General features: G+C 54.5%; 50 protein-coding genes and 2 tRNA genes (1 of these 52 running past the window's edge). 25 read left to right on the forward strand and 27 right to left on the reverse strand.

The genetic code is table 11. The annotated features are described in order from the left end of the window. Nucleotides 1-232: 232 nt before the first annotated feature. Together JK231_RS19880 and JK231_RS19885 are read right to left on the reverse strand one after the other, a co-directional pair. Complete coding sequence (locus JK231_RS19880) at nucleotides 233-1987, reverse strand: sulfite reductase subunit alpha (RefSeq protein WP_160834441.1); 1755 nt, start codon at nucleotides 1985-1987, stop codon at nucleotides 233-235. Between the two features lie 66 nt (nucleotides 1988-2053). Next, complete coding sequence (locus JK231_RS19885; protein WP_211729313.1) at nucleotides 2054-7585, reverse strand: glutamate synthase-related protein; 5532 nt, start codon at nucleotides 7583-7585, stop codon at nucleotides 2054-2056. A gap of 885 nt (nucleotides 7586-8470) precedes the next feature. Between JK231_RS19885 and arcB the strand changes: the two genes are divergently transcribed. Both arcB and mtgA read left to right on the forward strand, forming a co-directional pair. Next, on the forward strand, nucleotides 8471-10825 hold the full coding sequence (gene arcB / locus JK231_RS19890; protein WP_211729314.1) for an aerobic respiration two-component sensor histidine kinase ArcB: 2355 nt from the start codon (nucleotides 8471-8473) through the stop codon (nucleotides 10823-10825). Nucleotides 10826-11703: 878 nt separating this feature from the next. Then, nucleotides 11704-12426 carry a monofunctional biosynthetic peptidoglycan transglycosylase gene (gene mtgA / locus JK231_RS19895; RefSeq protein ID WP_211729315.1) on the forward strand — a complete coding sequence of 241 codons (723 nt, stop codon included), beginning with the start codon at nucleotides 11704-11706 and terminating at the stop codon, nucleotides 12424-12426. 6 nt (nucleotides 12427-12432) lie between these two features. Here mtgA and npr read toward each other — a convergent pair whose 3' ends face one another. From npr to JK231_RS19950, 11 genes are all read right to left on the reverse strand, one after another. Further along, nucleotides 12433-12705: a PTS phosphocarrier protein NPr gene (npr, locus tag JK231_RS19900; RefSeq protein ID WP_034826632.1), complete on the reverse strand. Its 273-nt coding sequence runs from the start codon at nucleotides 12703-12705 to the stop codon at nucleotides 12433-12435. Further along, complete coding sequence (gene rapZ / locus JK231_RS19905) at nucleotides 12702-13556, reverse strand: RNase adapter RapZ (protein ID WP_038649498.1); 855 nt, start codon at nucleotides 13554-13556, stop codon at nucleotides 12702-12704. The genes npr and rapZ overlap by 4 nt, the downstream gene beginning before the upstream one ends. A gap of 52 nt (nucleotides 13557-13608) precedes the next feature. After that, entirely contained in the window at nucleotides 13609-14091 is a 483-nt protein-coding gene (ptsN, locus tag JK231_RS19910) for a PTS IIA-like nitrogen regulatory protein PtsN (RefSeq protein WP_176505766.1), read from the reverse strand. A gap of 162 nt (nucleotides 14092-14253) precedes the next feature. Further along, nucleotides 14254-14541 (reverse strand): ribosome hibernation promoting factor, encoded by a 288-nt coding sequence (hpf, locus tag JK231_RS19915; protein WP_034826627.1) that lies wholly within the window; start codon nucleotides 14539-14541, stop codon nucleotides 14254-14256. Nucleotides 14542-14562: 21 nt separating this feature from the next. Further along, a complete protein-coding gene (rpoN, locus tag JK231_RS19920; protein ID WP_034826625.1) occupies nucleotides 14563-15996 on the reverse strand; it encodes an RNA polymerase factor sigma-54 in 1434 nt (477 codons plus the stop codon). Between the two features lie 48 nt (nucleotides 15997-16044). Beyond that, on the reverse strand, nucleotides 16045-16770 hold the full coding sequence (lptB, locus tag JK231_RS19925; RefSeq protein ID WP_034826621.1) for an LPS export ABC transporter ATP-binding protein: 726 nt from the start codon (nucleotides 16768-16770) through the stop codon (nucleotides 16045-16047). A gap of 5 nt (nucleotides 16771-16775) precedes the next feature. After that, the gene (gene lptA / locus JK231_RS19930; RefSeq protein WP_034826619.1) at nucleotides 16776-17330 is read right to left on the reverse strand and encodes a lipopolysaccharide ABC transporter substrate-binding protein LptA; all 555 of its coding nucleotides are present in this window, start codon (nucleotides 17328-17330) and stop codon (nucleotides 16776-16778) included. Next, the gene (gene lptC, locus JK231_RS19935) at nucleotides 17299-17877 is read right to left on the reverse strand and encodes an LPS export ABC transporter periplasmic protein LptC (protein ID WP_034826617.1); all 579 of its coding nucleotides are present in this window, start codon (nucleotides 17875-17877) and stop codon (nucleotides 17299-17301) included. The genes lptA and lptC overlap by 32 nt, the downstream gene beginning before the upstream one ends. Beyond that, nucleotides 17874-18440 (reverse strand): 3-deoxy-manno-octulosonate-8-phosphatase KdsC, encoded by a 567-nt coding sequence (kdsC, locus tag JK231_RS19940; protein ID WP_211729316.1) that lies wholly within the window; start codon nucleotides 18438-18440, stop codon nucleotides 17874-17876. The genes lptC and kdsC overlap by 4 nt, the downstream gene beginning before the upstream one ends. Nucleotides 18441-18453: 13 nt before the next feature. After that, nucleotides 18454-19434, reverse strand: a complete 981-nt coding sequence (gene kdsD / locus JK231_RS19945; protein ID WP_034826612.1) for an arabinose-5-phosphate isomerase KdsD — start codon at nucleotides 19432-19434, stop codon at nucleotides 18454-18456. 13 nt (nucleotides 19435-19447) lie between these two features. Next, entirely contained in the window at nucleotides 19448-20431 is a 984-nt protein-coding gene (locus JK231_RS19950; RefSeq protein WP_034826610.1) for a calcium/sodium antiporter, read from the reverse strand. A 227-nt stretch (nucleotides 20432-20658) separates the two neighbouring features. Here JK231_RS19950 and mlaF point away from each other — a divergent pair, with 227 nt between their 5' ends. The 7 genes from mlaF (at nucleotide 20659) to murA (ending at nucleotide 25436) form a co-directional block, all read left to right on the forward strand. Then, nucleotides 20659-21474: a phospholipid ABC transporter ATP-binding protein MlaF gene (gene mlaF / locus JK231_RS19955; RefSeq protein ID WP_034826608.1), complete on the forward strand. Its 816-nt coding sequence runs from the start codon at nucleotides 20659-20661 to the stop codon at nucleotides 21472-21474. A 4-nt stretch (nucleotides 21475-21478) separates the two neighbouring features. Further along, on the forward strand, nucleotides 21479-22261 hold the full coding sequence (gene mlaE / locus JK231_RS19960; RefSeq protein WP_034826606.1) for a lipid asymmetry maintenance ABC transporter permease subunit MlaE: 783 nt from the start codon (nucleotides 21479-21481) through the stop codon (nucleotides 22259-22261). A 4-nt stretch (nucleotides 22262-22265) separates the two neighbouring features. Then, the gene (gene mlaD / locus JK231_RS19965; RefSeq protein WP_034826604.1) at nucleotides 22266-22808 is read left to right on the forward strand and encodes an outer membrane lipid asymmetry maintenance protein MlaD; all 543 of its coding nucleotides are present in this window, start codon (nucleotides 22266-22268) and stop codon (nucleotides 22806-22808) included. Between the two features lie 14 nt (nucleotides 22809-22822). Then, complete coding sequence (mlaC, locus tag JK231_RS19970) at nucleotides 22823-23452, forward strand: phospholipid-binding protein MlaC (protein ID WP_097118192.1); 630 nt, start codon at nucleotides 22823-22825, stop codon at nucleotides 23450-23452. 2 nt (nucleotides 23453-23454) lie between these two features. Further along, nucleotides 23455-23760, forward strand: a complete 306-nt coding sequence (mlaB, locus tag JK231_RS19975; RefSeq protein ID WP_034826600.1) for a lipid asymmetry maintenance protein MlaB — start codon at nucleotides 23455-23457, stop codon at nucleotides 23758-23760. A 114-nt stretch (nucleotides 23761-23874) separates the two neighbouring features. Then, nucleotides 23875-24132 carry a BolA family iron metabolism protein IbaG gene (gene ibaG, locus JK231_RS19980; RefSeq protein WP_034826599.1) on the forward strand — a complete coding sequence of 86 codons (258 nt, stop codon included), beginning with the start codon at nucleotides 23875-23877 and terminating at the stop codon, nucleotides 24130-24132. Nucleotides 24133-24176: 44 nt separating this feature from the next. Next, on the forward strand, nucleotides 24177-25436 hold the full coding sequence (gene murA / locus JK231_RS19985; protein WP_058962128.1) for a UDP-N-acetylglucosamine 1-carboxyvinyltransferase: 1260 nt from the start codon (nucleotides 24177-24179) through the stop codon (nucleotides 25434-25436). A 65-nt stretch (nucleotides 25437-25501) separates the two neighbouring features. Here the strand turns inward: murA and JK231_RS19990 are convergent, their stop codons facing one another. After that, complete coding sequence (locus tag JK231_RS19990) at nucleotides 25502-25783, reverse strand: helix-turn-helix transcriptional regulator (RefSeq protein ID WP_097118193.1); 282 nt, start codon at nucleotides 25781-25783, stop codon at nucleotides 25502-25504. A 272-nt stretch (nucleotides 25784-26055) separates the two neighbouring features. Beyond that, a complete protein-coding gene (gene ispB, locus JK231_RS19995; protein WP_038649473.1) occupies nucleotides 26056-27027 on the reverse strand; it encodes an octaprenyl diphosphate synthase in 972 nt (323 codons plus the stop codon). 254 nt (nucleotides 27028-27281) lie between these two features. Here ispB and rplU point away from each other — a divergent pair, with 254 nt between their 5' ends. From rplU to cgtA, 3 genes are all read left to right on the forward strand, one after another. Next, nucleotides 27282-27593, forward strand: coding sequence for a 50S ribosomal protein L21 (gene rplU / locus JK231_RS20000; RefSeq protein WP_034826596.1), 312 nt, complete (start codon nucleotides 27282-27284; stop codon nucleotides 27591-27593). A 15-nt stretch (nucleotides 27594-27608) separates the two neighbouring features. After that, a complete protein-coding gene (rpmA, locus tag JK231_RS20005) occupies nucleotides 27609-27866 on the forward strand; it encodes a 50S ribosomal protein L27 (RefSeq protein WP_003851093.1) in 258 nt (85 codons plus the stop codon). Nucleotides 27867-28115: 249 nt separating this feature from the next. Continuing rightward, nucleotides 28116-29291, forward strand: coding sequence for an Obg family GTPase CgtA (gene cgtA, locus JK231_RS20010; protein ID WP_034826592.1), 1176 nt, complete (start codon nucleotides 28116-28118; stop codon nucleotides 29289-29291). Nucleotides 29292-29437: 146 nt separating this feature from the next. Here cgtA and JK231_RS20015 read toward each other — a convergent pair whose 3' ends face one another. Genes JK231_RS20015 through JK231_RS20035 form a run of 5 tightly spaced genes read right to left on the reverse strand, consistent with a single transcriptional unit; the run spans nucleotide 29438 to nucleotide 34293 of the window. Further along, nucleotides 29438-29854, reverse strand: a complete 417-nt coding sequence (locus JK231_RS20015) for a hotdog fold thioesterase (RefSeq protein WP_058962126.1) — start codon at nucleotides 29852-29854, stop codon at nucleotides 29438-29440. Between the two features lies 1 nt (nucleotide 29855). Further along, a complete protein-coding gene (dhbA, locus tag JK231_RS20020) occupies nucleotides 29856-30614 on the reverse strand; it encodes a 2,3-dihydro-2,3-dihydroxybenzoate dehydrogenase (RefSeq protein ID WP_182057551.1) in 759 nt (252 codons plus the stop codon). Next, nucleotides 30611-31465 carry an isochorismatase gene (locus JK231_RS20025; RefSeq protein WP_034826585.1) on the reverse strand — a complete coding sequence of 285 codons (855 nt, stop codon included), beginning with the start codon at nucleotides 31463-31465 and terminating at the stop codon, nucleotides 30611-30613. Before JK231_RS20025 ends, dhbA begins: the two co-directional genes overlap by 4 nt. Before the next feature lie 19 nt (nucleotides 31466-31484). Continuing rightward, nucleotides 31485-33101 carry a (2,3-dihydroxybenzoyl)adenylate synthase gene (locus JK231_RS20030; RefSeq protein WP_211729317.1) on the reverse strand — a complete coding sequence of 539 codons (1617 nt, stop codon included), beginning with the start codon at nucleotides 33099-33101 and terminating at the stop codon, nucleotides 31485-31487. Nucleotides 33102-33111: 10 nt separating this feature from the next. Then, nucleotides 33112-34293, reverse strand: a complete 1182-nt coding sequence (locus JK231_RS20035) for an isochorismate synthase (protein WP_211729318.1) — start codon at nucleotides 34291-34293, stop codon at nucleotides 33112-33114. Between the two features lie 176 nt (nucleotides 34294-34469). Between JK231_RS20035 and fepB the strand changes: the two genes are divergently transcribed. Continuing rightward, a complete protein-coding gene (fepB, locus tag JK231_RS20040; protein WP_097118198.1) occupies nucleotides 34470-35435 on the forward strand; it encodes a Fe2+-enterobactin ABC transporter substrate-binding protein in 966 nt (321 codons plus the stop codon). Here the strand turns inward: fepB and entS are convergent. Continuing rightward, nucleotides 35430-36680: an enterobactin transporter EntS gene (gene entS / locus JK231_RS20045; protein WP_211729319.1), complete on the reverse strand. Its 1251-nt coding sequence runs from the start codon at nucleotides 36678-36680 to the stop codon at nucleotides 35430-35432. The genes fepB and entS overlap by 6 nt on opposite strands. A gap of 139 nt (nucleotides 36681-36819) precedes the next feature. On the opposite strand from entS, the gene fepD reads away from it, so the two are divergent. From fepD to JK231_RS20060, 3 genes are read left to right on the forward strand one after another with little or no spacing between them, the layout of a single operon-like run. After that, complete coding sequence (gene fepD / locus JK231_RS20050; RefSeq protein ID WP_211729320.1) at nucleotides 36820-37809, forward strand: Fe(3+)-siderophore ABC transporter permease; 990 nt, start codon at nucleotides 36820-36822, stop codon at nucleotides 37807-37809. Beyond that, nucleotides 37806-38789, forward strand: coding sequence for an iron-enterobactin ABC transporter permease (fepG, locus tag JK231_RS20055; protein WP_211729321.1), 984 nt, complete (start codon nucleotides 37806-37808; stop codon nucleotides 38787-38789). The genes fepD and fepG overlap by 4 nt, the downstream gene beginning before the upstream one ends. Then, nucleotides 38786-39583 (forward strand): ATP-binding cassette domain-containing protein, encoded by a 798-nt coding sequence (locus JK231_RS20060; protein WP_058959455.1) that lies wholly within the window; start codon nucleotides 38786-38788, stop codon nucleotides 39581-39583. The genes fepG and JK231_RS20060 overlap by 4 nt, the downstream gene beginning before the upstream one ends. Before the next feature lie 206 nt (nucleotides 39584-39789). Here JK231_RS20060 and JK231_RS20065 read toward each other — a convergent pair whose 3' ends face one another. Together JK231_RS20065 and fes are read right to left on the reverse strand one after the other, a co-directional pair. Further along, the gene (locus JK231_RS20065; RefSeq protein ID WP_211729322.1) at nucleotides 39790-43704 is read right to left on the reverse strand and encodes an enterobactin synthase subunit F; all 3915 of its coding nucleotides are present in this window, start codon (nucleotides 43702-43704) and stop codon (nucleotides 39790-39792) included. A 32-nt stretch (nucleotides 43705-43736) separates the two neighbouring features. After that, nucleotides 43737-44948 (reverse strand): enterochelin esterase, encoded by a 1212-nt coding sequence (fes, locus tag JK231_RS20070; RefSeq protein ID WP_211729323.1) that lies wholly within the window; start codon nucleotides 44946-44948, stop codon nucleotides 43737-43739. A 260-nt stretch (nucleotides 44949-45208) separates the two neighbouring features. Between fes and JK231_RS20075 the strand changes: the two genes are divergently transcribed. Continuing rightward, entirely contained in the window at nucleotides 45209-47482 is a 2274-nt protein-coding gene (locus JK231_RS20075; protein WP_211729324.1) for a TonB-dependent siderophore receptor, read from the forward strand. Here the strand turns inward: JK231_RS20075 and pmrB are convergent. From pmrB to dacB, 3 genes are read right to left on the reverse strand one after another with little or no spacing between them, the layout of a single operon-like run. Then, a complete protein-coding gene (pmrB, locus tag JK231_RS20080) occupies nucleotides 47479-48537 on the reverse strand; it encodes a two-component system sensor histidine kinase PmrB (protein WP_211729325.1) in 1059 nt (352 codons plus the stop codon). The two genes, JK231_RS20075 and pmrB, sit on opposite strands and share 4 nt — an antisense overlap. After that, nucleotides 48534-49196 carry a two-component system response regulator PmrA gene (gene pmrA, locus JK231_RS20085; protein ID WP_034826547.1) on the reverse strand — a complete coding sequence of 221 codons (663 nt, stop codon included), beginning with the start codon at nucleotides 49194-49196 and terminating at the stop codon, nucleotides 48534-48536. Before pmrA ends, pmrB begins: the two co-directional genes overlap by 4 nt. Beyond that, nucleotides 49196-50629, reverse strand: coding sequence for a serine-type D-Ala-D-Ala carboxypeptidase (gene dacB, locus JK231_RS20090; RefSeq protein WP_058959462.1), 1434 nt, complete (start codon nucleotides 50627-50629; stop codon nucleotides 49196-49198). Before dacB ends, pmrA begins: the two co-directional genes overlap by 1 nt. A 246-nt stretch (nucleotides 50630-50875) precedes the next feature. Here dacB and greA point away from each other — a divergent pair, with 246 nt between their 5' ends. Then, on the forward strand, nucleotides 50876-51352 hold the full coding sequence (gene greA / locus JK231_RS20095) for a transcription elongation factor GreA (protein WP_034826545.1): 477 nt from the start codon (nucleotides 50876-50878) through the stop codon (nucleotides 51350-51352). 128 nt (nucleotides 51353-51480) lie between these two features. On the opposite strand, the gene yhbY is transcribed toward greA, so the two are convergent. Continuing rightward, nucleotides 51481-51774 carry a ribosome assembly RNA-binding protein YhbY gene (gene yhbY, locus JK231_RS20100; RefSeq protein WP_034826542.1) on the reverse strand — a complete coding sequence of 98 codons (294 nt, stop codon included), beginning with the start codon at nucleotides 51772-51774 and terminating at the stop codon, nucleotides 51481-51483. A gap of 126 nt (nucleotides 51775-51900) precedes the next feature. On the opposite strand from yhbY, the gene rlmE reads away from it, so the two are divergent. The 7 genes from rlmE to JK231_RS20135 all read left to right on the forward strand — a co-directional run. After that, complete coding sequence (rlmE, locus tag JK231_RS20105) at nucleotides 51901-52530, forward strand: 23S rRNA (uridine(2552)-2'-O)-methyltransferase RlmE (protein ID WP_034826540.1); 630 nt, start codon at nucleotides 51901-51903, stop codon at nucleotides 52528-52530. Between the two features lie 173 nt (nucleotides 52531-52703). Beyond that, the gene (ftsH, locus tag JK231_RS20110) at nucleotides 52704-54635 is read left to right on the forward strand and encodes an ATP-dependent zinc metalloprotease FtsH (protein ID WP_034826538.1); all 1932 of its coding nucleotides are present in this window, start codon (nucleotides 52704-52706) and stop codon (nucleotides 54633-54635) included. A gap of 85 nt (nucleotides 54636-54720) precedes the next feature. Continuing rightward, entirely contained in the window at nucleotides 54721-55554 is an 834-nt protein-coding gene (gene folP, locus JK231_RS20115) for a dihydropteroate synthase (protein WP_097118206.1), read from the forward strand. A gap of 3 nt (nucleotides 55555-55557) precedes the next feature. Next, nucleotides 55558-56892, forward strand: a complete 1335-nt coding sequence (gene glmM / locus JK231_RS20120; protein WP_200576368.1) for a phosphoglucosamine mutase — start codon at nucleotides 55558-55560, stop codon at nucleotides 56890-56892. 217 nt (nucleotides 56893-57109) lie between these two features. Further along, nucleotides 57110-57445, forward strand: coding sequence for a preprotein translocase subunit SecG (secG, locus tag JK231_RS20125; RefSeq protein ID WP_034826531.1), 336 nt, complete (start codon nucleotides 57110-57112; stop codon nucleotides 57443-57445). A gap of 46 nt (nucleotides 57446-57491) precedes the next feature. Further along, nucleotides 57492-57578: transfer RNA gene (locus tag JK231_RS20130), tRNA-Leu, on the forward strand. Between the two features lie 59 nt (nucleotides 57579-57637). Further along, nucleotides 57638-57671, forward strand: a tRNA-Met gene (locus JK231_RS20135); it runs 43 nt beyond the window's last position.

Genomic DNA, 57671 nt, shown 5'->3' on the forward strand with positions numbered 1-57671 from the left:
GTTCCCAAGGGTGGTGAAAGAGAGACCCTATAAATATCCGACAGCCAGAAGAAAAAATGCCAGTCAGGCTTAACTGATCGGCATTAGGCCAATTGGCCCGTTTTTTTATGGAAGCATTTCTCAATAACGGCGCGATTGATCGCGCATCTGAACCGCGTTTACATGGTGCGATTCATCGTGCCGCGACAGCAGATGTAAAAAAGGAAGCTCATTAGCTTCCTTTTTTTGGGCCTTAGTAGACGTCACGCAGATAGCGCTTATCTTTCTTCAACTGGTCAATGTAAGCCGCTGCACGTTCGCTAGAGAGTCCACCAAACTGGCGCACCACTTCATACAGCGCTGCATCCACATCTTTCGCCATGCGCGAAGCATCGCCACAAACATAGAAGTACGCGCCATCCTGCAGCCAGGCATACAGCTCAGCGCCTTTTTCCAGCATACGATTCTGCACGTAGATCTTCTCTTCCTGATCGCGTGAGAATGCCAGGTCGAGATGTGTTAACAGACCGCTTTGCTGCCAGCCATTAAGCTCATCTTCATAAATGTAGTCGTGTTCCTGATGCTGATCGCCGAAAAACAGCCAGTTCTTACCTTCAGCGCCGGTTGACTGGCGTTCCTGCAGGAAGGCACGGAACGGGGCAATACCGGTGCCAGGGCCAACCATAATCAGCGGAGCATTGCCGTTAGCCGGCACGCGGAACGCTTTGTTTGGCGAAATAAAGATCGCTGGCTTCTCGCCACGGCGCACGCGCTCAGCCAGGTAGGTTGAACATACGCCTTTACGCTCACGGCCACCGCTGTGATAGCGCACGGAAGCAATCGTCAGGTGCACCTGATTCGGATGCGTTTTGGAGCTGGAAGAGATGGAGTACGCACGGTGCTGCAACGGACGCAGCATCGCCACGAACTCTGGTACAGACAGAGTGCGCTTCAGCTCAAGCTGCAGCAGATCCAGTGTGTCTTTGCCCCACAGCCAGTTAGCCAGAGTGTCTTTATCGTCGTGCTGCAATACGTGCAGCAGTTCCTGGTTGGCAGTGTGCTGGCCTACCCACTCAATCAGCTTGCGCGATGGCTCGGAGATCTCAAACTGATAGGTCAGCAGATCGCCGAGGTTACGATCAAAGCTTGGCACCGGAGTTTCATAGTCCGCTTTCAGTTCGCTCAACAGCAGGCTAACCAACTCAGCATCGTTCACTGGGATAACACCCAGCGCATCACCGGCTTCATACTTCAGACCGCTGTCGGTCAAATCGAATTCGAAGTGACGAATATCTTTCGCCGAAGATTCACCTGACAGACGTTTATTGGTTGCCAACGCCGCTGCGTAAGGGTTTTGCTTGTTGCTGCCAGGGATGACAGGGGCTTCTGGCGCGCTCTCTAATACCGTGCCACTGCTGCCCGCACTGGCGGCAAATTGTGGCATTGCATCGCCAATCCATGCACTCGACGGCTCTTCGAAGTCGATATCGCAGTCGATGCGGTCAAAGACGCGTTTTGCACCCAGCTGTTCCAGACGCATATCGAAGAATTTACCTGCTTGGCAGAAGCCATCGTAACCGGTATCACCAATCGCCAGGATGGCAAAGTGCATCTGCTCCAGGCGTGGCGCGGTGCTGGCAGAGAGTGCCTGCCAGAACAGCTGTGCGTTGTCCGGCATTTCGCCTTCACCGTAGGTGGAGGTGACAATCAGCACATGGCGCATGGTGGCGAACACATCCAGGTCCACTTCGCCCAATGCCTGCACCACCGGCACCAGACCTTTGGCACGCGCGGCTTTTGCGGCAGTTTGCGCCAGCGCTTCAGCATTGCCGGTCTGTGAACCGAACAGAATGTGCAGCTGAGTATTGGTGGCGCCACCGGCCGCAGGTGCCGTCTGCTTATCTTCTAATACCAACAGACGCGAGTGGAGACCGGCGAGAAAACCCGCCAGCCAGTATTTCTGTTCGCCGTTAAACGGCGCATCTTCAGGAATGTAAGGAATCTTCATGGATATCTGTACTCAAACCCGTTTCGTGATGTTCAGTCAATATACACACATTCATTGGTGCTGCTATCAGGAAAGTTTCCCGACAGCAGCGGCGATTTCTGGCAGTGCAGCACGCGCAAACAGCTCTTCGAAATCAGGCAGATGGCCGAGCACCTCGCGGTTACGGGCATCCTGATAAATGATCCAGCCATAAGTTGCCAGGCTGTCCATCGAGCGAATGTTGCGTTGCGTCAGTGCCGCTTTGTAATCGGACATACGTTTTGCCGCGATCAGGCTAGCCAATTCGTCATCGCTGTAGCTTTCAATCGCTGAACGAGCATGACGTTGCAGTTTGCTCACCAGCGCGAAGTCTTCCGTCATCAGCAAATTGCGTACCGCTTTTTCAACCGCAGGGTCTTCAACGGCGGTGCCTTTTGGCAGTTTGCCGAGTGCAAGTTGCTGCGCAAAGCTCAGTACGGTGTAGTTGTTGAGCAACACGAACATTTCCGCTGTATCCGTCGCACCGTAAGCCGGTACGGCGCCATCCGCAATGGTTTTACCCGTGCGCCAGGCCGCTTTGAATTTGGCAACCTGATGTGCAGCCAGTGAGGTTGACAGCTCTTCCAGCAGATCCTTACGTGATTTCGCTTTTAGGATCTCGCCACCATCTTGATACAGCAGCAGTGAACGCGGCATCACGTAGACAAAGTGGTGGCACTCGGTTTCCCAATTCTCCAGCAGCCAGGCTGCGCGCGGCGAGTTAGTGGCTTCCAGGTGCCAGTTCAGCATGGTCAGCACGGCTTGCTTGTGAACCTGCGCCAATTCATCTTCGTCAGCGATTGAACCGAAAAGCACGGAATCACCCGCTGCGTGTCCTGCCAGTGCGCCGTATGGATCGTACTGGTAAGCAAAGCCACCGCTCATGCCGTTGCCGAAACCTTTACCAAAGGTGCCGAGGTTCAGAATTGCGCCATTGGTCATGTATTCGCAGCAGAAATCGCCGACACCTTCGACGACTGCGGTTGCACCGGAGTTACGAACCGCGAAACGGTCGCCCGCCTGGCCTTGTACGAACAAACGGCCGCCGGTCGCACCAAACAGCGCGAAGTTACCGATCAGCACGTTGCCGTCGCTGTCTTGAGCGCCGCCACCCGGTGACATCACCACCAGCTCGCCACCGCACTGACCTTTACCTACGCCATCGTTACAGGTGCCGTAGTGCTTCATCTGCATACCATCGTTGCAGAAGGCACCGAATGACTGACCGGCAGAACCGCTGGTGTGGATATTCACCGTGCGCGGTGCCAGATAATGACGGCCGCGATCGTCTTTGAACACCGCTGGCAGTGCAGCACGTTGTTCAGCAGACAGTTCGTGGTTGAGCATGCGCTCGATGTCGATGGCCAACTGGCCGCCCACGCTCTTGTTACGGTTGTTCAGGGTAATGCCTGCGCCGAGCGCGATATCGCGGCTCGCCTGGTCGATCAGCTGTGTTTTCAGCTCTTCAACCCAGCCATCATCCAGCTCAAAATCTTTTTCCAGATAGACCGGCTTCGCGATTTTCTGCTCTGGCACCACGGTCAACATCGCACGCAGATCCAGCTTGCCGACTTCCAGTGGATGATCCATCAGGTGCAGCAGGTCAGAACGGCCACGTGCTTCGCGCAGTGAACGCAGGCCGAGGCGTGCGAGAAATTCACGCACTTCTTGCGCTACATTAACGAAGTACTGTGCCAGTTGACGCGGATCGCCATCAAAGGCTTCGGCGTTGGTGGTTAAACCGGCCGGGCATTTAACGTTACAGTTTTTCGCCATTACGCATTTCAGCATCATCAGCGCAGTGGTGCCGAACTCGAAGCTGTCGCCACCGAGCAGGGCAGATTTGATCACATCGCTACCGGTTTGTTGTGCACCGGAGCAACGCAGCTGCACTTTGTCACGCAGGCCATTCGCGCACAGCGCCTGATGCACTTCCGCGATACCGATTTCGGCAACGCGTCCGGTGTATTTCAGGCTGGTGACCGAGGCCGCACCGGTACCACCGGTGTTACCTGCCACGTTAATGACGTCTGCGCCAGCTTTTGCCACGCCCACCGCGATGGTACCGATGCCTTCTGAAGACACCAGTTTCACGATAACGCGCACGCGCGCTGCCTTACAGTCGTGGATCAGCTGCGCCAAATCCTCGATGGAGTAGGTATCGTGGTGCGGTGGGGGTGAAACCAACTCAACACCCGGCGTACCGCCACGCGCGGCGGCGATCTCCACGGTCACTTTCGGTGCAGGCAGCTGTCCGCCTTCACCTGGTTTCGCGCCCTGACCGATTTTGATCTCCAGCTCTTCCAGCATCGGATCGGCCAGATAAGCCGCCCACACGCCGAATCGGCCTGACGCCAACTGCTTAATGCGTGACGCGCGGATGGTGCCGTGACGGGAATAGTGCTCGCCACCTTCACCACAGTTACTCATGCCGCCGACCATGTTAGTGCCGTGCGCTACCGCTTCATGTGCAGGTGCCACCAACGCACCGTGGCTCATCGCACCTGAGGCGAAAGTACGGGTAATTTCGTGTGCCGGCTGGATCTCTTCGAGTGGCAGCGAAGGCAATGCGGTAAAGATCAGTGACAGATAATCTGCCGCTTTACCGTAAGCGGTGATGTGCAATACACCGCCGGCCACGCTGCTGCTTTCGATGTCGTCGCTAAAGCGGGTTTTCAGTGCACGTGCCAGCGCTTCCAGACGTTCATCTTCTGGCTTCAGGCCCGCGATGGAATCAATCAGGCGCAGCTCGAACTGGTTCAGGCTGCCTTCCACCGCTTCACACTTCAATCCACGGGTAGCAAAACCGTTGTTGACCAGTGAGTAACGGCCGAGTTTACGACCAAACTCCGCTTCGCTATCAACGTGGGTCAAATCACACGGCAGCGCGAGGATGTCACGCAGCGCAGCAGGACGACGTTTACGCTCGGCGTGCATCAGGCTAGAGAATTGGCGGTAATCCGGCGTGATCGCCAGTGAGTCAATGACCTCGTTCGGGATGCGTTCGAAGCTACTGTCTTTGAATGCGTCAGCTTTAATGCTGAAGGCATTGTCCAGTTTGGCCAGCGTCATCAGACGGATGAAATTGTCCTCTTCGCGTGCTTTGTCCGCGAAGCGAATCGGCTGTTCCGTCATATCAATAAAGGTACGCACGGCGATGGTGCCGTAAGAGTGACCTGCACCTTCCGCACGCTCTTTGAACAAGCCGAGCAGTGGCACTTCTGCCTCGCCCTGGATTTTCAGCGCACTCTGATGCCAGTCAACCGCCATCTGAGCGATTGCCGGGAAGCCCGCGCCACCCACAGGGGTTTTGATATTCGGGAAGTACTTCTTCAGAACCGGATCGTCGGTATTCAGGAAGTTAGGTTCAAAGAATTCACCACAGCTGTAGCTCTCAACGGTACAGAGACCCACTTTACCCATGGTCTTCATCAAGGCTTTTTCGGCGGCTTTGGCATAGCGTTTGAAGGCTTTGTTACCTTCTTCGCCTTCGCCATATTTCTCTTCCGCGCGCATCTGTACGCCCAGCGGGTAAACCGCTGACGCACCAAAGCCTAAAGTGGCTGCAATGTGGTGAGAGGAGATACTCTGGCCGCTTTCTACCACCAGAGAAACATCCAGACGCAGACCTTCCTGCACCAAACGCTGGTTGATGGCAGAGACCATCAGCAGCATAGGAATCGCCGCGTGAGTTGAAGAGATGTGGCGGTCGGTGATTACCGCAATGCCGCCCTGCTGGCGTGCGAAATCCACGACCTGCTGTGCAAGATTATCAATGGCGTTTTCCAGCGCTTTGGCGTTGGCGGCACGGCTGACGATATCTTTGCCGATGACCGGCTCATACAGCATCTCGAAACGCGCATAAGGTGCGACGGTTTGCTCACGCAGACGCAGCATATCGAGGTGTGTCAGGATCGGCGTTGGCACGATAACCTGCTGACCTTTGCTGCGGCCAAGGTGCGGTTTTGCACCCAGTGCCACGCGCAGCGTCATGCCGTCCGCTTCGCGGATAGAATCCAGCGGCGGGTTGGTGACCTGAGCAAAGCGTTGTGAGAAGTAGTGCGCCATGCCGCCTTCGTGGTCGGACAGGCCATTGATGGCGTTGCCGTAACCCATCGCCGAGATCTTCTCAGCGCCGGTTTGCAGCATCGGGTCCATCATGAATTTGAAGCTTTCCTGGTTGTAGTAGTACGCCACAAAACGCTGATAGGTTTTGAGGTCGCCACGATAGCGAAGCGGTGAGCCCAGCTGCTCTGCCTGAATCTCCGGCAGATCGTGCAGGTCCACGCGAGCCGCGCTCAGCAGTGAAAGGTAATCTTTCTCTGCTGCCAGTTTTTCCAGCGCTTCCACCGTGGTGTAAGAGCGTTTTTCTTTGTGATCGTAATAGAGCATGCCGCCCGCTTCGATACGGCCACGACGCAGTACGCTTTCCGGTGGGAAGGCAATCTGACCCGCTTCTGACATCGCACCGATGTATTCAGCGGTTTCGACAGAACGCAATGGGCGCAGACCCAGGCGGTCAAGGCGTGCCCCGATCACTTCGCCATTACCGAAGATCAACGCTGCCGGGCCATCGTTCTTCTCTTCATACAGAGAGAAGTACTCCAGCATGGCGCGCACTTCATTTGACAGTGAGGTGTCGTTTTCCCACGCTGGTGGCATCATTGAGACGACGGCGTTGATCAGGTCGAGGTTATCTTCCATCAAACGGCTATGAATGCTTTGGTCCAGACGCGAGCTGTCGGACTGGCCTTTCGGACGCACGATTTTCTTACCGCGCGCCAGCATCAGCGCCGCTTCAGCGATACGGTTCTTACGGTCGGTGTTCAATTCACCATTGTGCGCCATCAGACGGAACGGCTGTGCCATGGTGGTGTGCGGATCGGTGTTGGTCGAGAAGCGGGTATGGAAGAACAGCCCGCGCACCTGATGATCGGCATCGGTCAAATCTTTGAAGTACGGAATCACTTCATTAGAGTTCAGGCGTGCTTTAAATACCTGAGTGCGTGAAGAGAGCGACAGCGGATAGAGACCGCCGAATTCGCTTTCAGTAAAGGCACGCGCTTCGATGTCCAGCAGCGCACGATAGATGTGGCGCTCGAACTCGAGTTGTTCGGTGACTTCCTGCGGAGCCGCAAAGATCCACTGCACAATCGGCAGCTGGAATTGCAGAGCGGCTGGACGCGTCACGCTGCTGTCCAGCGGCATATCACGCTTCATCAGCACAGGGAAGTTATGGGCAGCGAGGGTTTCTTCCACCAGACGCTCAGCGTTCGCGCGAAGCTCGGCATCTTTTGGCACGAAGAAGTTACCGACGCCAAAGCGACCGGCTTCCAGCGGTTGGCCGGTGACTTTACGGAAGAAGTTCAGAGAAAGGTCGACGTTGACACCTGCGCCATCGCCCACGCCCTCAGCAGACATGCCGCCACGGTGCGGTACCGTGCACAGTGCGCTATGGGCCATCTGCAGGATCTCATGGGTCTGCTCGCCGTCCTTACGGGTAATAAACCCAACACCACAGCTATCACTACCGGCTGAGGGATCATACAAACCATAGGGATGAGGTTTTTGAGTGGACATTGAGGGTCTCCTTAAACTGCTTTTGACATTACCTGCATTATTTCAAGCACAGAGCACCGCTGCGTGCTGTATCAAATTCGTTTTCGCCGCTTAAACGCGGACGTCGCAATACCGAGCAAAGGCTCTCAAGAGAGTATGGTCTCGTCCTTGATGAGCTGCTCTTACTTCCGGTCTCTTACGGGAGATAACTTGCATCCAGAGGGAGTTTCTTGCTGCATAGATATGCCGAGACACAGTCCCGACTGGAAAGCATCCAGCGGAATTCCAACTTATCGGGAAAGCGAACTCAGGTCAAATAGCCAGCTTTGTTGCGGTTAATCGGCTGTTTTACCAATTAACACTATGATTATGAACAATTTATTACGTAAATAACTGTCAATCTGACGATTCTGATTCCCCTATGAAGTGTGAGCCGTCTCACTGTGAGGTACGCCTCAGATATCTAATCAATGCTGAATAACTGCATTCCATCAGCATAAAATTCTGTTGGGGCGGTTTCACGCACAGCATGTATCTGTTTTTCTTATGGCGTCATATTTGAATCAAAATAGGGCTGTCATTAGTAAAATTAATCAAGCTGATTGTGAGTAAAATGGCGCTAAAGTTGAATGAATATGCAATAACAAGACGCAACCATCAGATGAAATGGCTGCCGGGAGGCGGAATAGCACGGGATGTGACAAAAGGGTCGCAAAAGCGCGGCCCTCCAGATTATTCAGTTGGCAGATTTAGTCAAGCGCTTTACGCATAACGACGCGAACATCGGCGAAAAGGCGCTGCGATGCACCATAATGAGGCAAAGTCAGCAGGCAATGACACGCTGAGTCGGCGCAGTGCCGCGATAATTACGCTATCATGAGCCAGATTTCGTTCAGGGAGCTCGTGATGAAACAGATTCGTCTTTTAGCGCAGTACTACGTTGATTTGATGGTCAAGCTTGGGCTGGTGCGTTTCTCACTACTGTTAGCTTCAGCACTGGTGGTGCTGGCGATGGTGGTGCAGATGGCGGTCACCATGGTACTGCGTGGCCATGTTGAGAGTATCGATGTGGTGCGATCGGTGTTCTTTGGTCTCTTAATCACGCCCTGGGCCGTCTATTTTCTCTCGGTGGTGGTTGATCAGCTGGAAGAGTCTCGCCAGCGCCTGACAAAGCTGGTCGATAAGCTGGAAGAGATGCGCACACGCGATCTTGAACTTAATCAGCAAATGAAAGAGACCATCGCTCAGCTGAATCAGGAAATTAACGATCGTATCAAAGCGGAGCAGGCCCGCGAGCAGGTGATGGATAAACTGCGCGAAGAGATGGCGCGTCGTGAACAGGCGCAAATCGAGCTGGAACAGCAATCCTCTTTCTTACGCTCCTTCCTCGATGCCTCACCGGACTTGGTATTCTATCGCAACATCGACAAGCAGTTCTCGGGCTGTAACCGTGCGATGGAGTTGCTAACCGGCATGAGCGAGAAGCAACTGATTGGCCTGACGCCGCGCGACATTTACGATGAAGATGCCGCCTCCAAGGTGCTGGAGACGGATGAAAAGGTATTCCGCCATAACGTCTCCCTGACGTACGAACAGTGGCTGCAATATCCTGATGGGCGCAAAGCCTGCTTCGAAATCCGCAAAGTGCCGTATTACGATCGCGTCGGTAAACGCAGCGGCCTGATGGGCTTTGGTCGCGATATTACTGAGCGTAAGCGTTATCAGGACGCGCTGGAGAATGCCAGCCGTGAGAAGACCACCTTTATTTCAACCATCAGCCATGAACTGCGCACGCCGCTGAATGGCATTGTCGGCTTGAGCCGCATTCTGCTGGACACCGATCTCAATCAGGAACAAGTGAAGTACCTGAAAACCATCCATGTCTCGGCCATCACGCTTGGCAACATCTTTAATGACGTGATTGAAGTGGACAAAATTGAGCGCCGCAAAGTGCAGCTGGATAATCAGCCACTCGACTTCACCGGTTTCCTGGCCGATCTGGAAAACCTCTCCGGGTTACTGGCGCAGCCGAAAGGACTGAAGTTCGTGATGGCGCCAGAGCTGCCATTGCCGCACATCATCTCTGCTGACGGCACGCGCCTGCGTCAAATTTTATGGAACCTGATCGGTAACGCGGTGAAATTCACCCAGCAGGGTGAGATTGTGGTGCGGGTCGCCTATCACCAGGACGAAACGCTGCGCTTTGAAGTGCAGGATTCTGGCATGGGAATTCCGCAGGAAGAGCAGGACAAGATCTTCGCCATGTATTACCAGGTAAAAGATCAGCACGGCGGAAAACCCGCCACCGGTACCGGTATTGGTTTGGCGGTTTCTCGGCGTCTGGCACAGGCGATGGGCGGCGATATTAGCGTGAGTAGTGCGCCGGGGCAGGGCTCATGCTTTGTGGTCGAGATAAATGCACCTCGTGTGGCCGATGAGGTGGAAGACGAAGATCTCGACGACAGCATGCCACTGCCGGCGCTGCACGTATTACTGGTTGAAGATATTGAACTGAACGTCATTGTGGCGCGCTCGGTACTGGAGAAACTGGGATGCAGTGTGGAAGTGGCGATGACCGGCACTGAAGCGCTGGCGATGTTTGATCCGCAGGAATTTGATCTGGTGTTGCTGGATATTCAACTGCCGGATATGACCGGACTGGATGTGTCGCGCGCTATTCACCAACGCCATGCTGGCATGGCGCTGCCGCCGCTGGTGGCACTGACCGCCAACGTGCTGAAAGATAAAAAAGAGTATCTCGACGCCGGTATGGATGATGTGCTGAGTAAACCGCTGGCGGTGCCGGCCTTAACGGCGATGATTAAAAAGTTCTGGGATTACCAGGGCGAACCGGAAGAAGAGATTCAGACGTCCTCAGACGTACACTCGCGCATGCTGCTCGATGTGGAGATGCTGGAACAGTATATCGAATTGGTCGGCCCAGGATTGATTACACAAAGCCTGACGATGTTTGAACAGATGATGCCGGGCTATCTCGACGTGCTGGATTCCAACATGATGGCGCGCGATCAAAAAGGGATTGCGGAAGAAGGGCATAAAATTAAGGGTGCTGCGGGCTCAGTAGGACTGTTGCATCTGCAGAAACTGGCGAAACAGATACAGTCACCGGAACTGCCAGCATGGTGGGACAACGTGCAGGAGTGGATCGACGAATTAAAACATGAGTGGCTGCATGACGTTAACGTGTTACGCGAGTGGGTAGCTGAAAGGGAAAAATCTTCGGACGCCAGAAAAAAATGACCCCAGTCGAAACTGGGGTGCGCGAATACTGCGCCAACACCAGGGAAATGGGTACTGCTGCTATCGTTAGAAGTCGAATAGATCAGCAACAGTATGGTATTGGTTAACGCTTCGAAATCACCTTAACAAATTCGCCAACGCTTGTGACAAGATTCATTAAATTGTGTGAAGTTGAGCAGCGATTAAATACAGAAAACATTAATTTGCTGACACAGTCAAGCAAGGAATTAATTTCTTTGCCGTATTGCACTATTTTTGACCAATTGTTCTGCTTTTTGCCTGAATTTCCTTCAGCCTGAAGCAGGAAAAGCCTGACAGCTGCACTGAAATTCCTAATCAGTCGAAAAATCAGAGTTGATTGAACTTAACATGCTGATATTAGGTAACAAATAAGGTAGTTCTGGTGGGTTATCCAAAACGTTTTGGAAACCCTCTGCTGAAAGTTCCAGTTTAAGCTTTTGCGGTGCAATGTAAACCAAACGGAAGGCTAAATCCTTTACCATTGTCAGGGCTAATCATGATGATGTTGACGCGATTTCAGCCACGTTTATTGAAACGGCTGCGCTCATCAGTGCGCTTATTCAAACGCTTTGAAATTTTATTGTTAAGTATTGTGAAAGTTTAAACGTGATCTTTATCACTTTGTATGAAGTATCCGATTGTAAGGGTTTTGCTGGGTTTTTCACCATGGAACCGATTCCCTCATGATGGAAGTGCTTGATGTGATTGGCTCTAATAGAGGAACGATGATGACGCAGGTAATAACTTCATCTCTAACTTTCACGGGATAAGCGGTAAAGTTTTGCCCAGGATTACAGGTAATCAAAATTGTGACCGGGGTGATTGATTAATGCAGGGAACAGGTAAGAGAAAATTGCATGAGTAAGAGTAAAGGGAAAATGGGGCAACGCCTTAAAGTGCTGATTGCTAAAGTGCTGCTTGCGTGGTTGGGAATTTGGCTGGCAGGCATCGTGATCTTTGCCTTTTTACCAGTGCCGTTTTCTGCGGTGATGGTGGAGCGTCAACTGGGCGCCTGGTTGAGTGGTCGGTTCGACTATGTGGCGCACTCCGATTGGGTCAGCATGGATGAGATTTCTCCGTGGATGGCGCTGGCCGTGATCGCTTCTGAAGATCAAAAATTTCCGGAGCACTGGGGCTTTGATGTCGATGCGATACAAAAAGTATTGGATAACGATGGCTCAGAACAGATGCGTGGTGCCTCAACGCTGTCGCAGCAGACCGCAAAAAACCTGTTCTTATGGGATGGCCGCAGCTGGGTGCGAAAAGGGCTGGAAGCCGGTTTAACCGTTGGACTCGAAACCGTGTGGACCAAACGCCGCATTCTGACGGTATATTTGAATATTGCGGAGTTTGGCAACGGCGTGTTTGGTGTGGAAGAGGCTTCACAGCGCTACTTCCACAAACCAGCCAGTCGTCTGACGATTTCTGAAGCGGCGCTGCTGGCGGCTGTACTACCAAACCCGATTCGCTTCCGCGCTGATGCACCTTCCGGGTATATACGAATGCGCCAGCAGTGGATAATACGCCAGATGCGTCAGTTAGGTGGGGAAGGTTTCCTCGCGCGTTACAAATTGCATTAACAGCAATTAGTCTTCGTCAAACCCGGCTTCAAACAGCTCAATCACCGCAGCCAGCGCCTCGACTTCCTGCGGACCGCTGGCTTCAATCTCGATATGGCCGCCTTTCGCGGAGTCGAGCATCAACAGCGCAATCACGCTGCTGGCTTCGGCTTCCGTACCGGCTTCATTGCGCAGTAGTACCTCTGCGTCAAAACTCTGCACCAACTCGAACAGTTTCATTGCCGGGCGCGCATGCATGCCCAGCTTATTGCGAATCTCAACGACTTGCTTCACGGTCATGATTTACGTTTTTCCAGAGTGCGATGACGAGACTGCACATTTTTGCCGCGTGAACGGAAATAATCTGCCAGCTGTTCGGCGATGTAAACCGAACGGTGTTTACCCCCGGTACAGCCAATCGCGACCGTTAGATAGCTGCGGTTGTTGGTTTCCAGCATCGGCAACCACAGCTCCAGATAGCTGCGCGTCTGGTAAATGAAGTTATGTACTTCAGTGTGGCGGTCGAGGAAAGCCGCAACAGGACGATCAAGCCCGGTCATCGGACGCAGCTTGGGATCCCAGTGCGGGTTTGGCAGGAAACGCACATCGAAGACGTAATCGGCATCAATGGGAATGCCGTGTTTGAAGCCGAAGGACTCAAACACCATGGTCAGCTCACGCTCACGTTTTCCTGACAGGCGCGTACGCAGCATTTCAGCCAACTCATGGACCGACATTTCGGAAGTATCAATGATCAGGTCTGCCCGCGAACGCAAAGGCTCAAGCAGGTCACTCTCTTCATCAATCGCGCTTTCAAGTGACAGGTTTTTACTGGAGAGCGGATGGATGCGGCGAGTATCGCTGTAACGCCGTATCAGCGTGTTGCGATCGGCGTCCAGGAACAGTAACTGTGGTGAAAACGAATCCGGCAGATTGTTGAGCGCCGTTTCAAACACCTCCGGCGATTCAGGCATGTTGCGCACATCAATGCTGACGGCCGCCGAAATATTGCGCTCTGTTAGGGTGTTCGCTAATTCCGGTAGCAGCACCACGGGTAGATTATCGACACAGTAAAATCCCATGTCTTCCAGGGCACGCAGTGCGACCGATTTTCCTGAGCCTGACCGACCGCTAACGATCATCAGCACCATCACATTTCTCCCGTTTTAAACCGACGAATAGGCCGGTAAATGTGTCTGTCGCTTAAGAGTGTTCTTCCTGAGCTTCTGTGATAATGGCATAGAGTTCTTCATCACTCTGTGCCGCACGCAAACGGCGGCAGACGGTTTTGTCTGCCAGACGTTTAGCGACCAGCGACAGCGTATGCAAATGGGTTTTGCACTGGTCTGCAGGCACCAGCAGAGCAAACAGCAGATCAACCGGCTGATTGTCCACGGCGTCAAAGGCGATCGGTTGGTCGAGGCTGATAAATACGCCAACGGCGCGCAGCGTATCCTCCTCCAGCTTGCCATGCGGAATGGCGATACCGTTGCCAATGCCAGTACTGCCCATACGTTCGCGAGTCAGAATGGCTTCAAATAGTGTCTGGTGCGGCAGATTGAGCTGCTTCGCTGCCAGCTCGCTGATAATTTCCAGCGCGCGTTTTTTACTCTGGCAGTGTACGCCGCTACGGGTACAGTCCAGTGAGAGGACCGAGCTCAATTCCAGTGTCAGATCGTTGTTCATCATCGTTTCACTTGCGAGTTCACATAGCCGCAAGGTTAACGCCATTCATAACACAATGGCGAGTCTCCCGTTGGCGCTTGCGCAGATGACAAAACGGGGCGGTTAACCCGCCCCATTTGCGCTCTGAGTGCCGAATCGGTCAGCACTCTGCAAGCATGAAGGTTAGTGTTTTTTCAGTTTGTCTTTGTGTTTGGTCAGCTGACGGGAAAGCTTGTCGATTAACCCGTCGATGGCCGCGTACATGTCTTCCGCTTCCCCTGTGGCGTGCAGCTCTCCGCCGTTGACGTGCAGTGTTGCTTCCGCAATCTGCGTCACCTTCTCCACTTTCAGAACAATATAAACCTGATTGATACGATCAAAGTAGTGTTCCAGTTTGGCAAATTTGCTATTTACAAATTCGCGCAGCGGTTCAGTGATTTCAACATTCAGTCCGGTCAGGTTTAGCTGCATAGGTCTTCCTTCTTCGTTCGGTCAAACCAACTGCTTACGCTGGTTTGATGGCGGTATAGATAAAGACTCGCGATATTTAGCAACCGTACGTCGCGCCACCATGATGCCCTGATCGGATAACATGGAGGTGAGTTTGCTGTCGCTCAAGGGTTTTGCGGGGTTCTCCGCGGAGATCAATTTCTTCACCAGGGCACGGATCGCCGTGGAAGAGGCTTCGCCACCGCCTTCGGTATTCACATGGCTGGAGAAAAAATATTTTAATTCAAAGATGCCACGCGGGCTGTGCAGGTACTTTTGCGTGGTCACACGGGAAATGGTGGATTCATGCATGTCCACGGCCTGGGCGATATCTGCCAGCACCATCGGCCGCATGTATTCCTCGCCCTGTTCAAAGAACGCCTGCTGCTGCTCGACAATACAACGCGTCACTTTGAGCAGTGTGTCGTTGCGGCTTTCGAGGCTTTTAATCAGCCATTTGGCTTCCTGCAAATTACTGCGAATGAATTGGCTGTCGCTGTCGTTACGTGCGGAACCGCCCATCGCGGCGTAATGTTGATTGATCTTCAGGCGCGGCAAGCTGTCTGAATTCAATTCAACGGTCCAGCGCTTACTGGTTTTACGCACCAGTACATCAGGAATCACATACTCTGGTTCGCTGGTGTTGATCGATTGGCCGGGACGGGGATCGAGTGACTGAATCAGCAGCATCGCGTCTTTCAGCACTTCTTCCTTGAGGCGTGTTACACGCATCAGGCTGCGAAAATCGTGGTTGGCCAGCAGATCCAGATGTTCACTGACGATCAACCGCGCTTCTGCCAGCATTGGCGCATCGGCAGCGTATTGTGAAAGTTGCACCAGCAAGCAGTCACGTAGATCACGTGCACCGACACCGACAGGATCAAAGCGCTGAACACGCTTCAGCACCGCTTCAACCTCTTCCAGCGTCAGCTCTTCATCACCAATGCTGTCGCAGATGTCCTGGACGGAAACGGTGAGATAGCCCGTGTCATCAATGGCGTCGACAATTGAAGTGGCAATCGCGCGGTCGGTATCCGTAAACGGCGTGAGCTCCACTTGCCACATCAGGTAGTCCTGCAGTGACTGGGTGGTTTCACCTTGATAAACCGGCAGCTCATCATCCTGGTAATCGGTACCCGTGCCAGAAGGCGTTCCCGCGGTGTAGATTTCATCCCAGGTGGCGTCGAGTGGAAGCTCCTCGGGCATCTCTTTCTGTTCGAGGGCTTCACGTGTGTCTAACGAGTCGCTCTCCTGATGCTCACGTGAATCGACTTCTTCATGCAGATCGGTTTGCTCAAGCAGCGGATTGCTTTCCAGCGCCAGTTGCAGTTCCTGCTGGAGTTCAAGCGTAGAGAGTTGCAGCAGACGAATGGCCTGCTGCAACTGTGGGGTCATCGCCAGCTGTTGGCTGAGCCTGAGTTGCAAACCTTGCTTCATAATTCTGCTTGAATTTCCTAAGCAAATGTCGTGAATAACGACACCTTATCAGAGTCTGAACTCTTCGCCCAAATAAACCCGTTTAACCTGCTCATCTGCAAGAATTTCATCCGGCGTGCCATGCGCGATCAGATGTCCCTGGCTCACGATGTAAGCACGTTCGCACACCGCAAGCGTTTCACGCACGTTGTGATCGGTGATCAACACGCCAAGACCGCTATCGCGTAGGTGTTCGATGATTTTTTTGATATCGATGACTGAGATCGGGTCAACACCGGCAAATGGTTCATCCAGCAGGATAAATTTGGGGTTGGCTGCCAGAGCGCGAGCGATTTCAACACGGCGGCGTTCACCACCGGAAAGCGCCTGCCCCATGCTGTCACGCAGATGCTCAATGTGGAACTCTTCCATCAACTCATTGGCACGATCCTGACGCTGCTCTTCCGTTAAATCATCGCGGATTTGCAACACCGCCATCAGATTGTCGAACACGCTTAGACGGCGGAAGATTGACGCTTCCTGCGGCAGATAGCCAATGCCCCGGCGCGCTCGCGCATGCAGCGGCAGAATACTGATATCTTCGTCATCGATCACGATGCGGCCTGCATCACGCGGCACAATCCCGACAACCATATAGAATGTGGTGGTCTTGCCGGCACCGTTTGGACCCAGCAGGCCGACAATCTCGCCAGATTTTACCTGCAGGCTGACATCTTCCACCACGCGGCGGCCTTTATAGGCTTTCGCCAGGTTTTCAGCGACTAATGTGGCCATAGCGATCAGTTACTCTTTTTAGGGCTCGTGGACGAGCCGTTTTTGTCCTGCAACTGCGACGGCACCAGTACGGTGGTGACGCGTTTGCTTTCGCCCTGGCTAAAGGCCTGCATTTTCTGCTCTTTCACCAGGTAAGTGATGCGATCGCCTTTGATGTTGCTGTCCAGCTGCTGAATGAAGGCATTGCCCGTCAGTTCAACGAAATCGTTCGCCAGCTCATAATGCAGTTTTGAGGCGTGGCCCTGCACGGGTTTGCCGTTATCCTGCATCTGGTAGAAAGTGGCGGGAGCGCCGTAGGCATCCACGATAGTTTTTTTACTGTCGCCACCTGGACGTGTGACCACCACTTTGTCAGCGGTGATTTTGATTGAACCCTGGGTCACAATGACATTGCCGGTAAAGGTCGCCACGTTGCCTTGCAGATCCAGCGCCTGATTCACCGAATCAATATTAACGGGTTTGTCAGAGTCTCCCGTCAGGGCCAGCGCGGGCAGGCTGGTCGCCAGTAAGGCGCTTACCAACAACAACTTAAGGCTGTTTTTGTTCATTTTGGATTTCATAGGAAGTTTTGACCTTTTCAAGCAGCTGGGCATTCTTGGTTCGTAAATTGCCGCGCATCTTCATGCCAGTGGAATTAAAACTGCGGCCAAATAGGGTGACTTGATCGTCAGATGTCACATCCTGGGTGACCAGATTAACCTGAGCCGTATCGGTAATAATGCGCTCAAGTTGAGAATCCTGGGTCAGGGTATTCACTTCGACGTGACCATATAGATACAGCATACGATCTTTGGTCAGCTTTGCCTTATCGGCACGTATAGTCCAGGTGGGCACTTTATTTTCATCATACGTGGTTGCAACCGGATTATCGAACCAGCTCACCTCATCTGCCGCAAAGTAAGTCACTTTATCCGAGATCAGTTTGTACGCCAGCGCGCCCGTGGGGTTGTACACCACAGAATGGGACTTCTCGCTGGTATAGGTTGGCTCCTGGCTATTGGTCGCCACCGGCGCTTCGCTATCGTCCTGGTTGGTGAGATTCCAGCCGATCAGCACCAGGGCGATCAAGGCCAAAATCAGCGTTATCCAACGCCTGCTCTTACTCATACTGATTGCCCTTTGGCATCCTCAAATTTGTTCTGCGCCATCAAAATCAGATCGCAGAGTTCACGTACCGCACCACGGCCACCGGCAATACGGGTGACGTAGTGTGCACGAGGTAATAACACGGGGTGGGCATCGGCGACGGCCACACTCAAACCGGCCTCCGTCATCACAGGCCAGTCGATCAAATCATCGCCGATGTAAGCCACTTGTTCAGCAGATAATGACAGTTTATCCAGGAGTTTACGCCACGCCAAAAGCTTATCTGATTGTCCCTGATAAAGATGCGTAATGCCGAGCGTCTGGCAACGATCTTCCAGCAGCTTCGCTTCGCGGCCAGTAATAATAGCCACTTCGATATCAGAGGTCAGCAGGCAGCGAATACCATAGCCATCACGGACGTTAAAGGCTTTCAATTCTTCGCCGTTGTTGCCCATGTAAATCACGCCGTCAGACATCACACCGTCGACATCGCAAATCAGCAGGCGAATCTGCGCCGCCCGAGCCATTACATCGGCACTCACCGGGCCATAGCAGGTATCGATCATCGTGGTTTCAACACTCATTATTTGTTCCTGTTCAAACTACGCCAGCGCGCAGCATGTCATGCATATGTACCACACCGAGCAGACGATCGTCATCGGCGACCAGCACCGCAGTGATGTTTTTGTTTTGCATCAGATTCAGTGCGTCGACAGCCAGCATATTCGGGCGCACGCGAATCCCGCCGCGCGTCATCACATCCTGAATGCTGGCTGACTGGAAATCGATACCCATATCGAAGATGCGGCGTAAGTCGCCATCAGTGAAAATGCCTTCGATTTTCATCAGGTCGTCAACAATCACCGTCAGGCCGAGGTTTTTGCGCGTAATTTCCAGCAACGCATCCCGCAGCGACGCATCGCGGCTGACGTGTGGGATCTCGTCACCACTGTGCATAATATCGCTGACGTGTAGCAGCAGTTTGCGGCCCAGTGCGCCACCGGGATGTGAGAGCGCGAAGTCTTCCTGAGTAAAGCCACGTGCTTCCAGCAGGGCAACCGCCAGCGCATCGCCCATCACCAGCGTGGCGGTAGTACTGGAGGTCGGTGCCAGACCAAGCGGGCACGCTTCCTGTGGAACCTTCACGCATAAATGCACGTCAGCGGCACGCCCCATGGCACTCTCCGGACGGCTGGTGAGGCAAATCAACGGCACTTTCTGTCGCTTGAGGACCGGGATGAGCGCCAGAATTTCGTTCGATTCGCCACTATTAGAGATAGCGATCACCACGTCGTTTGCTGTCACCATGCCGAGGTCACCATGGCTCGCTTCGCCAGGATGAACAAAGAATGAAGACGTACCGGTACTGGCAAAAGTCGCTGCCATTTTTGCACCAATATGACCGGATTTGCCCATGCCCATCACCACCACTTTTCCACGGCAGGCAATGATCATTTCGCAGGCGCGGCTAAAGTCGGCATTAATATACTGATCGAGCTGCTCCAGCCCTTCGCGTTCGATGCGCAGTACCGCTTTACCTGCCTGTTGGTAATCAAAAACCGGTTGCTGATGTGACATGGTCAGTCCGTCCTTAATAACTTGTGATGAGCGCAGGGCTGAGCCACAGCCACAGAACCCACGCAATAAATCCCGATAACAAAAGAGAGCCCGCTACGCGGCCAATCCGGCGTTTGCGTAACAGGCAAAGTAGGGCGAACAGCACGCTGACACCTAGCATCACCCAGTAATCTCGTGCGAAAGCGTGTGCATCAACGCTGCCGGGGTGCACCAGCGCGGGCAGGCCCAGCACAATGGCCAGATTAAAGATATTAGCGCCAATCAGGTTACCGATAGCGATATCGTCTTCACCTTTCAATGCACCCGCCAATACGGTAGCCAGTTCAGGCAGGCTGGTGCCGACGGCAATCAACGTCAGACCCATGACCAGCTCGCTGACACCAAAATAGTCGGCAAACACGGTGGCATTATCGATCACCATCCGCGTTGACATCGGCAGAATAATCAGCGCCACCGCCAGCCACAGAAAGGCCACGGTATTGCCAGCTTCATCGCGCGGCAGTTCAGCCAATTGTTCGCGCGTTAACGTATCGTTGTTATCCCGCTCTGCGCGGCGGGCGATGCGAATGGCGATCAGCAGATAACCTAAAGCAATCAGCAGCAGCGCGATGCCATCAAGTCGACTAAGGTGATTATCAAACAACATGATGCCACTCAGCAGTGAGACCAGCAGCATCAGGGGGAGTTCGCGCCGAATCAGATTGGAGTGCACTGTCAATGGATGCAAAAGTGCGGCACCGCCGAGGATCAGCAGAATATTGGTAATGTTTGAGCCCAGCGCCGTCCCTACAGCTAAATCCATTTGCCCATGCTGCGCTGCAGAAAAAGAAACGATCAGTTCGGGTAACGATGTGCCAATGCTTACCACTGTCATACCGATGATCAGCGGAGGAATGCCGAAGGATCGACACAGGATTGCGGCACTGAAAACCAGACGGTCAGCACCGTAAGCCAGTAAAATCAATCCAATAAACAGCAGGGCAGTGGCTACGAACATGAAAAATCCTTGATGGATAGGTGTGTCGGCAAACCTTGTCCGACAGGTAAATACATTGCGCGCGCGGAAACAGGCGCTGATTTTGACTGTCTGAGAGGCAAAAGTAAATTTTAAGGCCGTTTTCGCCACACCTGACGGGTAAGTTTCTGTAAAACTATCGTGCATTGTGTTCTACCAGGCTACCATCCACGACTTTGATTACGCCCGATCCGCATAAAGAGGTAACGATGATCCAGCAAAAAACGAATCTGGTTGAGGTTCGTGGCGTCAGCTTCACTCGCGGAGACCGCGTCATCTTTGATGACATTTCGCTTACCGTGCCAGCGGGTAAAGTGACTGCTATTATGGGGCCATCCGGGATTGGAAAAACCACGCTGCTGCGCCTGATTGGTGGTCAGTTGCAACCGGATAAAGGGGAAATTTGGTTCCGTGACCAGAATATCCCAGCGCTTTCCCGCACTAAATTGTATGAAGTGCGAAAAAAAATGAGCATGTTGTTCCAGTCGGGTGCACTTTTTACCGATCTTAACGTCTTTGATAACGTTGCCTGGCCGTTGCGTGAGCACACACAATTACCGCCGGAATTGCTGCACAGCACGGTGATGATGAAGCTGGAAGCAGTCGGCCTGCGCGGTGCAGCTAAACTGATGCCGGCCGAGCTTTCTGGTGGCATGGCGCGCCGTGCCGCACTGGCGCGCGCGATTGCGCTGGAGCCGGACCTGATCATGTTCGATGAGCCCTTTGTCGGCCAGGATCCGATTACCATGGGCGTGCTGGTGAAATTGATCGATGAATTGAACCACTCGTTAGGTGTGACCTGCATTGTGGTTTCACACGATGTGCCAGAGGTCTTGAGCATTGCTGACCATGCCTATATTGTTGCCGGTCAAAAGATTATTGCCCAGGGCAGTGCGCCGGAGTTGCGGGAAAATCCCGATCCGCGCGTGCGCCAGTTTATTGAGGGTCATGCGGACGGTCCAGTGCCATTCCGCTTCGCTGCCGGGGATTACCTCAGCGATCTGACTCGTGCAGGGAGAACGTAAACTGATGTTGCTAAAGGCGCTGGCGTCACTTGGACGTCAGGGAATTAATACTTGCGCGGCGTTTGGCCGTGCAGGCCTGATGCTGTTTCATGCGCTGGTGGGTAAACCTGCCTTCCGCCGCCACGCGCCACTGCTGGTAAAACAGCTGTACAGCGTGGGTGTGCTGTCGCTGCTGATCATTGTGGTCTCGGGTTTATTCATTGGTATGGTGCTGGGCCTGCAGGGTTATCTGGTGCTGACGACCTACAGCGCTGAAACCAGTCTCGGCATGCTGGTGGCCTTGTCGCTGCTGCGCGAACTGGGTCCCGTGGTCACGGCATTGCTGTTTGCAGGACGCGCGGGTTCAGCCCTGACGGCAGAAATTGGTTTGATGAAAGCCACCGAACAGCTCTCCAGCATGGAAATGATGGCCGTTGATCCGCTGCGTCGCGTGGTTTCGCCGCGCTTCTGGGCAGGGTTTATCAGCATGCCGCTGCTAGCCTTGATCTTTACGGCAGTCGGTATTGCCGGTGGGGCGTTGGTGGGCGTGGGCTGGAAAGGCATCGATCCTGGCTTCTTCTGGTCAGCGATGCAAAATGCCGTGGATTTCCGCACCGATGTCATCAACTGCATCATTAAAAGCGCAGTCTTTGCCGTGACGGTAACCTGGATTGCGCTGTTCAATGGCTATGATGCCATCCCGACCTCGGAAGGGATTAGTCGGGCGACAACGCGTACCGTAGTGCATGCTTCACTGGCGGTACTCGGTTTGGACTTTGTGCTGACAGCACTGATGTTTGGGAATTGATGCAATGCAAAGCAAGAAAAACGAAATCTGGGTTGGCGTCTTCATGCTGGCAGCACTGTTGGCACTGTTATTCCTCAGCCTGCGCGTGGCCGATCTCAAGTCACTTGGCACCGAACCGACATGGAAGCTGTATGCCACTTTCGATAATATTGGCGGCCTAAAAGTCAGCTCACCGGTGAAAATTGGTGGTGTGGTGATTGGTCGAGTAACGGATATTTCGCTGGATGATAAAACGCTGTCACCGCGTGTCACCATGGACATCAGCGATCAGTATGCTGACAAAATCCCGGACACCAGCTCGCTGGCCATTCGCACGCAAGGTCTGCTGGGTGAACAGTTCCTCGCACTGAATTTAGGCTTTGACGATCCAGAACTGGGTTCGGCAATGCTGAAAGATGGCGGCACGTTGCGTGACACCAAATCCGCGATGGTGCTGGAAGATTTGATCGGCCAGTTCCTCTACAAGAGCGGCGATAACAAAAACGATAATCAAAAGCAGGGCACCGAGAGTGCGCCTGCTCCGGCAGCACCTGCTACAACGGAATAGAGAGGTAAAACACGATGTTCAAACGTTTCCTGATGATTGCCATGCTGGCGATTGTGCCGCTGGCGGCCAATGCAGCGGATCAGAGCGATCCTTATAAATTAATGAATGAAGCGGCGGCGAAGACCTTCACCCGCTTGAAAAACGAGCAACCTAAAATCAAGCAGGATCCTAACTATCTGCGTGAGGTGGTGCGTCAGGAGTTGCTGCCGTATGTACAGATCAAGTACGCGGGTGCGCTGGTGCTGGGCCGCTATTATCGTGAGGCTACTCCGGCACAGCGTGACGCTTACTTTGCGGCATTTGGCGATTATCTGGCTCAGGCTTATGGCCAGGCGCTGGCGTTGTACCACGGCCAAACCTACCAGATTCAGCAATCGCAGCCGATTGGCGATGCTAACATCGTGGCGATTCGCGTGACTATTTTGGATCCGAACGGCCGTCCGCCTGTGCGCCTTGATTTCCAATGGCGCAAGAACAGCCAGACCGGCAACTGGCAGGCCTATGATATGGTGGCTGAAGGCATCAGCATGATCACGACCAAACAAAATGAGTGGAGTGATTTGCTGCGTACTAAGGGCATTGATGGTCTGACCGCGCAGTTGAAAACTTACGCAGCGCAGCCTATCACTCTGGATAAACAGTAAGCATGAGCGAACCGTTACGCTGGCAGCGCAATGCCAGCACGCTATCTTTAAGCGGCATGTTGGATCGCGATACCCTGCTGTCATTGTGGCATGAACGTGAAACCGCCATGGTGGATATCGCGACCATTGATGTCGCGGCGCTGGAGCGCGTGGATTCAGCGGGACTGGCTTTGTTAGTCCACCTGCGCGAGATCGCGCGGGCACAAGGTAGCACGCCACTTTTCACCGGTATCAACGACAAACTCCAGTCATTAATTGCGCTGTATAACCTGCAGCAGATTATTGTTTCTGCGGAAAAAATCGCCTGATAACGTTGTCATCGCCAAAAGCCCCTGATTTATTCAGGGGCTTTTGCGTATTTAAGAGTCAGGCGCTTTCCTCTAAGATATCCGCCTTATTATTATTAAGTGAAGCAAAGAGCGATGGAAAATAGTGAAGTTCAGGCCGTGCTGATGCAGGCGCTGCCATTAGATGAAGTACATGTTCTCAGCAACGACGGCAGTCATTTTCAGGTGATCGCGGTGGGTGAGATGTTCGGTGAACTGAGTCGTGTGAAAAAACAGCAGGCTGTTTATGCGCCGCTGATGGAATACATTGCGGATAACCGTATTCATGCGGTTTCCATCAAAACTTATACCCCAACCGAGTGGGCGCGCGACCGTAAACTCAACGGTTTCTAAGCGCCTCACAGGTTGTTTTGTTGATAGATAATTGAGAGCCGTTAATGGACAAATTTCGTGTGCAAGGCCCCACCCGTTTAAGTGGTGAAGTGACCATTTCCGGGGCGAAGAATGCTGCGCTGCCAATTCTGTTTGCTGCGCTGCTGGCAGAAGAGCCGGTTGAAATTCAGAACGTGCCGAAGCTGCGTGATATCGATACCACCATGAAGCTGCTAAATTTGCTGGGTGCGCGCGTTGAGCGTAATGGTTCGGTTCACGTTGATGCTCGCGAAGTTAACGTCTTCAGCGCACCGTATGATCTGGTGAAAACCATGCGTGCCTCGATTTGGGCACTGGGTCCGCTGGTGGCGCGTTTTGGTCAGGGTCAGGTTTCATTGCCAGGCGGCTGTGCTATTGGTGCACGTCCGGTTGATCTGCACATCACTGGCCTTGAGCAACTGGGTGCGGAAATTAAACTGGAAGAAGGTTACGTCAAAGCTTCCGTTAATGGCCGCCTGAAAGGCGCGCATATCGTCATGGACAAAGTCAGCGTTGGCGCGACCGTGACCATCATGAGTGCGGCAACGCTTGCCACTGGCACGACCATTATTGAAAACGCCGCGCGTGAGCCGGAAATTGTCGATACGGCAAACTTCCTCAACACGCTGGGCGCAAAAATCAGCGGTGCAGGCACAGATAAAATTACCATCGAAGGCGTAGAACGTCTGGGTGGCGGTGTGTATCGCGTTCTGCCGGATCGTATCGAAACCGGTACCTTCCTTGTCGCTGCTGCGATTTCCCGCGGTAAAGTGGTGTGCCATAAAGCCCAGCCCGATACGCTGGATGCGGTACTCGCAAAACTGCGTGATGCGGGTGCCGAGATTGAAACCGGTGAAGACTGGATCAGCCTCGATATGCACGGTAAGCGCCCTAAGGCAGTTAACGTCCGTACTGCACCACACCCAGGTTTTCCAACCGACATGCAGGCACAGTTCACCTTGCTGAACATGGTGGCGGAAGGCACAGGCGTGATCACCGAAACCATCTTCGAAAACCGTTTCATGCACATCCCTGAGCTGATTCGTATGGGCGGTCACGCGGAAATCGAAAGCAACACTGCGATTTGCCACGGTGTTGAGACGCTGTCAGGTGCACAAGTGATGGCAACCGACCTGCGCGCCTCTGCGAGCCTGGTACTGGCCGGTTGCATCGCGGAAGGCACCACCATTGTGGACCGTATTTATCATATCGACCGTGGCTATGAGCACATCGAAGATAAACTGAAGGCCATGGGTGCCAATATCGAGCGCGTCAGCGGCGAATAACGCTGACTCAACGTTTGATGATAACCAGTCACGATAACGTGGCTGGTTTTTTTATGTCCTGGATCTCAGGTCTCCTGCCGAACCCTGGGGGATCGAATACGTTTTTTGCGATCCAGCAAGCGCGATGTAATGGGATCATAATAGCGAGTTGGCCAGATCTCGGCGGGATGTACACCGATCGCGTCAGCGATCAACCACTCTCCTTTGGGCCAGGGGCGGGAAAGTGCGTTGGAGAGTGTGGACGAGTTCAGCCCCGAATTGCGTGACAATTCAGCCATTGATGTGCCTTTTTTACGCAGTGCTGCAATCACATCTGCGGGATGCCAATCCTGTTTCCTTGCTTTCATAACGTCCTGCTCCTTGTCCATGTTATTGCGTTGTCTCTGCCGCAACGGGCGTATCCAATACAGAGATATTAGGAAAAAACAAAAACCTTATAGCAAATAATTTCCATAAGCTTCCAGTAATTGTTTTGGCCTCGCATTAAACTGAGCTCTCTTTCGCAAAAGCGATGCAAGGAATGTAATGGGCAGTCAGGTGAAGCGCTGGGAAGTAAAGCAGGGGGAGAATACGGGTGAGGCAGGAAAGAAAACGGGGCTATGCCGCCCCGTAATAGCAATCAGAAATCACGCTGCACTGACATGTGGGCCAATGCTTCGAGTGCACTACGCCACGGCGTTTCTGGCAGGGCCTGCAGAGCAGCAATGGCTTTATCCGCCTCTTCTTCAGCGCGTTTGCGCGTCCATTCCAGCGAGCCAGTTTGTTGCATGGCATCCAGTACCGGTTCCAGCAGATGGCGACCGTTGCCTTCTTCGATTGCTTTGCGGATCATCTGAGCTTGCTCTGGTGTACCGTTGTGCATGGCATGGAGCAGCGGCAGTGTCGGCTTGCCTTCGCTCAGGTCATCACCGGTATTTTTACCCAGGGTTTCGCCATCCGCACTGTAATCCAGCAAATCGTCAATTAACTGGAAAGCGGTACCCAGATAGCGACCATAATCCTGCAGCGCTTTTTCCTGCGCCGGCGTGGCTTCAGCCAGAATCGCGGAGGCTTGAGAAGCCGCTTCAAACAGGCGCGCGGTCTTACTGTAGATGACGCGCATGTAGCTCTCTTCCGTGATATCGGGATCGTTGCAGTTCATCAGCTGCAGCACTTCACCTTCCGCAATCACGTTCACTGCTTCAGACATCAGCGCGAGGATCTTTAAGGATCCCATGCTGGTCATCATCTGAAACGCGCGGGTGTAGATGAAGTCCCCCACCAGCACACTGGCAGCATTACCGAACGCGGCATTGGCAGTGGCTTTGCCACGGCGCATATCGGATTCATCCACCACATCATCGTGCAGCAGAGTCGCCGTGTGGATAAATTCGATCAGCGCCGCATTGGTGACATGTAGCGATCCCTGGTAGTTCAGCGCACGTGCCGAGAGCACCGCGATCATGGGCCGGATACGTTTGCCTCCGCCGCTGATGATGTAGTAACCCAACTGATTAATCAGTGAGACATCTGAATTCAGCTGGTCGAGGATGGTCTGGTTGACGGCCGCCATATCCTGCGCGGTTAATTCATTAATCTGTTCTAAGTTCATTCGTCTGTTCAGCTTTGACTCGTATTTTGCATGGTAAGCGCTTTTACCCAGCGTGAGTTCAGGTAATCTGTTACTGATTGTACTTGAAAAATCGGGCTGAGAAACGTTTGCATTCGTCCTGCGCTTTTTTTCTGCAAGAGAGTGCAAAGTGCACTTGTCTTCTGCTGGAGATTTGCGTAGAATTCGCGCCCTATTGTGAATATTTATCGCGCCGCCTGATGAATAGAAAGGCATGCGCAGAAGCGGAGTTTTATATGTACGCGGTTTTCCAAAGTGGTGGTAAACAACACCGAGTAAGCGAAGGTCAGACCGTTCGCTTGGAAAAGCTGGACATCGCAACCGGCGAAACCATTGAGTTCGACCAGGTTCTGATGATTGCAAATGGCGAAGACGTGCAAATCGGCGCGCCACTGGTATCAGGCGGTGTGATCAAGGCAGAAGTTGTTGCTCACGGTCGTGGCGAGAAAGTTAAGATTGTTAAGTTTCGTCGTCGTAAACACTACCGTAAGCAAGCTGGTCACCGTCAGTGGTTCACTGATGTGAAAATCACTGTGATCGGCGCGTAAGAGGAGATCTGACAAATGGCACATAAAAAGGCTGGTGGCTCGACTCGTAACGGTCGCGACTCCAATGCAAAACGTCTGGGTGTTAAGCGTTTCGGTGGTGAATCTGTTCTGGCGGGTAGCATCATCGTTCGTCAGCGTGGCACCAAATTCCACGCAGGTACCAATGTAGGTTGTGGTCGTGACCACACCCTGTTTGCTACCGCAGACGGTAAAGTACAATTCGAAGTTAAAGGTCCTAACAACCGTAAGTACATCAGCATCGTTGCTGAGTAAGGTTGTTGTGACGCAGACGGTTAACGTCTGAACACACGAATTGAAGGCCCCGCAGCTTTGCGGGGCTTTTTACATTCTGCCGCAGGTTGCGGGATTCCCTCTGACCAAAACGCGCAGTTTGCTGTACAATTTATGTACTCCTGGCTTTGCCAGTCTTGTATTATCCGCCGCCGGTCAGCGCAGAAGACCCTGGCGGACCCGTTTGCTGTGCTTTAGTCGCCGCGAACGATAGCGTGACGGAGAAATAAAATGAAGTTTGTAGATGAAGCGACGATCCTTGCGGTTGCAGGCGATGGCGGTAATGGTTGCGTCAGCTTCCGCCGCGAAAAATACATTCCACGCGGTGGCCCGGACGGCGGCGATGGCGGTGACGGCGGTGATGTTTACCTGCTGGCGGATGAAAACCTGAATACCCTGATCGACTATCGCTTCGAGAAATCTTTCCGCGCCGAACGTGGTCAAAATGGCCAGAGCCGTGATTGCACCGGTAAACGCGGCAAAGACATCATTATCAAGGTGCCTGTCGGTACCCGCGTGATTGACCAGGGTACTGGCGAAACGCTGGGTGACATGACGCGCCACGAGCAGAAGCTGATGGTCGCGAAAGGCGGCTGGCACGGCTTGGGTAATACGCGTTTTAAATCCTCGGTTAACCGTTCCCCACGTCAGAAGACCATGGGTACGCCGGGCGAGAAGCGTGACCTGCAGCTGGAGCTGATGCTGCTGGCTGATGTCGGTATGCTTGGTCTGCCGAATGCCGGTAAATCGACCTTTATTCGCTCCGTGTCTGCGGCTAAACCAAAAGTGGCGGATTATCCGTTTACTACTTTGGTGCCAAGCCTTGGTGTAGTGCGCATGGACAACGAAAAGAGCTTCGTCGTCGCCGATATCCCGGGCCTGATTGAAGGCGCAGCGGATGGTGCCGGTCTGGGGATTCGCTTCCTGAAGCACCTTGAGCGTTGCCGTGTACTGTTGCACCTGATCGACCTTGCGCCGATCGATGAATCCGATCCGGTCGAAAACGCCCGCATCATCCTGGGTGAGCTGGAAAAATATAGCGAGAAGCTGTTCCAGAAGCCACGCTGGCTGGTGTTTAACAAATGTGACCTGCTGGACCGTGAAGAAGCGGAAAGCCGCGCTAAAGCGGTTGTGGAAGCTTTGGGCTGGGAAGACAAATACTACCTGATTTCTGCGGCCAGCCATGACGGCGTGAAAGATCTCTGCTGGGACGTGATGACCTTCATCATCGAGAACCCGAAAGAAGCGGAAGAAGAAGCGAAAGAGCCGGAGAAAGTGGCCTTCATGTGGGATGATTATCACCGCGAAGCCATGGAAACCGCTCAGGAAGTGGAAGAAGACGACGATTGGGATGACGACTGGGACGAGGAAGACGACGAAGGCGTCGAAATCATTTACCAGCGTTAATCGCAAAACAGAAAGCGGCCAATTGGCCGCTTTTTTTATGGCTGCTGAGTGCCATTTTCATCTCCCGATGAAAGGGCATCGTGTGCAGCAATCCGGCGCGATGATTCTGCCCCCTGGAATAAGGAGGTGAGGGCCGTCGCGGAAAATTACCCCAGCACCGCCACCGTCAATCGCGATGTGCAGCACAGTTGATCGCGTCCATTGCGAATCTCAATTTCCCAGCTCTGGTTGCGTGCGCCAAGGTGCAAAGGACGGCAGATGCCGCGCACTTCACCGCTGCTCACCGCGCGATGATGGCTGGCACTGACCTCAATCCCCACCACACTTTTTCCCTCTTCCACACTCAGATAACCGGCAATCGATCCCATCGATTCCGCCAGCACCACTGACGCACCGCCGTGCAGCAGGCCAAACGGCTGCTGCGTGCGGGTATCCACTGGCATAGTTGCCTCAAGGTAATCGTCGCCAATCACCGTGAACACGATGCCGACGTGCGACACCAGCGAGTTATCCCCCAGGGTATTTAAGGTTGCCAGATCAACCGATCGTTTCCAGATTGCCATATCAGGATCCCAGCGTTGCGCCACCGTCGACCACAATATCCTGCAGCACCACGTGGCTGGCAAGATCTGAGGCCAGGAACAGAACGTTGTTCACGATCTCTTGCGGTTTCGCGATCTTACGCAGTGGGATCCCCAACTTGTACTGATCCGGGAAGCCGTTGATCATCTCCTGCTCTGCTTCCGGCGTATGCCACAGGCTACGTTGCATATCGGTATCGGTTGAACCCGGTGAAACGATGTTGCAGCGCACGCCAAACGGTGCCATTTCCAGACCGACGGTGAGGCACAGGCTACGTAGTGCGGCTTTGGAAGCGCCATAAGCGGACATGCCGAGACGTGGCGCGTGAGCCGCGTTAGAAGCGATGGTAACAATCGCCCCCGCGCGCTGCTGGCGGAATACCGGCAGCGTTTGCTGGAACATATTGAAGGCGCCACCGGCGTTCACCGCCAGACACGCCTGCCAGTCTTCGAATGCGAGTGCTTCGGTACTGCCGACGCGCAGGATCCCGGCGCCGTTGACCAGCACATCCAGACGAGGCTGCTCAGCCAGCAGACGCTGGCACACGGCTTTCACCTCCGCCGCATTCGCTACATCCAGAACCTGAGTGGCAAACGGGTAGTCGGGCTGCTCAAAACGCAGATCGAAGCCGATCACCTGTGCGCCGGCCTGATGGAATGCCAGCGCCGTGTGGTAACCAATGCCTTTACCCGCGCCGGTTACCCAGACGATTTTTCCGTTAAAGTCGAAAGAGGCACTCATTTGGCAGGCGTCCGTGACAGTAGTGCCCACCAGCCATCAATGCTCGGATTTTTTGCCAGGCTAACGAAATCGATGTCGTTGTGCACCTGGCGCCAGCGCGCCGCCAGCGCCATCACGCGTACGGAATCCAGGCCGTAGTCGATCAGGTTTTCATCATCTTCTGGCACATCGTCATCTTCCAGCAGCGGCAGAATCAGCGCACGCAGATCGTCTTTGCTCAGCGGCAGCGGCATCAGATCGGCGGTCATCACCACTTTGCCGCTGCGGCCAGCGGTGTAGGTCAGTGCCATCATGTGCTCTTCACGGCTGAAGTCGGCCAGCGCATCCGCCACCATAAACGGCTGGATGTTACGCATAAAGGCGTCAGTGGCGGTGGTCAGGCAGCCGATGTGGGCGTAAACGCCGGTAATGATCAGCTGATCGCGGCCCATCTCCTGCAGGATCGATTCCAGCGGCGAGCGGACAAAGGCGCTGTAACGCCATTTGGTTAACACCTGATCGTCCTGATCTGGCGCCAATGCATCTACGATCTTCTGTTGATCCGGATGCTTATTCAGGCCTGGTCCCCACATGTCGTTGAGCAGTGCGCGATCGGCATCGCTCTGCTCGTTGGGCTGCGCGGTGTAGAACACCGGAATACCTTGCGCTTTGCAGTAGGCGCGCAGGCGGGCAATGTTTTCCACAACCTGATCGATCAGCGGACTGTTCTCGCCCCAGAAATTCAGGAAATAAGCCTGCATATCATGGATCAGGAGGGCAGCACGCTGTGGCTCAACGGTCCATTTCACCTTGTTGGTCGGCAGTTCAGTGGCGGCAGGCAGCGCGTAAGAATTCAGTTTTGGAATAGCCATTACAATCTCCGGAATAGGTTCAGGCTTGCGCTTGTTGGTCAGCAAGCTGTTGGCGTAAACGTTTTTTATCCACCTTGCCAACCGGGGTCAGTGGCAGGGCATCTACGCAGGTAATACGATCGGGTAATTTAAACTCGGCGACACCGAGATCGCGCAGATGACGGCGCAGCGCCACCGCTTTGATTGGCTGGCTGGCAACAATAAAGGCGCAGCTTTTTTCACCCATCAGTTCATCTGTCATCGACACCAGCGCGGCATGAATCACATCCGGATGGCGCTGCAGCAAATTCTCGATCTCTTCTGCGGCGATCTTCTCGCCGCCACGGTTGATCTGATCCTTCTCGCGGCCCTGCACGGTGATGTAACCCTGCGGGTTGATCTCAATCAGATCGCCGGAGCAGTAAAAGCCGTTAGCATCAAAGCTAGCGGCATTGTGTTCCGGGCTTTTGTAGTAGCCACGGAAGGTGTACGGACCGCGTGTCATCAGGCGACCCACCGTGCCGTGCGGCAGCGCATTACCGTGTTCATCCGCCACCCAGACTTCGTCATCTTCAGAAATCGGTCGGCCCTGAGTGGTCAGCACGATTTTCTCGTCATCGCCAAAGCGGGTGTAGTTCACCAGACCTTCGGCCATGCCAAACACCTGCTGTAATTGGCAGCCAATTTCGCTCTGGATGCGTGCCGCCAGGGTTTCGCCGAGCTTCGCGCCGCCGACCTGAATGCGCTGCAGCGTAGCCAGCTGCTTGTTGCTACCCCATTCCTGAATCGCCTGCAGCCACAGGCTCACTGCGGGTGGCACCAGACCGGTATCGGTGACCTGGTGCTTCTCAATCAGCGGGAAGCACAGCGTAGCGCTGGGATCAGCGGCGAGGATCACCTGGCCCCCGGCATAAAACACACCAAGTGAACCCGGTGAGCTCATAGCGAAGTTATGCGGTGCGGGCAGGGCGATCAGATAACGCGTGTCAGCCGTGACTTCACAGATCTCATCGCTGGCGCGAATACTGTAGTAGTAATCGTTGTGCGTGCGCGGAATCAATTTTGGTGTCCCGGTGCTGCCACCGGAGAGCTGGAAAAACGCCACTTCATCAGCGGCGCTCGGCGTGGGCTGATAATCGCCTACCGCTTCCGCCATCAAAGCTTCGAGAGTGTTTTCTTTATCACCGTCATTACGCAGGATGATCTGCTGCAGTGACGGTTGAGCGGCACAAAGCGCACCAATAAAGGTGTCATCGCCAAACAGCGCGTGACTGCGATCGGCAATTAGCAGTTTAGGCTCAATCTGCGCGGCATAGGCGGTCAGCTCGGTGCGCTGATGGCTATACAGCGCGAAGACGGATGCTACGCCCAGTTTAAACAGCGCAAAGACCGTGACGTAAAACTCCGCCACGTTGCCTAGCTGCACTAACGCAGTATCACCCTGTTGCAGGCCACGGCGCTGCAGGGCTGCCGCGAGGTTATCGGTTAGCTGATTCAGCTCGCGATAGCTGATTTGACGATCGCCGTCGATGACCGCGATTGCATCATTCTCTTGATGACGCGCCAGGATATCGGTCATTGGCACATCGAGCCAATAGCCTTTTTCGCGATAGCGCGCAGCCAAATCTTCAGGCCAGCGGGTATAGGGAATGCTCATGCTCTTTCCTTTATTGCAGTCCAAAAGCGCGCAACATGGTATCCAGCTTCACGCCGGTTTCGCGCCATTCTGATTCAGGTTGGGAATCGGCAACGATGCCTGCGCCCGCAAACAGTCGCACGCGTGCACCGTGCACGGTGCCACAACGAATTGTCACCACCCATTCGCCGTTGCCTTCACTGTCACACCATCCCACAATGCCGCCAAACAGCTGACGATCAAAAGGCTCTAATTGCTGAATCAGCTGCTGAGCACGCTGGTGTGGGAAGCCGCTTAATGCGGGGGTCGGATGAAGCAGGCAGGCCAGCGACAAGGCGTTCTCACGATCATCCTGTACCTCACCATCGATTTGCGTCGCGAGGTGCCATAAGGTCGCGGTGGTGATCAATGACGGTACCGTCGGCACGGAAAGCAGGCGACTGCGCGGTTGCAGCGTATTGCGCATCGCATCTGTGACCAGCTGGTGTTCATGACGATCTTTGCTGGAGTCCATCAGCGTATTGCCCGCTGCCTGATCCTGTTGGCTATCGTGGTGATCACGACGTGCTGAGCCCGCCAGCGGGCACGAGCTAAAATCGCGGCCCTGCTTACGCAGCATCAGCTCCGGGCTGGCCCCCACCAGTGCACCGCCTTGTGGCAGCGGCAGATGGAAGTGATAGCTATTCGGATTCTGCGCAATGACGCGTTGCATCAGTGCCGCGGTATCCACTGGCTGTTCGGTGACAATATCCATCAGGCGCGACAGCACCACTTTATCTAGGTCACCGCGTTGCGTTGCTGTCACCGCATCGGCCACCATTTGGGTAAAGACATCGTGATCCGGCACCGCCACGCGACGACGTACCTGCGGCAGCTCACTGGCAGCCGCAGGCAGCGCATTCTGTAGGTCGGCACGATGAAAAGTTTGATACGTTTCAGGAATAAACAGGGCCGCAGGCTGACTCACGTCAAACGGAATCGCACCCACCAGGATCGGATTCTCAATGCCTTGTTGTTTTGCCGCCGCAAAATGTTGATGCAGCTGAAGTTGAAAATCACCCTGCAATGATGCAGCGTCTGCCACAGAGGTGGTTATCGTGGTATAGCAGCCTTGAGTCGCGAGGCTTCGCCACGGCGAGGTAAAGAGGAACCCACGACATAACGCAGAAAAATCCTCTAATAAGGCATTTTCAAACATGGATGATTCCACCATAATTTTCACCTATAAATGATAAGATTATTAAGAATGATTATCATTTTTATTATGGGCCTGTAACCTACGTCGATTGGACAAAAGAGTCAATCCATTCGCGGGATTTCCCGCATGATTAGGCGTAATCGGAAGGTGACGTCGAGCCGTGCAATAAGCTAAAAGGTGGACCAAAACTTATGAATAAATGCGGTTTATTGGGACTGACAGCCCTGTTGTTTATTTTCCAGACTTTCACAGGGCTCGCACAGGCAGAACAGGGATGGCCGCGCACGGTGCAGGGGGCAAAGGGTTCAATTACCTTAAACAAAGCTCCGCAGCGTATTGTTTCAACCAGCGTCACCTTAACTGGATCATTGCTGGCAATTGATGCACCGGTGGTGGCCTCCGGTGCGACCGCTCCGAACAGCCGTCTGGCCGACGATCAGGGTTTTTTCCGTCAATGGGGTGAGGTGGCAAAACAGCGCCATGTAAAACGTCTCTATATTGGCGAGCCGAGTGCCGAAGCGGTGGCCGCAGAAGCACCAGACCTGATTCTGGTGAGCGCCACAGGTAATGATTCTGCGATTAAACTCGCCAGCCAGCTTTCCGCCATCGCACCGACGCTGGTGGTGAATTACGACGACAAGAGCTGGCAGGATGTGGTGACGCTGCTAGGCCAGGCAACCGGTCACGAAGCGCAGGCTGCACAGCGGGTGAAGGCTTTTGACGATCGTGAAGCAGCGTTGAAAAAAGCCATCACCTTACCGCCGCAGCCCGTGTCTGCCTTGGTGTGGAACGGCGATGGGCGTGCCGTCAACGTGTGGACCACGGAGTCAGCGCAGGGCAAACTGCTGGAGCAACTTGGCTTTACCCTCGCCGTTCCACCCGCCAGCGTGCAGCAAGGCCACAGCATGGGCCAGCGTAAAGACATCATTCAGCTGTCGGGTGAGAATGTGGGAAGCGGTTTGACGGGCAAAACCTTCCTGCTGTTTGCGGCTGATGACAAAACCACGCAGTCGGTGATCGGCAATCCGTTTCTCGCGCAAAACGCGGCGGTTAAGGATAAGCAGGTATTCCCGCTTGGCGTCGATTCGTTCCGTCTGGATTACTACAGCGCCAGCAATCTGCTGGCGCGTCTGGAGAAACTGTTCGTTAAATCATGATGCCTGCTCCGCCAGCTCAGGGGCTGGCGGCGCATAACGACGTAAACGGCCCATTACACACCACATCACAACCCCCAACAGCGCTGCCGCAAAACCAAACGCGGCGGCAGCCTGTGGCGGCAATAACCACGATCCCATGGCCCCAATCATCGCCGCACCGATCGCATCTCCGGTGACATTTTGCGCGGTCCACAAGCCGTTAATGCGGCCCAGCAGATGGTCTGGCGTCAGCAGTTGAATCATCGCGTACTGCACCAGACTGTTGATGGCACTGAAATAACCAAACGCCACCAGACACAGCAGCGCCAGCGGCAGATTGGGCATCAGACTGAATAATCCCAGCGCGATAAATCCGGCCACCGCACTGCCCAGCACCAGCTGTCCCGGTCGGGCTGCATGTTTCAGTTTACCGCTGGTGAACGCGCCGATGGCGGCACCCAGAGGCACGGCTGCGTAGAGCATGCCAAGCTGGTTAGCACTCACTGACCAATGTGGTGCGAGAGCGGGGTAGAGCACGCGAATTGCGCTGGCCAGAGTGACCAGAGCACCTATCAGCGCCACCATGCCGACAATCGGGCTGGCAAACAGGAACTGCACCCCGGCGGCCAGCGACTTCAGCGGATGTTCACGCGGCTGAGGTGGCGGCGGGAGTTGCGGTAATTTCAGCAGCGTCAGTACGGTAATCAGTGTGCCAAACGCGGTTAAGCCGTAGTTCCACATTACACCGCCGTGCGCAATGACCAGTCCGGCAATGGCTGGCGAGAGGATGGAGCCAAAACGCACCGTCAGCATGGTGGTGGCGCCGGCCTGCATAATGTTTTCGCGCCCCACCAGCGCCGGTGTGGCCGCCAGCAGCGCCGTGACGCCAATCGCGCCAAAGAAGCCATCCCAGAATCCCAGCAGATACACCGCAATCAGTGAAGGCTGCGGCAGCGCAGCGTTAATCGCCAGCGCGATAAAGCCCAAGCCGCAGGTGGATCGGGCAAGCAAAATCAGTTTCTTACGCTCGTAGCGATCGGCTAACACCCCGCCGGTTAGCAGACCAATAAACATACCGGATGCGGCGAGGGTGACGGCCAATCCCACCAAAAGCGGGGAGTGCGTCATCTGCTGAATCTGCACCGGCACCGCCACGGCGAGCATGCCTAATGCGACAATCGAGATGAATCGGGCAATAAATACTGCGCGAAATGCCGCATGGGTTTTCAGCAGGGAGAGATCGATAAAGTGGGAAGATTTGTTCATTTGTTCGCCTTTTTGCACCAATTTTCCTCATCGTCCGCGAGGCGAGTCATGGTAACATAGGCAAACGCGAGTAATAACGATAACCATTATCAAATTGCGTTGCGCATGCGACGACGTTGAACAGTGAAGGTTTAGAACGATGCGCCAGATCCGTGCATTAGCAGGCTCAGGGATTCTGCTCTTGCTCCTCATCGCGCTCAGCTTGATGCTGGGGGCAAAATCGATACCCATTTCCGATGTTTATCATTCTCTTACCTCAGGCTGTGACAACGCTGAGTGCGTGATTGTGCGTGATGCACGCTTGCCTCGTACGCTGGCCGGATTGCTGGCGGGTGTCGCCCTTGGATTAGCAGGCGCACTAATGCAAAGCCTGACGCGCAATCCACTGGCCGATCCGGGCATTCTCGGCGTTAACGCAGGTGCCGGGTTTGCGGTGGTGATCGGCATTGCGCTGTTTGGCGCGGATTCTCCCCTCGATTGGCTCGGCTTCGCGTTTGCCGGTGCACTGCTGGCGTCATTGCTGGTGGCGATGACGGGGGCGATTGGCGGCGGGCGAGTCAATCCGGTACGCCTGACGTTAGCCGGCGTAGCGCTGGGCGCGGTGCTGGATGGACTGACGTCTGGTCTGTCACTGCTCAATCCCGATATTTATGATCATCTGCGTTTCTGGCACAGCGGCTCGCTGGATATCCGCAATTTCACTGTATTGCGCACCCTGTTCCCGGCCGTGCTAATCGGCAGCGGAGTGGCACTCTATTTGTCGCAGGCGTTGAACAGTTTAAGCATGGGCGGCGATATGGCGACCGCGCTGGGCACGCGGGTGGCGCGCACGCAACTGCTTGGTTTAGTGGCGATTGCGTTGTTGTGTGGTGCGGCGACAGCGGCAGTGGGGCCGATTGCTTTTATCGGACTGATGACGCCGCATTTTGCACGCTGGATGGTCGGCAACGATCACCGCTGGATGCTGCCCGCCACGGCGATCATTACCCCGATTCTGTTGCTGGCAGCGGATATTCTGGGACGACTGCTGGTGGCGGGCGAACTGCGCGTCTCCATCGTCACGGCGATGTTGGGTGCACCGGTGTTGATTGTGTTGGTGCGCCGTAAACTCGGGCGAGGTGCGTTATGACGCGTCGGGTTAGATTACATACCACGTGGTTGTTGCTCGGATGCGCACTGCTGGCGTATCTGGCGATGACGCGAGGCGCATTGCCGATTGGTGCTAAGCAATTCTGGCAAGTGCTGGCGGGACACGGTGCCAGCAACGTCAAGCTGATCGTTTTAGAGTGGCGACTGCCGCGTGTGCTAATGGCGCTGCTGATTGGCGCGGCACTGGGCGTCAGCGGCGCGATTTTCCAGTCACTGCTGCGCAACCCGCTCGGCAGCCCGGATATTCTCGGTTTCAATACCGGTGCCTATAGCGGCGTGCTGGTGGCGCTGGTGCTGTTCAATCAGGGCATCGCCGCCATGACCGGTGCAGCGTTGGTTGGCGGTATCGGCACGGCGGTATTGGTGTATCTGTTTGCCTGGCGCAACGGGGTAGAAACCTTCCGCCTGATTATTGTCGGTATCAGTGTGCGCGCCTTGCTGATGGCACTGAATGCCTGGCTGATTATCAGTGCTTCGCTAGAGTCCGCGCTCAGTGCCGGATTGTGGAGTGCCGGTTCACTTAACGGCATCACCTGGGCGAAAACGCCGCCGGTGATTGGCGTGTTGCTGCTGTCGCTGCTGCTGATGGCGTTGCTAACACGACGGATGCGTTTGCTGGAGATGGGCGATGATACCGCCAGTGCGCTCGGCGTGCTGGTGGAGCGCAGTCGGCTGCTGCTGATGCTGATTGGCGTAGTGTTGACGGCGGCGTCCACTGCGCTGGTGGGGCCGATCTCCTTTATTGCGCTGCTGGCACCACAAATCGCGCGTCGACTCGGCGGCGGCGAGAAAGGCGCGCTGCTGCTGGCGGCGCTGTGTGGCGCACTGTTGCTCATTGCGGCTGATTTTGCTGCGCAGCATTTGTTCTTGCCTTATCAATTACCGGTTGGCGTGATTACCGTCAGCCTCGGTGGACTTTATCTGATTGCGTTACTGGTGCGGGAGGCGCGACGCCAATGATCGATATCCCTTCACGGCTGTATGGCGAAGGCCTGACGCTCGGCTACGACAAGAAAGTGGTGGCAGAAAACCTGTCGGTGGCGATCCCGGAAGGTGAGCTGACAGTGATTATCGGCCCCAACGCCTGCGGTAAATCCACTTTGCTGCGCACCCTGAGCCGCCTTAATACTCCGCTGAAAGGCGAGGTGTATCTGGATGGTGAGGCGATAGCGCGTTATCCGACCAAAGAGGTGGCGCGTCGACTTGGGCTGCTGCCGCAGAGTTCCAACGCACCGGCTGGCATCAGCGTTACCGAACTGGTGGCACGTGGGCGTTACCCGCATCAAGCGCTGTTTGGCCGCTGGCGCAGTGAAGATGAAGAGGCGGTGCAAAGCGCGATGCGGGCAACCGGCGTGGCGGATTTGGCGCAGCAGCCAGTGGATACCTTGTCCGGCGGGCAGCGTCAGCGCGTATGGATTGCCATGGTGCTGGCGCAGCAAACCCCGCTGCTGTTGCTGGATGAGCCAACTACCTGGCTGGATATCACCCATCAGATTGAACTGCTGGAACTGATGCAGGAGTTGAATCAGCAGCATGGCCGCACGCTGGTGGTGGTGTTGCACGATCTTAATCACGCCTGCCGTTATGCCACCCATTTGATCGCCATGCGTCACGGCAAGATTTTGGCCGAAGGCAAGCCCGCAGAGATCGTAACACCCGCGTTGATTGAACAGGTGTACGGTTTACGCTGCGTGATTGTGGAAGATCCGGTGGCGCACACGCCAATGATCGTGCCGCTGGGAAGAGGAAAGTAAGCGGTCTGGCTGCATAAAGCATGTTATCGCGGGAATCTAAATGCTGTGACCGGCACACCACAGTGGAGCATCGTGTCGGGAGGTCTTAACGCAGCGCCCTGCACAGGGCAGGCAGGTTGATCGCAGTGAGGCTTCATCCCAGCCCCTGTACAAGGCAGATCAGTTATCGCCGGGAGGCCCCTCGACCTCCCGGAAATCGGCTGACGTTAGCCTAATATCCGTTGCAACAGCGGGCCAATCTGCTCAAACATCTGCGGGGAAATAATCTCCACGTGTGCACAATCCATCGGCCAAACCTCTAACTCACCGACATAAGGTGCCCAGGCGCGACGCGCATCCTGACCAGGCTGCTGCGTCTGCTCGGCGAGGAACAGTGTGGCGCGACCGTTGAAACGCGCACTGCGCGCGGTGGCCAACAGACGCACCGAACTGGCGTAGTTGGCTTCGATGGTATCGAACATCGCGCGCATCTCTTCGCCCGCCTGATGGCGCTGGGCAGCGATAAACTGCTCGCGCTCGCGATTCACCTCTTCCAGCACCGCCGGATCCAGCACATTCTCGCCACGCTTTTCATCCCAGTTCTGCGTTTCCGGCGGCCAGGTATCGAGCAGGCCGAGGAAGGCTACCTCTTCACCTGACGCTTCCAGTCGTGCCGCAATACCTTGCGCCAGCGTGCCGCCCAGCGAATAACCGAGGAAGAAGTACGGTCCGTGCGGCTGCACGTTCCGTAAGGTTTGCAGATGCGCATCACACACCTCGTCGAGATGCGCGCTTTGGTTCAGCGGGCTCTGGGGATTCGGCGACTGAATCCCCACCAGCGACCAGCGCTGATCGAGATAGCGCTGCAGAATACTGAACTGCCAGGCAAAACCCGACGCCGGATGGAAGCAGAACAGTGTCGGACCGTTGCCCTGACGCAGCGGCAGAACGGCTTCAAAACCTGCCTGCTGATGCGATTGTGTATCGCTCAGCAACCGGGCGAGTTTTTCCACCGTTGAAGCCACCATAATCTGCCCTACCGAAACCGGCTGTTGCAGTTCGCGGCGCAGCTGGGCAGCTAAGCGCATCGCCAGCAACGAGTGGCCACCGAGGGCGAAGAAATCATCCTGGGCGCTGATGGTGTCACGCGCCAGCAACTGGCAGAAAGCCTGCGCCAATTGGGTTTCCAGACCGGGATGCGAGTCCCGGCCCACGCTGTCAGCTGCATTTTTTGGCAGCGGTAAGGCTTTGCGATCCAATTTACCATTGCTGCTCAGCGGGAAGGCATCCAGTTGCACAATCGCCACCGGCACCATATGTGCAGGCAGCCGTTGCGCCAGTGCATCACGCAGCGCGTCGCCATCGACAACGTGCTCTGCGACGACGTAACCCACCAGCTGACGCGCGTCACCGCCTTGTGCAGCGGCACCGCCGAGTACCACCGCGTGCGTGACTGCCTGCTCAATACCGGGCAGTGTGCTCATCACATGATCGATTTCGTTGAGTTCGATACGCTGGCCTCGGATCTTCAACTGATCGTCGCTGCGTCCGAGGTATTCCACCGCGCCGTTATCCAGCCAGCGCGCCACGTCCCCGGTCAGATACATGCGCTCGCCAGCGGCAAAAGGATCGGCGATAAAGCGGCTGGCGGTCAGATCCGGGCGGCCAAGATAGCCGTGTGCCAGCTGTACGCCGGTTAAGTAAAGATCGCCCGCCACACCCGGCGGCACCGGCTGCATACGCGCATCAAGAATGCGAAGTCCGGTATTCCACACCGGGAAACCAATCGGCACGCTGGCTCCTTCAACGGCTGCCAACGCTTCGCCAAACGCCGGATACCAGCTGACATCTACCGCCGCTTCGGTCGGGCCGTAAAGATTGTGCAGCGGCACCTGCGTCAGTTTTTCCCATTCACGCGACAGATCGGTCGGCAGCGCTTCACCGCTACAGAAGACGTTACGTAAGCTGCCACAGCAGGCAATCGCTGGCGCACTGTCCAGCGCCGCGACAAAGGCGGCCAGCATCGAAGGGACAAAGTGCGTGGTAGTCACTTTGTAACGCGCAAACAACTGCTGAAGGGCTTCCGGATCGCGGTGCGCTTCCGGCGGTGCCATCACCAGTTGCGCGCCTACCAGCAGCGGCCAGAAGAATTCCCATACGGATACATCGAAACTGCTTGGGGTTTTCTGCAATACCACATCGTCGGCTTGCAGCGGATAGCGATCCTGCATCCACAACAGGCGGTTGACGATCGCTTCATGACCGACCAATACGCCTTTCGGACGCCCGGTAGATCCTGAGGTGTAGATGATGTAAGCGCCATCCTGTGGTGTCGGCGCGCTGGCAGGTGGTGGCGCGTCTGGCGCGGTATAGAGCGCATCAAAGTGCAGCTGCTTAACAGAATAGATAGCGCTAAAGCGGGCGCTCAATCCCACTGAGGTGATCAGCGTTTTGGGGGCGGCATCTTCCAGCATTAGCTGCAAACGTTCGTCGGGGTAGCCGGTATCGAGCGGCAGATAGGCCGCGCCGAGCGACACAATCGCCTGCAGTGCCAGTGAGAGCTGCACTGAACGCGGCAATGCCACTGCGACGATATCGCCGCGCTGGACGCCCGCTGCACTAAGATCCGCTGCCAGAGCATACAACTGCTGCTGCATCTCACGGTAGCTTAACTGGTGCGTCGCATCAGCCAGCGCCGGGGCATCAGGCGTACGCGCGGCCTGTTGCGCCAACAGTGAGGCCAGCGTTTCTGCAGGAACAGGGTGCGCGGTCTGATTGATACCGGCAATTTGTACGTGCTCTTCTGTGGTTAGCAGATCCAGTTCACCCAACGCACGCTGTGGTTGCTCCGCCAGCTGATCCAGCAGCAAAGCAAAACGGCTGGCGTGGCGAATCAGCGTCGATTCGCTATAGCGCTCCGCATTCGCCAGCAACTCCAGCGTTAGTTCACCCTGTTCGCTAATGTAGATAGCGATTTCCAGATCGCGCACCGGGCCTGATGCCAGCTGATGGGTTATGCCTTCAACGCCAGCAAAATCGAGTTGATAGTCAAACATCTTCAGGTTGATCACCGGACCGTACAGCGGGTCACCATCGCCCAAACGTCCAAGATCGCGCTGCACCTGTTCCGCGTCATAACGCTGGTGGCGGCGCATTCTCTTCACTTCACCTGCCAGCTGGGCAGCCAGCGCACTCAGCGGCTGGGTGGGATCGTAATGCACGGCCATCGGCAGCACGTTGATCACCGGACCGGTGGCACACAGCGCGGCGGATCCGATGCGGCGCATAAAGATGAATCCAGCGGCGAAATCATTTTGTCCGCTGAGTCGCGCCAGCCACAGCGCCACCAGCGCAAAGGCCAGGTCAGCAGCGCTGGATTGTGGATGCTGATTCACCAGGGTTTGGAAGGTGCTGCGATCGAGCGTCACGCTGTGGCGCAGCAGATCGGTGGTCGCGCTTTGTCCAGCCAGCGGCAGCGGTGATAGCGAAGCCGGTGAGGGCAGCGCTGCGCCTTTCTCGCGCCAGAAATCACCATCGCGCGTGAATGAAGAGGATTCCTGATAACGCTGGTACTCTTCGACGACTTCGCTAAACGGGATGAACGGGGTTGGCTCGGCCTCTTGCTGCTGCACGGCGGCAGTGTAAAGGTTAGCAATACGGCGAGTGATGGCGGTAAAGCTGAAACCATCCACCACTAAGTGGTGATAACGCTGATACCAGAACCAGTGCTGATCGCCAATGCGATACAGCGTGTGATGCCATAAAGGTGCACCGCTCAGTACGCGTAGATCACCGTTCATGTCTTCACGCATTAACGCGCGGGCTTTGGTGGCCGCATCGGGTTCAGCGCGCAAATCAACGATTTTTGGCGCACTGAACGTCTGCGGTTGCAGCCACTGCAGTGCTTCGCCCTCGACTTCGGCAAACGCCATATTCAGCGTATCGGCTTCCTGCATGCCAGCCACGATGGCCTGCGCGAGCAGGTCTGTGTCGATGGCGCCGGACAATTCGACAAAGTGCGCTACTGCATATGCATTGTGGTGCTGGGTCAGCTGGTCGGCAATCCAGATGCCGGGCTGGGCTGCCACTAAGGGCAAGGTGTGTTGGTCGGTCATGGTTTTGTTCATCAGAGATTCAGACATCTGTGCTCCGGTTTGCGTCCTGCGTGATGAAGTTAAGTCGGATTGCGCCACAGGGCTTGCAGACCGTCGAGCAGACCACCGCGCCAGCATAGCGCGTCATGGCCGCCCTCCACCGGCAGGTAATTTACCTGATAGCCGGCAGCGGTAAGTTTTTGTTCTAATTGTTGATTGGCTTGCAGAATCAGGCCTTCACGTTTACCTGCCTCCAGCCAGAAACGCAGCGGCTGTTTCGGTGCCAGGCCGCTATCCAGCGCCTGCAACAGCCAGCCGTATGGGTTGCCACGTTCGGGCCACCAGAATGATCCGGAGAGGCTCAGTGCATTGCCAAACGTCTCCGGGAAATGCAGCGCGGCAAACACCGATGCCAGCCCGCCGAAACTTTGTCCGGCCACCAGCGTGCTGTCTGCATGCTGGCGATAGGGTGCCCATTGCGCCACCTGCGGCAGTAACTCCTGCTGCACGGCTTGCCAGAACTGCGGATTACAGGGCAGTTCACGACTACGGTGTTCACGATCGATGATGTCAATAAACAGATAAACGGCAGGGGGAAGTTTCCCTGCGTCAGTAAGTTGCTGCAATGGCCCGGCAATCGGCATTTGATTCGCCCAGAACTGGCCATCCAGCAGAATGGCCAATGGACGTTGCGCGTTATCGGATTCGCCAGTGGCATAAATCCACACTTTGCGACTGTTACTTAGTAACGCGCTATCCCACTGATATTGTTGCAAAGGAACAGCCGATGCGCTGCCATCATCCACGGCTTGCCAGATTTGCTGGTCAGGGGCCTGCGGGAGATGCAGCGGCGAAACGCCCATGCCACGCCCACCGGCCCAGCCGCGCAGTGTATTCAGGGGATCGGCCTTCGCCGTGGGGAATTTGTCACGCCACCAGTTTCGCAAGGCATACATGTCCGCTTCACCGCTAAAGTCGGTTGCCTGCTCATCGGGCATCAGGCAGTAGCTGCCGCGCCAGTTTGATGGCAGCGCTGTTTGCCAGTACCACACATCGGTACCCGTTACGCGCACCAATGACTGAGGTGGACGTTTCTGGTGGTGATCGGTCACGCCAGTGATGTTGATCCATACACGCTGAGTCGCTGACGTTTTTTCGCTGCCTTGGGGATCGCGCCAGAAGAAGGTCAACAGGCAGGTGCCATCCTGCTGAGGGTCAATTCGCGGAATACCCTGAGTTTGTTGCTCCTGCCACCAGGCTTCGCTACCGGTTACATCATTTCGCCAGGTCATAGGGGCTGCCAGTCACTGTGTAGGGAAAGATTTACATAAGATTAATAATTAATACTATTGATAACTATTTGCATTTGCAATAGGGTGTTTCCGCTCAAAAGAGCACGCTCGTTCCGCCTGACTCTTTCCTTCCTGGAAGGTTACGCAACGGATGGCACTGCCAGGTCTGGAACTGGGCGCGATAAGGACAGGGATATTCTCACCGGCTCGCCAGTTAAGAATCCAACGGCATTTTACTGGCCATCCAGGAATGAAAAACAATGACGCGTTACTCACGATTATCATTAGCTATTTTGATTGAACTGGGGCTGAGCGCCTCACTGCTCTCCGGCAGCGCCTGGGCAGCAGACACTTCCAGCAAGACGACCAGCAGCCAATCCACTACCGACGCCGAATCGATGAACGGCGGCACGTTGATGGTGACCGCCCAGCAGCAAAACCTGCAGGCACCCGGCGTTTCCACCATCACTGCAGATGAAATTAAAAAGCATCCGCCTGCACGTGATGTCTCTGAAATTATTCGCACCATGCCGGGCGTTAACCTGACCGGTAACTCCACCAGTGGCCAGCGCGGTAACAATCGCCAGATCGATATTCGCGGCATGGGCCCGGAAAACACCCTGATTATGGTGGATGGTATGCCAATCACCAGCCGCAACTCCGTACGTCTGGGCTGGCGTGGTGAGCGTGATACGCGCGGTGATACCAACTGGGTGCCGCCAGAAATGATCGAACGCATTGATGTGATTCGTGGCCCGGCCGCGGTGCGTTACGGTAACGGCGCAGCAGGCGGTGTGGTTAACATTATCACCAGGAAATATACCGATCAGCAGTGGCACGGTTCGTGGAATACCTACTTCAATGCGCCGGAACACAAATCGGAAGGCGCGACCAAACGCACTAACTTCAGCCTCGAAGGGCCGCTGGGTGATGACTTCAACTTCCGCTTGTACGGTGGCTTAGCGAAAACCCAGGCCGATGCTTATGACATCAACGAAGGCCATGCGGCAGCGCGTACCGGTACGTATGCGGGCAGTTATCCTTCGGGTCGTGAAGGCTCGGTCAATAAAGATATCAATGCGTTACTGAGCTGGGCATTTGCTCCGATGCAAACCCTGGAGTTGCAAGCGGGTTACAGCCGTCAAGGCAACCTTTACGCAGGCGATACGCAGAACACCAACACCAGTGCGCTGGTGAAAAGCCTCTATGGCGATGAAACTAACCGCCTGTATCGCCAGAATATCTCGTTGAAATGGACCGGTGCCTGGGATAACGGTGTCAGCACCAATACCTATGCGCGCTATGAGAAAACCCGTAATACTCGTATCAATGAAGGTCTGGCGGGCGGTACAGAAGGTATCTTCTCTAACGATGGTTTCAACACCATTCAGTTAGACGATATTTTGCTGCACAGCGAAGTTAGCATTCCGTTTGAGTGGCTGATTAATCAGACGGCAACGCTGGGCGCCGAATGGAACCAGCAGAGCATGAAGGATCCCTCTTCAACCACTCAGGCTGCTAACTATGGCTCTGTACCTGGCGTGTCGAATACCGGTCGTAGCCCGTATTCGCAGGCGGAAATCTTCTCGCTGTTCGCTGAAGACAACATGGAACTGACCGACAGCACCATGCTGACGCCGAGTCTGCGTTTCGATCATCACTCGATTGTGGGTAACAACTGGAGCCCGTCTCTGAACCTGTCGCAAGGTTTGGGTGATGACTTCACACTGAAGATGGGGGCGGGCCTGGCTTATAAAGCGCCAAGCCTGTACCAGACTAACCCGAACTACCTGCTGTACAGCAACGGTCAGGGCTGTGCTGCCAGCACCGGTGCCTGTTATCTGCAAGGTAACCCAGACCTGAAAGCCGAAAACAGTTTTAACAAAGAGATTGGACTGGAGTGGAAACACGAAGGCTATCAGGCGGGTCTGACCTGGTTCCGTAACGATTACCGCAACAAGATTGAAGCGGGTTACGCAGCCGTCGGTAAAGCCTCAAACGGCACCACGGATATCTACAAGTGGGAAAACGTACCGAAAGCGGTGGTGGAAGGGCTGGAAGGTACGGTGAATGTGCCGTTCTCGGATAGCGTCAGCTGGAACAACAACTTCACCTACATGCTGCAGAGTAAGAACAAGGAAACCGGCGATCGTCTGTCGATCATCCCGGAATACACTCTGAACTCGACGCTGAGCTGGCAGGCAACGCAGGATCTGTCGCTGAAAACCACCCTGACCTGGTACGGCACGCAAACACCGAAAAAGTATGACTACAAAGGTCAACCGGTGACGGGAAGCGCGGCCGAAAAAGTGAGTCCTTACTCTATCATTGGCCTGAGCGGGACTTATGATGTGAATAAGTACGCCAGCGTCACCCTGGGTATCGACAACCTGTTTGATAAGCGTCACTTCCGCGAAGGTAATGCGCAAACCACCGGTAACGCCACAACAGGCGCCTACCTGTACGGTGCGGGTGCCAATACTTATAACGAATCAGGCCGTACTTACTACATGAGCCTCAACACTCACTTCTAAAGCAGTTGATGCGGTAAATAGCAGCGGGCAATCAGCCCGCTGCTATCTTTACGGTTGACCAGCTCCAGCCTGCCACGGTGCATCTGTACAATGCGCAGCACAATGTTCAGACCTAATCCGCTGCCACCGTAGCGCTGATCGCGACGGCGGAAGGCTTGCGTCAGTTCTTCTGCCGCATCGGCCTCAATGCCCGGCCCCTGATCCCACACCTCGATAATCACCTGCTGCTTGTCCTGCTGCATTTTCACCTGCACTTCACTGCCTTCCGGGCTGTAGCGTGAGGCGTTTTCCAGCAGATTACGCAGCATCAGGCGCAGCAACACGGCTTCACCCTGTTGCGGAATATCTTTGCCGTGCGGCCAGTGCATTGTTTGCTGTCGCTGTGCATAAAGTTCGGCCATTTCCGGCTGCAGCGGCTGCATGATGTCTTTTTGCCACAGCAACTGCTGATAGTGACCGCCTGCCAGCGCCTGGCCGGCTCGCGACAGCATCAGTAGTTGCTCCACGGTGTGCATCAACTGGTCGATACGTTCAATCAGCATCTCACTCTGCGGCACGTTCTGCTGGTGCAGCAGTTCAAGGTGCAGACGTAAACCGGCCAAAGGGGTACGCAATTCATGCGCGGCATCGGCGGTGAAGAGGCGTTCCTGTTGTAGCGTGTGGTCGAGCCGCGAAAATAGCTGATTAATGGAGGTGGTCACGGCAACGATTTCATCCATTTCTGAATAAACCGGCAGCGGGGTGAGATTATCGGCGGAGCGATGGGCGAGGCTATCCTGCAGGGATCGTAATGGACGAATGATCCAGTTAATCGCCCAGAATGACAGCAGCAGCGTCAGAGCGATCATCACCAGTGAAGGCAACAGCAGGGAAGCGATGGCTTCACGGATCTCATTCTCGACGCGGTCGTTACGCGCCTGAGCAGACAGCGTTTCGTTGACCAGGAAACTGATCTGTTCGCGACTCTCATGCCATAACCAGATGGCGCTCATCACCTGGCAGGTGAGGAGAATCAGCGCCAGCATAATCAGTAACCGCTGACGCATGCTATTCATTCGCGCACTTCCAGGCGGTAGCCCACGCCACGCACGGTTTTGATACGATCTTTTCCGAGCTTACGGCGCAGATTGTGGATATGAACTTCTAAGGTGTTAGATCCGGGATCGTCATTCCAGCTATAGAGATCCTGCTGCAGCGTTTCGCGATGGACGTTCTGACCGACGCGCATTAACAAGCGCGTCAGCAGTGCGAACTCTTTTGGGGTAATTTCCAGTGGACGCTCTTCCAGCAAAACCTGCTGCGAACTGAGATTGAGGGTGAGATCACCTTGTTGCAGCAAATTATCGCTGTGGCCCTGAAAACGACGAATCAGTGCACGCACGCGTGCCTGCAGTTCTACCAGCGCGAAGGGTTTGACCAGATAATCGTCGGCACCGGCATCCAGGCCATCCACGCGATCCTCCAGTGCATCACGCGCCGTCAGGATCAACACCGGTACGTTGATGCCATCGCGCCGCCACTGACGCAGCAGCGTGGCACCATCGCGATCCGGTAAACCCAGATCCAGAACGATCAGGCTGTACTGCCCACTGCGTAAGAAAGCATTACTCTCTGCAGCAGTACTCGCGCAGTCAACAGCATATCCTTGTGCGCTAAGGGCCTGAGCCAGGCCCGATTGCAACAGCGCGTCATCTTCAACGATCAGCAATTTCATTAGTTGTTTTTGTTGATATCCGAGTAGAGGCGGCTTTCAAAGCGTACCAGAGGAATGCGCCGCGTTTTCTGATCTTCAGGCGGCACCGCATAACCAGAAAGATACTGCACAAAGGCGACACGTGCACCGCTGGAAGTGGTAATAAATCCAGCCAGATTATAAACGCCCTGCAGCGAACCGGTTTTTGCCGAGACTTTGCCATCCAGTCCGGCTTCATGCAGGCCACCACGATATTGCAACGTGCCGTCATAACCCGCCAACGGCAGCATCGAAATATAGTTCAGCGTTGAGTCGTTTTTCGCGATGTATTGCAGTACCTGCATCATGGTATCTGGCGCAATCAAATCGTGACGCGACAAGCCTGAACCATCGACCTGAATGCTGTTGCCGAGATCGACGCCCGCTTTTTCACGCAGTATGCGGCGTACCGCATCGGAACCGGCGCGGAACGTGCCGGGTACGTTGAAATAGTGATGGCCGATGGTGCGGAACACCGTATCCGCAATCATGTTGTCCGATTTCTTCAGCATGGTGTGCAGCAGATTGTGCAGCGGCGCGGATTGCGTCGACGCGAGCACGGTTCCCGGTGAGGTAACCTGCGTCTGACGCACTAAATGGCCGCTGTAATCGATATCCGCGGCACGTAGTTCGGCCTTGAGGATTTCGCCCGCCCAGGCGGCACCATCTTGCACCGCAAACGCCAGCGGCAAGGGTTCGGCGCGTTGGCGCATGCAGCCGGTCAGCGTGTAGCGGTTCAGTTCGCCTGGCACCACATCCAGTTCGCAATATTGCCCATCACCACTGTTGCGGCCAATGGTACGCACCTGACTGAACATATGTGCCGGATAATAGGACGCAATGCGCACAAAGGCGTTTTCGCCCGGCGTGGTGGCGCTATAGAGCGAGACTGAGAAGCAGTTTTTGTCGACAATGGCCGCCCCAGGTGGGGCGCTGAAGCACTGCGTCAGGTCATTCCACGGCCAGCCGGGTGCCATATCGTGGCTGGCGAACACGGACGTGTCGATCACCAGATTGCCTTTGATATGCGTAATGCCCTGCTTTTTCAGGGCCGCCACCATGTTGCGCAGATCCTGACGGCTCAGTGTCGGATCGCCACCAAAGCGCGCCACTAAGTCGCCATTGAGCGTGCCATCGCTGACTGCACCCTTGGTTTCCATCGTGGTTTGAAAACGGAAGTCCGGACCGAGTTCCAGCAGGGCCGCCAGCGCGGTAATCACCTTCATGGTACTGGCCGGCAATGCCATCTGTTTGCCGTGATAGTCGATTATCGGGGTTGATGCGCCCACTTTTTGTACCATCAGCGCCAGGTTTGCGCCGTCTGGCAAATACTGCATGTATTCTTCAACGGGGGCTGCTTGTGCCTGCAGCATAAACGCACAGGTTAATCCGGTAACAAGTCGTGAAAATCGCATAATCTCGCGGTAACTGACGGGTGAAGGCGTCAATACTACTTCCCGAGGCGGTGCAAAGTAAACGATGACCCACAGGGAACTCTGGGGTAAAATACGTATCAAAATGCAAAACCGAACCTGACCCGGAAAGCTTTCCGGGTCAGGCTTCTTTTGCTTGTGAAAAGAGGTAACGCGCCGCAGAAGCTGTTTTCTGCTGTCACCGGTCAGGATGACGCCGTTAACCAGGATAGATGACGAGGAGCCAAAATGAATCAGATTCCGATGACGTTGAAAGGCGCTGAGAGCCTGCGTGAAGAGCTGAACGAACTGAAAACCGTGAAGCGTCCGCGCATCATCGCCTCTATTGCCGAAGCCCGTGAGCATGGCGATCTAAAAGAAAATGCCGAATACCACGCTGCCCGTGAAGAACAGGGTTTTTGCGAAGGACGTATTCAGGAGATTGAAGCCAAACTCTCCAACGCTCAGGTGATTGATATCACGACGATGCCGAAAACCGGCCGCGTGATTTTTGGTGCTACCGTGACCATTTTGAATGTGGATACGGACGAAGAATTCACTTACCGCATCGTGGGTGATGATGAAGCTGACTTCAAACAAAACCTGATTTCAGTGAACTCGCCGATGGCGCGTGGTTTGATTGGAAAAGAAGCAGACGACGTTGCGATTGTGAAGACACCGGGCGGCGATGTGGAATATGAAGTGTTAAAGGTGGAATACCTTTAAGATATTGCTACGCTTTGAAATGTGTAGCCGCATATTGTAAAGAAAGGAAAAAGGCCGCATAGCGGCCTTTTATCCCATGCAGGAGCATGGCACTTTCTCTGCCCGTCATGGCAGCCTTTACGGCTTAATTAACGTGGCAGAGTAATTTTGCGCTCTTTTGCAGGGCGATACAGCACCAGCGTGTTGCCGATGACCTGTACGTTACAAGCTTTTGTTTCACGTACGATAGCGTCAACGATCAGCTGCTTGGTTTCACGATCTTCAGAGGCAATTTTCACCTTGATCAATTCGTGATGCTCGAGCGCCAGTTCGATTTCGGCGAGCACGCCTTCGGTCAAGCCATTACCGCCCAGCATAACAACGGGCTTCAGTGGATGGGCAAGGCCTTTCAGGTGCTGTTTTTGTTTGGTACTCAGATTCATCGTATTTTTTACTTACTCAGGGATTGAAAACGGTTCATTCTACCGCCATCTCGGGTATATCGCCAAATCAACGCGACTCATTGCGTACTGATTTATCGCTACGATGAAGATTTAATTGGAAAAATTATGACGGGTAAAAAGCGTTCGGCCAGTTCCAGTCGCTGGCTACAGGAACACTTTAGCGATAAATATGTGTTGCAGGCACAGAAAAAGGGGTTGCGTTCGCGCGCCTGGTTTAAACTGGACGAAATTCAGCAGGGTGACAAGCTTTTCAAACCCGGCATGACAGTGGTAGATCTGGGTGCTGCGCCCGGCGGTTGGTCGCAATATGCGGTACAACAGATTGGATCTAACGGTCGTATTATTGCCTGTGACTTGCTTCCCATGGACCCGATCGTCGGTGTCGATTTTTTACAGGGCGACTTTCGTGAAGAGGCAGTGCTGAACGCATTGCTGGAGCGAGTAGGTGATCAAAAGGTGCAAGTTGTTATGTCTGACATGGCGCCGAACATGAGTGGTACACCTGCGGTTGATATTCCACGATCGATGTATTTGGTAGAGTTGGCGCTGGAAATGTGTCGGGATATCCTGGCGCCTGGCGGCAGTTTTGTAGTGAAAGTGTTTCAGGGAGATGGCTTCGAGGAATACCTGCGGGAAATTCGCTCCCTATTTACGAAAGTGAAAATTCGTAAGCCAGACGCTTCTCGTTTACGTTCGCGTGAAGTGTACATTGTGGCGACAGGGCGCAAACTATAGCTCTCGGTACCGGAATCAAAGCAAGGCGAACTGCGTTTACTCTGATGTGTAATTCTGAGTTTCAGTGAAAAGCAGTAAAATCATCAGCGCCGCGATTCCAGGTCTGAAGGATATATAGTACCCTACGCTGTCTGTTAACACCGTTGTAATATGAGGTTAATCCCTTGAGTGACATGGCGAAAAACCTGATTCTCTGGTTAGTCATCGCGGTCGTGCTGATGTCTGTCTTCCAGAGCTTTGGGCCCAGCGAGTCGAATGGCCGTAGGGTTGATTATTCAACCTTCCTGTCGGAAGTGAACCAGGATCAGGTCCGCGAGGCACGTATTAACGGGCGTGAGATTAACGTTGTCAAAAAAGACAGTAATAAATATACGACTTACATTCCTGTCAACGATCCAAAGTTGCTTGATAACCTCTTGACCAAAAACGTCAAAGTGATTGGTGAACCACCAGAAGAGCCAAGCCTGCTGGCTTCCATCTTCATCTCCTGGTTCCCAATGCTGCTGTTGATTGGCGTTTGGATCTTCTTTATGCGGCAGATGCAGGGCGGCGGTGGCAAAGGCGCGATGTCCTTTGGCAAGAGTAAAGCCCGCATGCTGACCGAAGACCAGATCAAGACCACGTTTGCTGATGTCGCAGGTTGCGATGAAGCGAAAGAAGAAGTGGGTGAACTGGTTGAATATCTGCGCGAGCCAAGCCGCTTCCAGAAACTGGGTGGTAAGATCCCGAAAGGCGTCCTGATGGTCGGCCCTCCGGGTACCGGTAAAACCTTGCTGGCTAAAGCGATTGCTGGCGAAGCAAAAGTACCGTTTTTCACTATCTCCGGTTCTGACTTTGTTGAAATGTTCGTGGGTGTCGGTGCATCTCGTGTGCGCGACATGTTCGAGCAGGCGAAGAAAGCCGCGCCGTGCATCATCTTTATCGATGAAATCGATGCTGTAGGCCGTCAACGTGGCGCCGGTTTAGGCGGTGGTCATGATGAACGTGAGCAGACGCTGAACCAGATGCTGGTTGAGATGGATGGCTTCGAAGGTAATGAAGGCATCATCGTTATCGCCGCAACTAACCGTCCAGACGTACTTGACCCCGCGCTGCTGCGCCCAGGTCGTTTTGACCGCCAGGTTGTGGTCGGTCTGCCAGATGTCCGCGGTCGTGAACAGATTCTGAAAGTGCATATGCGTCGTGTGCCGCTGGCCACTGACATCGATGCAGCGATCATCGCACGTGGTACGCCGGGCTTCTCGGGTGCTGACCTCGCTAACCTTGTCAACGAAGCGGCACTGTTTGCTGCACGTGGCAACAAGCGTGTGGTCTCAATGGTTGAGTTCGAGAAAGCGAAAGACAAAATCATGATGGGTGCAGAACGTCGCTCCATGGTGATGACGGAAGCGCAGAAAGAATCCACCGCTTACCACGAAGCGGGCCATGCGATTATTGGTCGTCTGGTACCGGAACACGATCCGGTGCATAAAGTGACAATTATCCCGCGTGGACGTGCGCTGGGTGTGACCTTCTTCTTGCCAGAAGGTGACGCGATTAGCGCCAGCCGCCAGAAACTTGAAAGCCAGATCTCAACGCTGTATGGCGGTCGTCTGGCGGAAGAGATCATCTACGGCGCAGAACACGTTTCTACCGGTGCATCTAACGACATTAAAGTCGCCACTAACCTGGCGCGAAACATGGTGACGCAGTGGGGCTTCAACGAGAAGTTAGGTCCGTTGCTGTATGCTGAAGAAGAAGGCGAAGTGTTCCTCGGCCGCTCTGTGGCTAAGGCGAAACACATGTCAGATGAAACAGCACGCATCATCGACCAGGAAGTTAAACACCTGATCGACAGCAACTACCAGCGTGCTCGTGTTCTGCTGGGTGAGAACATGGACATCCTTCACGCGATGAAAGACGCGCTGATGAAGTATGAAACCATTGATGCGCCACAGATTGATGACTTAATGGCTCGTCGTGAAGTTCGCCCACCAGCAGGTTGGGATGATTCAGGCAGCAGCAGTTCATCGGACAACAATGGGACGCCAAAGGCGCCACGTCCGGTTGATGAACCGCGTACGCCAAATCCTGGCAACACCATGTCAGAACAGCTCGACAAGTAAGAGGCCACAAACCTCAGCAAAAACCCCGGCCGGTCCGGGGTTTTTTACATTCAGTGATACCGTGATTCCCAAGGAGATTCCCGCCATGAAGTTGTTCGCCCGTGATTCCCATCTCGATCTGTCGTTTCCCCATGTGATGGGTATTTTGAATGTCACGCCGGACTCCTTCTCTGATGGCGGAACACACAACACATTGGTGGATGCGCTGACCCATACCAATGAGATGGTGAATGCGGGCGCAACCATCATCGATGTCGGCGGGGAATCTACGCGGCCAGGAGCCGATGAAGTCAGCGTAGATGAAGAGTTAGCACGCGTGATTCCGGTGGTTGAAGCTATCGCCCAGCGTTTTGAAGTGTGGATTTCTGTTGATACTTCAAAGCCAGAGGTGATCCGTGAATCGGCGCGAGTGGGTGCTCACATCATTAATGATATTCGTTCACTGTCAGAACCGGGTGCATTGGCAGCGGCAGCGGAGACCGGTCTGCCGGTATGCCTGATGCACATGCAGGGCGAACCGCGCACTATGCAGCAAGCACCTGAATATCAGAATATCGTGGGTGAAGTGGACGCTTACTTCCAGGCACAGATTGCACGTTGCGAAGCGGCAGGCATTAAAAAAGAGAATCTGTTGCTCGACCCTGGCTTCGGTTTCGGTAAGAATCTCAACCACAATTATCAACTGCTGGCTGAACTCAGCCATTTCCACCATTTTGGCTTACCACTATTGGTCGGAATGTCGCGCAAATCGATGATTGGCCAGCTGTTAAATGTCGGTCCGACGCAGCGTCTGACCGGCAGCCTGAGCTGTGCGGTGATTGCCGCTATGCAGGGCGCACAAATTATTCGCGTGCATGATGTGAAAGAGACTGTCGAAGCGATGCGTATTGTTGAAGCGACACGGAGAGCAAAAGGATAAAGCATGAGTAATCGTAAATATTTCGGTACAGATGGTATTCGTGGCAAGGTCGGTGAAGCACCGATTACCCCTGATTTTGTCCTAAAGCTGGGTTTTGCTGCGGGTAAGGTTCTGGCGCGCTCTGGATCACGTAAGGTATTAATTGGTAAAGATACGCGTATATCTGGCTACATGCTGGAATCGGCACTGGAAGCGGGCCTGGCTGCTGCTGGTTTGTCGGCGGCCTTTACCGGGCCTATGCCAACCCCCGCGATTGCCTATCTGACGCGTACCTTTCGTGCAGAGGCCGGTATCGTGATCTCTGCATCGCATAACCCCTTCGACGATAACGGCATCAAATTCTTCTCTGCGGAAGGCACTAAATTGCCGGATGAAGTGGAAGAGGCCATTGAGCTTGAGTTAGAGAAGCCACTGACCTGCGTTGAGTCCGCTGAGTTGGGGCGCGCCAGCCGTATCGTTGATGCTGCTGGTCGCTATATCGAGTTCTGTAAAGGCACATTCCCGAGCGAGTTAAGTCTCAACGGTCTGAAAATCGTAGTGGATTGCGCCAACGGTGCGACCTATCACATTGCCCCTAATGTGCTGCGTGAATTGGGTGCCAAAGTGATTGCGATTGGCGTGCAGCCCGATGGCATGAACATCAACAAAGAGTGCGGTGCAACCGATCTTCGCATGCTGCAGCAGCGCGTGCTGGATGAGAAGGCAGATTTGGGCCTTGCTTACGATGGCGATGGTGACCGCATCATGATGGTGGATCATCTGGGCATGAAGGTCGATGGTGACCAGATTCTCTACATCATTGCACGTGAAGCCTTACGTCAGGGGCAACTGCGCGGCGGGGTGGTGGGTACGTTGATGAGTAATATGGGGCTGGAACTGGCGTTGAAACAGCTGGGTATTCCTTTCACACGTGCCAAAGTGGGTGACCGCTACGTGCTGGAAAAAATGCAGGAGAAGGGCTGGCGCATGGGGGCTGAAAACTCCGGGCATGTCATTCTGTTGGATAAAATCAGCACTGGCGACGGTATCGTGGCAAGTTTGCAAGTACTTACTGCTATCGTGCGTAATCACATGAGTCTGCATGATTTGTGCAGTGGCATGAAAATGCTGCCGCAGATTCTGGTGAATGTGCGCTTCAGCGGCAGTCATGATCCCCTTGAATCCGAGAGCGTTAAGGCTGTCAGCGCTGAAGTGGAGAAAACGCTAGCAGGGCGCGGTCGTGTGCTGTTGCGTAAATCGGGCACTGAGCCGCTAATTCGCGTGATGGTCGAGGGTGAAGATGAAGCGTTAGTCACCGAGCTGGCGCATAAAATTGCTGATGCAGTGAAAGCGGTCTAAGCGTGTTAACAGGCGGCGAGATTTCGACTTTCCGCCTGTTAAATCACCATCCTGGCGCTTTTTTCCGCAATCAATAAGGTTCGTGAAAATTGCGCTTGCAGAGGTATGTCCCATTGGTTAGTATTCACACCCGCTTCTGATGGGTGATGACGATACTCCCCGTCAATATTGGTGAAGCTTTAACTGTGCGGATAACGCGCAAGGAAACAGGTTGATTATGTACGAAGCTCTGTTAGTTGTTTTCCTTATTGTTGCGATTGGCCTCGTGGGTCTGATCATGCTTCAGCAAGGCAAAGGCGCTGATATGGGAGCCTCATTCGGTGCAGGCGCCTCTGGTACACTGTTCGGTTCAAACGGGTCTGGTAATTTCATGACACGTATGACTGCAGTACTGGCGACCCTGTTCTTCATCATCAGCTTGATTCTGGGCAATCTGAACACGAATAAGTCTTCTAAAGGAAGCGAGTGGGAAAACCTCACTGCGCCAGCTCAGTCTGAACAGCAGACTCAGCCAGCTAAACCGGCAACCCCGGGCAATGATATCCCGCAGTAACATCGTCAATGCTTTAGCGGCAACATAACGTCGCAGTCAGTGCAGTACCGAGGTGGTGAAATTGGTAGACACGCTACCTTGAGGTGGTAGTGCTCGAAAGGGCTTACGGGTTCAAGTCCCGTCCTCGGTACCAAATCTCAGTAAAACTTGCTTTTTTAGCAAGGTCGGCGTATTATTCGCCACGTTTTCGGACGCGGGGTGGAGCAGCCTGGTAGCTCGTCGGGCT

Source organism: Pantoea sp. JGM49, from assembly GCF_018257655.1.
Lineage (GTDB): Bacteria > Pseudomonadota > Gammaproteobacteria > Enterobacterales > Enterobacteriaceae > Pantoea > Pantoea communis.

What these genes read in the sequence shown, in the direction of transcription:
- JK231_RS20065 (WP_211729322.1), bottom strand. Translation starts at nt 43,704, where the DNA reads ATGTCTGAATCTCTGATGAACAAAACCATGACCGACCAACACACCTTG.
- glmM (WP_200576368.1), top strand. Translation starts at nt 55,558, where the DNA reads ATGAGTAATCGTAAATATTTCGGTACAGATGGTATTCGTGGCAAGGTC.
- fepG (WP_211729321.1), top strand. Translation starts at nt 37,806, where the DNA reads ATGACGCGTCGGGTTAGATTACATACCACGTGGTTGTTGCTCGGATGC.
- JK231_RS19880 (WP_160834441.1), bottom strand. Translation starts at nt 1,987, where the DNA reads ATGAAGATTCCTTACATTCCTGAAGATGCGCCGTTTAACGGCGAACAG.
- kdsC (WP_211729316.1), bottom strand. Translation starts at nt 18,440, where the DNA reads ATGAGTGTTGAAACCACGATGATCGATACCTGCTATGGCCCGGTGAGT.
- lptA (WP_034826619.1), bottom strand. Translation starts at nt 17,330, where the DNA reads ATGAAATCCAAAATGAACAAAAACAGCCTTAAGTTGTTGTTGGTAAGC.
- arcB (WP_211729314.1), top strand. Translation starts at nt 8,471, where the DNA reads ATGAAACAGATTCGTCTTTTAGCGCAGTACTACGTTGATTTGATGGTC.
- pmrA (WP_034826547.1), bottom strand. Translation starts at nt 49,196, where the DNA reads ATGAAATTGCTGATCGTTGAAGATGACGCGCTGTTGCAATCGGGCCTG.
- JK231_RS20060 (WP_058959455.1), top strand. Translation starts at nt 38,786, where the DNA reads ATGATCGATATCCCTTCACGGCTGTATGGCGAAGGCCTGACGCTCGGC.
- npr (WP_034826632.1), bottom strand. Translation starts at nt 12,705, where the DNA reads ATGACCGTGAAGCAAGTCGTTGAGATTCGCAATAAGCTGGGCATGCAT.
- fepB (WP_097118198.1), top strand. Translation starts at nt 34,470, where the DNA reads ATGAATAAATGCGGTTTATTGGGACTGACAGCCCTGTTGTTTATTTTC.
- fepD (WP_211729320.1), top strand. Translation starts at nt 36,820, where the DNA reads ATGCGCCAGATCCGTGCATTAGCAGGCTCAGGGATTCTGCTCTTGCTC.
- kdsD (WP_034826612.1), bottom strand. Translation starts at nt 19,434, where the DNA reads ATGTCACATCAGCAACCGGTTTTTGATTACCAACAGGCAGGTAAAGCG.
- dhbA (WP_182057551.1), bottom strand. Translation starts at nt 30,614, where the DNA reads ATGAGTGCCTCTTTCGACTTTAACGGAAAAATCGTCTGGGTAACCGGC.
- lptC (WP_034826617.1), bottom strand. Translation starts at nt 17,877, where the DNA reads ATGAGTAAGAGCAGGCGTTGGATAACGCTGATTTTGGCCTTGATCGCC.
- mlaE (WP_034826606.1), top strand. Translation starts at nt 21,479, where the DNA reads ATGTTGCTAAAGGCGCTGGCGTCACTTGGACGTCAGGGAATTAATACT.
- JK231_RS20025 (WP_034826585.1), bottom strand. Translation starts at nt 31,465, where the DNA reads ATGGCTATTCCAAAACTGAATTCTTACGCGCTGCCTGCCGCCACTGAA.
- rpmA (WP_003851093.1), top strand. Translation starts at nt 27,609, where the DNA reads ATGGCACATAAAAAGGCTGGTGGCTCGACTCGTAACGGTCGCGACTCC.
- ptsN (WP_176505766.1), bottom strand. Translation starts at nt 14,091, where the DNA reads ATGAACAACGATCTGACACTGGAATTGAGCTCGGTCCTCTCACTGGAC.
- entS (WP_211729319.1), bottom strand. Translation starts at nt 36,680, where the DNA reads ATGAACAAATCTTCCCACTTTATCGATCTCTCCCTGCTGAAAACCCAT.
- ftsH (WP_034826538.1), top strand. Translation starts at nt 52,704, where the DNA reads ATGGCGAAAAACCTGATTCTCTGGTTAGTCATCGCGGTCGTGCTGATG.
- dacB (WP_058959462.1), bottom strand. Translation starts at nt 50,629, where the DNA reads ATGCGATTTTCACGACTTGTTACCGGATTAACCTGTGCGTTTATGCTG.
- hpf (WP_034826627.1), bottom strand. Translation starts at nt 14,541, where the DNA reads ATGCAGCTAAACCTGACCGGACTGAATGTTGAAATCACTGAACCGCTG.
- yhbY (WP_034826542.1), bottom strand. Translation starts at nt 51,774, where the DNA reads ATGAATCTGAGTACCAAACAAAAACAGCACCTGAAAGGCCTTGCCCAT.
- JK231_RS19885 (WP_211729313.1), bottom strand. Translation starts at nt 7,585, where the DNA reads ATGTCCACTCAAAAACCTCATCCCTATGGTTTGTATGATCCCTCAGCC.
- mlaB (WP_034826600.1), top strand. Translation starts at nt 23,455, where the DNA reads ATGAGCGAACCGTTACGCTGGCAGCGCAATGCCAGCACGCTATCTTTA.
- ispB (WP_038649473.1), bottom strand. Translation starts at nt 27,027, where the DNA reads ATGAACTTAGAACAGATTAATGAATTAACCGCGCAGGATATGGCGGCC.
- lptB (WP_034826621.1), bottom strand. Translation starts at nt 16,770, where the DNA reads ATGGCCACATTAGTCGCTGAAAACCTGGCGAAAGCCTATAAAGGCCGC.
- rpoN (WP_034826625.1), bottom strand. Translation starts at nt 15,996, where the DNA reads ATGAAGCAAGGTTTGCAACTCAGGCTCAGCCAACAGCTGGCGATGACC.
- mlaC (WP_097118192.1), top strand. Translation starts at nt 22,823, where the DNA reads ATGTTCAAACGTTTCCTGATGATTGCCATGCTGGCGATTGTGCCGCTG.
- mlaD (WP_034826604.1), top strand. Translation starts at nt 22,266, where the DNA reads ATGCAAAGCAAGAAAAACGAAATCTGGGTTGGCGTCTTCATGCTGGCA.
- rplU (WP_034826596.1), top strand. Translation starts at nt 27,282, where the DNA reads ATGTACGCGGTTTTCCAAAGTGGTGGTAAACAACACCGAGTAAGCGAA.
- secG (WP_034826531.1), top strand. Translation starts at nt 57,110, where the DNA reads ATGTACGAAGCTCTGTTAGTTGTTTTCCTTATTGTTGCGATTGGCCTC.
- mlaF (WP_034826608.1), top strand. Translation starts at nt 20,659, where the DNA reads ATGATCCAGCAAAAAACGAATCTGGTTGAGGTTCGTGGCGTCAGCTTC.
- JK231_RS20015 (WP_058962126.1), bottom strand. Translation starts at nt 29,854, where the DNA reads ATGGCAATCTGGAAACGATCGGTTGATCTGGCAACCTTAAATACCCTG.
- pmrB (WP_211729325.1), bottom strand. Translation starts at nt 48,537, where the DNA reads ATGAATAGCATGCGTCAGCGGTTACTGATTATGCTGGCGCTGATTCTC.
- JK231_RS19990 (WP_097118193.1), bottom strand. Translation starts at nt 25,783, where the DNA reads ATGAAAGCAAGGAAACAGGATTGGCATCCCGCAGATGTGATTGCAGCA.
- mtgA (WP_211729315.1), top strand. Translation starts at nt 11,704, where the DNA reads ATGAGTAAGAGTAAAGGGAAAATGGGGCAACGCCTTAAAGTGCTGATT.
- JK231_RS20075 (WP_211729324.1), top strand. Translation starts at nt 45,209, where the DNA reads ATGACGCGTTACTCACGATTATCATTAGCTATTTTGATTGAACTGGGG.
- folP (WP_097118206.1), top strand. Translation starts at nt 54,721, where the DNA reads ATGAAGTTGTTCGCCCGTGATTCCCATCTCGATCTGTCGTTTCCCCAT.
- cgtA (WP_034826592.1), top strand. Translation starts at nt 28,116, where the DNA reads ATGAAGTTTGTAGATGAAGCGACGATCCTTGCGGTTGCAGGCGATGGC.
- ibaG (WP_034826599.1), top strand. Translation starts at nt 23,875, where the DNA reads ATGGAAAATAGTGAAGTTCAGGCCGTGCTGATGCAGGCGCTGCCATTA.
- murA (WP_058962128.1), top strand. Translation starts at nt 24,177, where the DNA reads ATGGACAAATTTCGTGTGCAAGGCCCCACCCGTTTAAGTGGTGAAGTG.
- JK231_RS20035 (WP_211729318.1), bottom strand. Translation starts at nt 34,293, where the DNA reads ATGGTGGAATCATCCATGTTTGAAAATGCCTTATTAGAGGATTTTTCT.
- rapZ (WP_038649498.1), bottom strand. Translation starts at nt 13,556, where the DNA reads ATGGTGCTGATGATCGTTAGCGGTCGGTCAGGCTCAGGAAAATCGGTC.
- JK231_RS19950 (WP_034826610.1), bottom strand. Translation starts at nt 20,431, where the DNA reads ATGTTCGTAGCCACTGCCCTGCTGTTTATTGGATTGATTTTACTGGCT.
- JK231_RS20030 (WP_211729317.1), bottom strand. Translation starts at nt 33,101, where the DNA reads ATGAGCATTCCCTATACCCGCTGGCCTGAAGATTTGGCTGCGCGCTAT.
- greA (WP_034826545.1), top strand. Translation starts at nt 50,876, where the DNA reads ATGAATCAGATTCCGATGACGTTGAAAGGCGCTGAGAGCCTGCGTGAA.
- rlmE (WP_034826540.1), top strand. Translation starts at nt 51,901, where the DNA reads ATGACGGGTAAAAAGCGTTCGGCCAGTTCCAGTCGCTGGCTACAGGAA.
- fes (WP_211729323.1), bottom strand. Translation starts at nt 44,948, where the DNA reads ATGACCTGGCGAAATGATGTAACCGGTAGCGAAGCCTGGTGGCAGGAG.